This is a genomic window from Paenibacillus senegalensis JC66 (genome assembly GCF_000285515.1).
GTDB classification, from domain to species: domain Bacteria; phylum Bacillota; class Bacilli; order Paenibacillales; family NBRC-103111; genus Paenibacillus_L; species Paenibacillus_L senegalensis.
In genome coordinates this window covers 1,016,768-1,071,751 of sequence record NZ_HE610957.1, presented here as the reverse complement: position 1 = coordinate 1,071,751, position 54,984 = coordinate 1,016,768, and the positions used below count along the sequence as shown (strand labels likewise).

Here is a 54,984-nt window from a genome sequence, read left to right as displayed (position 1 = left end):
ACCCAATTACCGGTGATTTGTATGAAACGTCGTACAAATACAGGGGATTAAAGGGCGATTACCCAAGATTTGTATGACAAATCGTACGAATATAGGGATTGAAGGGCGATTGCCCGAGATTTGTATGACAAATCGTACAAATACCGGGGTCTAAGAGTTGAGTCCGTACAAATACCGGGGTTTACAAGGAGATCCAGCCAGTGTTTCATACGAAATTTCGTAAAAGTTATAACAAGCTTATGAATTAAGTTACGTTACCCGAGCTTGCTCATCATGCGGGGAGTATACGCGGGGGGTTATTTTCACAGAAAAACCGCATACAATCGCCGCTCCAGCGGGTCCCGAGGCGAATTTGGGGCTGTCCGGTAAGTCAGCGTTGACTGACTGCTGGACGCCCGTTTTCATTGAATTTTCCGGTTCCCTTCCTCATAACAAGGCGCGGTGTAGACGGATTTGAGATCAAATATTATGTTTTTCCGCCAACTTTTTATTTTGGCGGACTTATGGGACAGCCCCTTTTTTGTGTGGCTGTTTTTTATAATTTAGGAAAAAATGCTGAAGCCTACTATATCGATGAATGGGACTCACACATAACTAGCAGAGGATAACAGCCCGAAAATGTTGTTATGACTTTTTTGCTGTCATTTCTAATTCAAACAGTTCTCCAACCGATGTTTTCTGACATAAGTTATATTTTTATTAAAGAAAAGAAATATAGTTTTGAAAATTTTGTAGACATTATCCTAAATTACATATATCATTATGATAATTAGATATACCATATTGTAAAGCAGCTGCATGAATTAACAAAGGGGGCGATCATTCTCAGGCTAATACTCCCAGCAAAAAGGAGATGAGTGTTAGATGGCAACTGGCTTATCTTCACCTACGACATCCTCCAAGAAGCAGCGTTTGAAAGAAAAAACCATCTATATCAAAAAGGCACTGAAAAGAAATACCGGACTATATATCATCATTTCTCCGGCGGTCCTGTATTTTTTGATTTGGCATTACTGGCCTATGTATGGAGTTCAGATTGCATTCAAGGATTTTGCCCCAGGCTTGGGGATCTGGAACAGCCCTTGGGTAGGCTTTGAGCATTTTGAGCGTTTATTTAATGCCTACTATTTTTGGACCATTCTAAAAAATACGCTGGCTATTAGCATCTACGGTCTGCTAGTGGGTATTCCGGCACCTATTATTCTAGCCTTAATGTTTAATGAGCTTAGAAGTAAGCGATTACAAACTGTTGTGCAGACGATTTCGTATGCTCCTCATTTTATATCAGTCGTCGTCGCGGTCGGAATTTTAATGTTCTTCATATCTCCTCATAACGGCGTCATCAATTCGATCATTGAGACGTTTGGCGGCCAGAGAAGAGATTTTTTGGCCGAACCCTCTAACTTTTGGCATCTGTTCGTATGGTCTGGAACGTGGCAGGGAATCGGCTGGGCCTCCTTAATCTATACAGCGGGAATGGCCGGTATTTCTCCAGAATTATATGAAGCCGCTTACATTGATGGTGCCAATAAATTCAGAAGAATATGGCACGTTACACTTCCGGGAATTCTGCCCACGATTGTGATCTTAACGATACTGAGCGCGGGCGGCATATTGAGCGTCGGCTTCGAAAAAATACTGCTGATGCAAAATGACATGAATCTTTCCACCTCAGAGGTCATTTCCACATACATGTACAAAAGCGGTATTCTCAATGCACAGTACAGCTTCTCTGCTGCGGTAGGGTTGTTTAACAATGTGATCAATTTCATCATGCTTATCATCGTCAATGCGATTGCCAAACGGGCGGGTGAAACAAGCTTATGGTAACCCGGATAATGCTTGGATGCGGCAATTCTGCTCATGAGACGGCACTGCCCGTGGAACTCTGCAAAGGAGTGAAAGCACGTTGAACAATATAAAGCGAACACCGGCCGAAAAATGGTTCGACTTGGTCAACCTGGTGCTTGTCCTGGGAATTACGGCAATCATCTTGTATCCGCTTGTTTTCGTAGTTTTCGCCTCGATGTCCGACCCGAGATTAATGTACGACAGCCCCTTGCTGCTGTGGCCAAAAGGATTTAACCTGCAGAGCTATGCAACTGTATTTGAAAACTCTGACATTTGGCGCGGTTACCTGAACACTATTCTGTACACCTTTGTAGGCACCTCAATCAACATTTTTATGACAGTATGCGGTGCTTATCCCCTGTCCCGCAGACGATTTTTCGGCAAAGGCTTCTTCACCTTTTTGTTCATGTTTACGATGTTTTTCAGCGGAGGCTTGATTCCCAGTTATTTGGTCAATCAGCAGCTCGGAATCGTCAATACGATGTGGGTGCTCGTGCTTCCAGGGGCGATCAGCGCTTTTAATCTGATTATTATGAGGACATACTTCCAAACCCGGATTCCTGTGGAGCTTGAAGAAAGCGCCTACGTGGATGGCTGCAATGATATCCGGCTCTTGTACAAAATTGTGCTGCCCCTATCAACGCCTATTATCGCTGTTATGATTTTATTTTATGGAGTCGGCCACTGGAACTCCTATTTCGAGGCGATGATTTACATTTCCAACCGGGAATTGTTCCCGCTGCAGCTCATCCTGCGAGAAATTTTGATCAAGAATGAATTTAGCGATATGCTGTCCATTGCTGTCGATGAACAGTATGCCGAGCGAATGATCGTCCGGGAAGGACTCAAATACGCCGTTGTTGTTATATCATCACTTCCTTTGCTAGTCTTGTACCCGCTGCTGTCCAAATTTTTTGAAAAAGGAATTTTGGTTGGTGCAATTAAAGGCTGATCAGCCTGAACAAATAACCAGGAAAAGAGGTTGGGGTATGAACAAGAGATGGAACGTATTGGCGTTGCTGCTGGCCGTGTCGACAGCTTTGGCAGGATGTACGGGGAACGGGGAGTCGCCGTCCAGCGAGTCACCGGAGGAAGCGGCACAGGACGGGATAACGCTGAAGTTTACCCGGATCAGTTATAATGATGTGCGCCCGCCGTCCAAGGATTTGTGGATGTGGAAAAAATACGAGGAAATGACCGGGATTAAAATAGAGTGGGAGGAGATATCCTCCGGAGCCGTTAACGAGCGGAAAAATGTTATTCTCGGCTCGAATGATCTGCCGGACGCCTTCTACCAGCTTGGCTTCTCCCAGGATGAATTAATTAAATACGGGCAGCAGGGCCTATTTGTACCCCTTGAGGATTTAATTGAGGAGCATGCCCCGAATTTGAAAAAATTGTTCGATGAGAATCCGGATATTAAAAAGACGCTGACGATGCCTGACGGACATATTTACTCCTTGCCCTACGTAGATTTTGCGAAGTCTTATTCGACAATTCGGTTATATATCAATAAAGTTTGGCTGGATAATCTGGGTCTGCCCGTTCCCAAGACGACCGATGAGCTTCGGGATACCTTGAAAGCATTCGTAACGGAGGATGCCAACGGCAACGGTGATCCTAACGATGAATACGGCTGGGTAATGGAATCCGGGAACATTAATTGGTCGCTGGAAAGACAGCTACTAGGCAGCTTCGGAATGGGTAACGGCGGAGGAAAGGCCGCAGGGAACTGGATTTATAAAGACAAGGACGGCCAGCTGAAAACGATTTTTAATGATCCCAAATATAAGGAAGTATGGAGATACATGAACCAGCTGTGGAATGACGGTTCGATTTCGCAGAACAACTACTCCGGTTATGAATACGCACAGTGGGTAGCGGATGCCGCTCAGGGGAGAGTCGGTGCCTTTTCCTGGGCAGACCCCTATTACATAGGCGGAGAGGAGCTCTATAAAAATTATATCGGCATCAACGTGCTGGAAGGTCCCGAGGGAGATAAAGTAGTTAACTGGATGGATCCTCCGACGCGAGGCACCTCTTCTTTTACCATCACGAACAAAAACCAATATCCGGTAGAAACGATCAAGTGGGTTGATTATTTCTATGGAGAAGAAGGCTCTTTATTCGGTTATTTCGGGCTTGAAGGAGAGACTTATCATATGGTGGACGGAAAGCCGGAATATATCGATGAGATTAAAAACTATAAAGGCGGTGTACAGCTGGGAGCTTTTCAATATGTAGACAATGTATACGGTGGCTTTTTCCCATACGTTGAGCCGCCTGCAGAATTAAGAACGGCAGTCAAAGGGAGAACTTTGGACGAAGAGATATTAGCCAGTGCAGAGGAATTGGAGCAGTTCGCTCCGGAGGAAGTATGGCCATCCTTTACGCCTACGGAAGAAGAGAGCAAGCAGACAAACGCAATTCTTACCGACATCAACAAATACATTACCGAAATGCGGGTCAAATTCATAACAGGCGAGGCCGATTTGGATAGGGACTGGGATAACTATGTGAATACGCTTGATCGAATGGGAGCTGAGAAATATTTGGAGATTCGCCGGGCACAGTATGAAAGATATAAAGCGCAATAAAGGCAAGCGGGGAAAATGAAAATTTTTACTTCCACTTAAGGTTGGACAGCCATTTATCCACATAAAAATATATAACAAAAATTTACACGATAAATAATTTGTTATATAATATGTATTTAACGAAGCGGCATTTCGAAAGATGCTGTCATAGGATGTGAATAGTGGTGACCAACGAAAACAAATCTCTTTACCGTATTATTTATGATTTTTTAAGAGAGAAAATTGAGAGCCAGGAATATCAAATGAATGAGCAGCTGCCGACTGAAGCGGAACTGGCAGAACAGTTTCAAGTCAGCCGGATTACGTCTAGAAGAGCTTTGGCCGAGCTGGAGCGCCATGGCTACATTTACCGCAAGCGGGGAAGCGGCAGCTATGTGAAAGCGCCTATCAAGCCGGACCCGTTGAAGCGCAGCGTTCAGGACGGACTTCAAAGGCTGGTCTCTATGATCCTCCCGTTCGAGGATGCAAGCGGAATGGTAGATTATATTCGCGGAGCGTCCAACCTGCTGAACTCCCAGGGCTATTACCTGAGCATTCACCAAAGCGGCGGGGATAGCGCGAATGAGCGATCGCTTATCCGGACGCTGCGGGATCAAGGAATTCCGGGTATCATTTTCTATCCGATTAACGATACCAACAATTATGATGTCCTCCATGCGCTGTACCTGGAGGAGTATCCAATCGTTACGATTGATAAAAATTTTGAGAGCATACCGATCGGCAGTGTAGTTTCCGACAATTTCGCTGGCGGGTATATGGCGGCGAGCAAGCTGATTGAGCTGGGCCACCGCCGTATCGGTTTTGTCTCATCGGTTAGTATCGAGTCCACATCCTCTGTCAGGAACCGGTATTTCGGCTACTGCCGTGCTTTAAAGGACAATCAGATACAGGTCGATAACCGAATCGTTATTCTTAATGCTATCGAGCAGGCGAGAAACAACAAGACGGAATGGCTTAAATCACTGTTCGAGCTGTTTCATCAATATGATGTAACCGCCATTCAGGCAGAGAACGATCTGGTTGCGATCGATTTGCTCAAGTACGCTGCCGATGCCGGTGTGCGGGTGCCTCAAGATATATCGATTGTTGGCTTCGACAATCATGAGCTGACTAAGCATTTGGAAATCCCCTTGTCTACAATTGAACAGGACTTTTACGGAATAGGGCAAAAAGCGGCGCAGATGGTTGTTGATTTGCTGGAAGCCAGGAAGCCTCTTCCTGAAAATATAACCTTCCCGGTGCGATGGATCGAAAGAGAATCAACCGCTCCGGTGAAATAAAGGCCTGAAACTGTCTTTCCGGAAATTTAAGGGCTTTATGATTTTTTTGCAGCCGCTTATCGCCATACATTAGAACTGTGAGAGGAGAAACCTAATGTTCCTTACTGAAGCGAAGCTGGAAGCAAGAATCAGGGAACTGCAGAACTACCGTTACCGGGATGCTATCCGTATTCCCGAATTTGCCATCATTATCGACACAGAGGGTAATATCGCTGCCAAACCGCCTGCAGGCGAAGGCGCAGGAACAATCCGCGTGGGTGAAAAGTGGAGAGGAAGGGACCTGTACGCTTGGCTCATGACCACTGTAACCATTCCTAGAGAGTGGACAGGGCGTAAAGCCGTAGGCCGTTTCGATTTTGGCCGAACAGGCGGGGGCAACAACTCCGGGTTTGAATCGCTGTTATTTTTGAACGGTCAACCGTACCAGGGCGTTGACTCCAATCATGAGGAAGTGTTCCTTCCTGCAAGCCTGGCAGGACAAACCGTTTCCTTCTCTTTCCGTCTGTGGTCCGGCTTGGAGGGAGGAGGACCGCCAAAGGAGCAGGAGCATACGGTGCAGCTGGCAGAGGTTGCCTGGCTGGATGAAGACGCCGATGACCTGTATTACACGTCCAGAGCAGCTTTAGAGACCATAAAGGTGCTTGATCCGAATCAGCCGGAGCGGATACAATTGCTCAGTTTGTTAAACCGCGCACTCAAAAGACTGGATTGGTCGCAAAAGGGTGACGAGGCATTTTATGAAAGTGTTAGGCAAGCGCTTGCAGAGCTTAAGAGCGAGCTGGCCGAGACTGGCAAACAGCACCCGGTTACCGTGACCTGCATCGGACATACACACATTGATGTGGCCTGGCTGTGGCAGCTGAAGCACACCCGTGAAAAATGCGCCAGATCCTTCTCAACGGTTTTACGATTGATGGAGATGTTTCCGGATTATATTTTTCTGCAAACGCAGCCACAGCTGTACGAATACATGAAAGAGGATTATCCGGAAATTTATGCCCAAATCCGCGAGAGAGTGCAGGAAGGGCGTTGGGAAGCCGGGGGCGGCATGTGGCTGGAAGCGGACTGCAATCTGACTTCGGGAGAATCGCTTGTGCGGCAAATTCTGTACGGAACCAGATTTTTGCGCGAGGAATTCGGGGTGGAGTGCCGTTACCTATGGCTTCCGGACGTTTTTGGCTACAGCTGGGCGCTGCCGCAAATCTTGCGGAAATCAGGCTTGGATACATTCATGACGACCAAAATTAGCTGGAACCAGTACAACCGCATGCCTCACGATACGTTCCGCTGGCGCGGTATCGATGGGACAGAGGTATTGACCCACTTCATAACGACACCGGAGCCCTGGTCAAAGCCCGGTTCATGGTTCTATACCTATAACGGGCGTATTTTGCCTGCAACGGTTAAAGGGATCTGGGATGCTTACCGGGACAAAAATTTGCATCAGGAGCTGCTGCTTTCTTACGGATACGGTGACGGCGGCGGCGGAGTTAACCGCGAGATGCTGGAGATGCGCAGGCGACTGGATACGATGCCGGGTCTGCCGCAGGTGAAAACAGGCCGGGCCGATGACTATTTTGAGAGACTGCAGGAGGCGGTCAATTCCACGGATGAATATGTCCATACTTGGGATGGTGAGCTTTACCTGGAATACCACCGGGGTACATACACCAGCCAGGCTTACAATAAACGGATGAACCGCAAGCTGGAATTGCTGTACCGTGAGACGGAGTGGCTGGGCGTTGCGGCTGCAGTGGATAAAGGGTGGCCCCTGTACAGGCAAAAGGACCTTTATGAAGGCTGGAAGATCATTTTGCGCAATCAGTTTCACGATATCATCCCCGGTTCCTCAATTCGTGAAGTGTATGAAGACAGCCGGCTCGAATACGAGGAAGCGGAGCAAATTGCGCGGGATGTCCGCGATGCGTCCTTCCCTCTGCTGCTTAACAACCGTAGTGCTGGCGAGCATAGCGCAAGCGGGGAAATGTATACGGTGTATAATTCCACTTCGTGGGAACGGGCCGATGTCGCGGTGATTCCGGCTGCCGAAGGGGCAGTGGAAGGAAGCTGGACAGACGCAACCGGCGAGCCATTGCGGGCTCAGTTTACGGGCACAAAATGGCTGGTTGAAGTTCCCGGCATTCCGGCAATGGGCTGGAAGACTATTAGCTATAAACAGCTTCCTGCTGCAGCAGCCCAGACGGAGAGACAAAGACCTGTTGCAAGCGGTGGAGAGGATGCTTCTTATTCCTCGCCGCCGTTCGAGACGCTTCCTTCCGGCCTGCGCACTCCGTTCTATGAAATCGAATGGGGAAGCGATGGACAGCTAACCCGGATTTTCGACAGGGACAACAATCGCGAGGTGCTGGCCGCCGGACAAAAGGGCAATGTGCTGCAGGTTTTTGAAGACAAGCCGCTGGCCCATGAAGCCTGGGATATCGATCTGTTCTATCAGGAGAAGAAGGAAGAAATCAGCGATTTAGTCAGAGTGGAGGTCATTGAGGAGGGGCCGCTGCGAGCGGTCGTTCAGTTCACCTGGACGTACAATCGTTCAAAGATTTGCCAGCAGATGATCGCATATACCACCCATAGACGGATTGACTTCTATACGGAAATCGATTGGCACGAAAGACAGCGCCTGTTGAAGACAGCATTTCCGGTAGAAGTCCGGGCAACGGAAGCGACCTATGACATTCAATTCGGTAATGTGAAGCGGCCGACGCACTGGAATACGAGCTGGGACTGGGCACGCTTCGAAACTGCCGGCCATCAATGGGCTGACTTGTCGGAGCACGGATACGGAGTCAGCTTGCTGAACGATTGTAAATACGGCTATGACATTAAAGACAATGTGCTTCGCCTATCGCTTATTAAATCAGCTGTCCACCCGGACACGGAAGCGGATCAAGGCGAGCATCGGTTTACTTATTCACTGCTGCCTCATAAAGGAGATTGGCTTGAGGGCTTCACAGTAGCCGAAGCATGGAACCTGAATAATCCACTAACTGTGACCCGGGGAATTAATGAGCGCGGTATTTTCTCGCTGTTCCATTCCTCCTGTGATTATATAGTTGTGGATACGGTCAAGAAAGCGGAAGATGCCGACTTGGCTGTAGTGCGGCTGCATGAGTTCGCTGGCGGTCGGCACCATGTTGAGCTTTCCAGCGACCTAAAGATTGTATCGTGGCAGGAATGCGATCTATTGGAAAGGCCGGCAGGAGAAAAAAACGCGGATAGCCGCTTACGGTTCGAGATTCGTCCCTATGAAATCAAAACATTTTTGGTAGAGTTCGCACCAGGCTTGAGGCAGCCAGCCGGAAATAAATAGGACGGCGGTCGGCTAACGCAATATTAAGGGAGGGGACGAAGGCATGAACGACCGTAATCAACGCTCATCGGGGAACCCTGTTATACCTGGCTGGTATGCGGATCCCGAAGCAAGAATTTTCGAGGGGCGCTATTGGATTTATCCGACTTGTTCCGCTCCGTACGATGATCAGATCAGCTTCGATGCTTTTTACTCGGAGGATCTTGTAGAATGGACCAAAGTTGAGCGAATCCTTGAGCGCAGCCATGTACCTTGGGCGAAGCGGGCGATGTGGGCCCCCTCGCCCATTGAGCGCAACGGCCGCTATTATTACTATTTTGCCGCCAACGATATTCAGAGCAATGATGAGCTTGGCGGAATCGGCGTCGCTGTTTCCGATCGCCCCGACGGGCCGTTTCATGACGCGCTCGGCTATCCTTTGATCGGCCAGTTTCACCATGGCGCCCAGCCGATAGATCCACATGTCTATATTGACGATGACGGCACTGCCTATTTGTATTATGGAGGCTGGGGAAGGTGCAACGTAGTCAGGCTGAATGAGGATATGACCAGCCTAGGTGCATTTCCTGACGGGGAAATCTTCAAGGAGATTACCCCGCAGGGCTTTGTTGAGGGCCCCTGCATGATCAAAAGAAAGGGGAGCTATTATTTTATGTGGGCTGAAGGTGGCTGGGGCGGGCCCGGATACTCCGTTGCCTATGCGAAATCCTCATCCCCTCTCGGACCTTTTACACGAGTTGCAAAAATCCTGCAGCAGAATCCGGCTGTCGCCACCGGAGCGGGGCATCACGGAATGATCCAAATTCCGGGAAGCGATGATTGGTTTATCGTCTATCATAGAAGACCGTTATCGGAAACCGATGCCAATCATCGTGTTGTCTGCATTGACCGGCTCCATTTTGATGACAACGGCTTTATCCTTCCGGTTGCCATGACCTTTACGGGTGTCCCGGCTTACCGTTTGCCTCTTTAGAATACAAGCAATCCGGCATCCTTCAGGCTGGTGGATTTGGACGGAAACGATGCGTACAGGACAGGGATAAACGGTCAATAATTCCGGTTTCTTCACAGAACGAACACGACCCAGGATGTAGGTTGACACCCGCTTTCTTTTTAACATATAATGAAGTTTGATAACCGTGTTTTGTCGTCTTGGACGGTCTGTTCGGAGGGAGGGAAATCTGGTGTCAGAAACTAAAGTTCGTAAGAATGAAACGATAGATGCTGCACTTCGCCGCTTTAAGCGTTCTATTGCCAAGGATGGCGTGCTGGCAGAAGTCAAGAAACGCAAACATTACGAGAAACCCAGCGTTAAACGCAAGAAGAAATCTGAGGCAGCACGGAAACGCAAGTTCTAGGAGGACTTATCTAGATGAGCTTAAGTGAACGATTGAACGAAGATATGAAGCAAGCGATGAAGAGCCAGGACAAATTCAGACTCTCCGTAATCCGAATGATCCGCTCTGCGATTAAAAATTTGGAAATCGATCAGCGAAGGACGTTGGATGACAACGAAGTGCTTGATATACTTAGTCGTGAGATCAAACAGCGAAGAGATTCCCTCCAGGATTTCGAGAAAGCCGGGCGTGAAGACCTGGCAGAAGCCGTGAAAGCTGAAATTGCCGTCATCTCCGAGTACCTCCCGCAGCAGCTGACGGAAGAAGAGGTTAAAGATCTTGTACTGCAGACCATTCAAGAAACAGGCGCTTCTTCCAAGGCGGATATGGGTAAGGTGATGAGCGCCCTAATGCCCAAGTTAAAGGGGCGCGCTGACGGTAAGCTGGTTAATCAGCTCGTTCAGCAATCCCTCAATTAACGAATATGCTGGAATATAAACACCCTTCGGGGTGTTTTTTGCTTTTTCATATCAGTATTTGCATAAATTCCAGCGAACTAACAATTTATTCAGTGGCTCAAGCTGGAAATAAAGGGTATGATTAATTAGGGGTTCTTCCGCTGTAAATTGGGTAAACTATGAAACATCTCCACTAACCTGCCGTAATACCTTGTAAAAACAAGGGAAAGTCATAGTCTGCTTTGCCCAGTGACTTGTTCCTAGAGAGGAGGGAATGGATGGTTATTCGCAACAAATTTAAGACAATAGCTGCATCAGCCCTGCTGCTGTGCTGTTTAACGGTGCTGGCACCGATCGTATCAGCAGTCCAGGCGCAAGAGCAGACTAATGAAGAGCAGCCTGTTTTTGTGATTCCGGTTAGTGAGATGGTAGATGAAGGCATGCTAAGCTTCCTGAAAAGAGCTTTTGCTCAAGCGCATGAAGCCAATGCCCAATATATCATATTGGACATTAATACGTTAGGCGGGCTTCTCACTGTTGCGCTCGATATTGGCACTCTGATTCAGCAGAGCCAGATTCTGACTATTGCCTTTATTAATGGCCAGGCTGCATCTGCAGGTGCGTACATAGCTTTGAGCGCCGATCAAATCGTCATGATTCCAGGCAGTTCCTTTGGAGCGGCGGCCATAGTCGATCAGTCTGGTGCTGAAGTGGAAAGCGCCAAGGATGTTTCGTACTGGGTCAGTCAGTTACAATCTGCAGCCGAAGCTAACGGAAGGGACCCGATTATAGCTGCCGGGATGGCTGACAAAAATATAATTGTCGAGCTGCCGGAAATCAATCATACGTTTGGTGAAGGGACGATCGTCTCCTTGACCGCTGAGCAAGCGCTTCGGGTTGGCTATTCTGAGCAAACTGTCCGCAACTTGAACGATGTTCTGCAGTTTATCGGTGCTGAGAATGCGCCTATTGAGGAAGCGGATTTAACGTTTGCGGAAAACTTATCCCGTTTTGTAACCAACCCTATCGTGAAAACGATTTTGCTGCTGGTCGGTATTGCCGGAGTTGCGATTGAAATTTTCGTGCCTGGCTTCGGGGTTCCCGGCATTATTGGCTTGCTTGGCTTCGGGTTGTATTTCTTCGGACACTACATAGCCGGCTTTGCCGGTTTGGAATCGATAGGATTGTTCGTTGCCGGTATCATTTTACTTCTTCTAGAGGTCATACTCCCAGGCGTTGGATTTTTTGCTATAGCGGGTTCGCTGGCATTGTTCAGCGGCATAGTACTCGCCTCTTATGATACGGGATCGGGCTTAAGGTCCCTGGCTATTGCCTTGCTGATCGCCATTGTCGTTGTCGCTATAGTAATCCGTATCTTCAAGCATCGCGGAATATGGAACAAATTTGTGCTTAAAGAAGAATTAAAAACCGAGCTCGGCTATTCCTCTTCGAAGTCCAAGACTCACCTTCTAGGTCTGACGGGAGAAGCGTTAACAACATTGCGGCCTTCAGGAACTGCACAAATTGGCGAAGAGAAGGTTGATGTCGTTACAGATGGGGGCTATATCGATAGGGGCAGGCCGGTCAAGGTCGTGAAGATTGAAGGAACCCGTGTTGTAGTGACAGAAATTAAGTAGGCCTCAGGTACAGCTGGTGCAGGTTCTGTGCTGCAAGCAAGCAAATTTATATCTAACTAGGAGGAAACTATATGCCGGAATTTGATTTGTCACTTCTTATCATTGTCGCTCTGGTCATTATCGGTTTGGCTATTTTCTTCAGCTTCTTCCCCTTCATGCTGTGGATTTCCGCACAAGCTTCGGGGGTTAGAGTAGGGATTTTCACACTGGTTGCCATGAGACTGCGCCGTGTTATCCCGAGCCGGATCGTTAACCCGCAAATCAAAGCGAGCAAAGCAGGTCTTGGTCTGAATATCAACCAGCTCGAGAGCCATTTCCTCGCGGGCGGGAATGTGGACCGTGTCGTTAATGCATTGATTGCTGCAGAGCGTGCCAACATCGAGCTTGGCTTCGAACGGGCGGCAGCTATTGACCTCGCGGGCCGTGATGTTTTGCAGGCTGTGCAAATGAGCGTTAACCCTCGCGTTATCGAGACTCCGATGGTTTCCGCTGTCGCCCGCGATGGAATTGAGGTTAAGGTTAAAGCCCGGGTAACGGTGCGCGCGAATATTGACCGTCTCGTAGGGGGCGCCGGTGAAGATACGATCATCGCGAGAATCGGGGAAGGAATAGTCACCACGGTTGGTTCCTCGGACACTCACAAAGATGTCCTGGAAAACCCGGATATGATCTCGAGAACCGTCCTCAGTAAAGGCCTGGATTCCGGAACAGCATTTGAAATCCTGTCTATCGATATCGCCGATGTGGATGTAGGCAAGAACATTGGGGCTAACCTGCAGACTGAACAAGCAGAGGCCGACAAGCGGATCGCACAAGCAAAAGCGGAAGAGCGCCGCGCCATGGCTGTAGCTCAAGAGCAGGAGATGAAGGCTCGGGTTGTAGAAATGAAAGCAAAGGTTGTCGAGGCAGAGTCTCAGGTTCCCCTGGCCATGTCCGATGCCTTGCGTCAAGGAAAGCTTGGCGTTATGGATTACATGAATTTGAAGAATATCGAGTCGGACACTCAAATGCGTTCTAGCTTTGGTAAAATTCAAGATGATAACACCAATGATCAAGAGTAACCCCGACGTGTTTGACGATCCCATACTAGAGGGGTGACTAATCATGGAGCTTATTGAGTTTCTAATGCGGAATTTCTGGCTTGTGTTTATTATTATTGCAATCTTGTCTGGCCTCTCCAGAGGCGCCAAAAGGCCGGACCAAAATCCTAACAAGTCGATGCCGCCGTTCGGAGGAGGAAACCCCGGGCAGCCGCAAAGAGAAAATCCGCAGCCATCCAGCGTGGATACTTATGAGGATAAGTATGATGAAGAACGCGGGCATGGCGGGACGTTTGAGCGTCCCGAAGAAGGACGACGCCAACCGGAAGTCGTATTGTCCGAACGGCGGCGCGAGCTGGAAACAAGAATGCGGGAAACGGCCGCACTGTCTGCTAACCGTCCGCGTCTGGCACAAGAGGAAATCGGTTCGGTGGATATGATTCAAGAGCAGCTTAAGGATAGTGATTCTCCTATCTTTAATCAGCAGAATAACTCGGCAGAACTAGCTCGAAAATCTAACAATCTTCGTCAGAAAGCTATAGAGGGCATCATTTGGGCGGAAATTCTCGGACCGCCACGGTCCAGAAGAATGCAGCGCAAATAACATGTAAAGGCCAGACCTGTAGTTTAAGGGCTGGCCTTTTTGGTGCTGATTTTTCATCAGCATCATAATCCTGCTCATTCCGGAATTAAGCGGATAATCCGGTCATCTCCTTCCCGCGGCTGGCCGCGTCCGTCCCGATTATTAGTCAGTATATACAAAGACCCGTCAGGCCCTTCTGTCACATTGCGAATTCTCCCCCATTCGTCCTCCCATAATTTTTCGATGGACGCCACCTGAGCGGGATCGCCTTCCGTAAAGCTGACTAGGAGCACCTGAGTGCCGCGAAGATTGCCGATTAGCAGCTTTCCTTCCCAAGGCCCCTCGCTGACAAAGGTCATTCCCGATGGGGCCCAGGTTTCGCTGCCGCTGTGCGCAATCGGACTTTCTAATCCTTTCTTGGTCTCATAGCCTTCTATAAGCGGCCAGCCGTAATTGGCTCCAGGCTTTATAAGATTGATTTCATCCTTTGCAGATTGCCCGTGCTCAGAGCTGAACAATTGCCCGGTATGTGGGTGCCAGGCTAGCCCCTGGGCGTTGCGGTGTCCGAGACTATATACGAGAGAGCCTGCATACGGATTCGACTCCGGAATGCCTCCATCAGCTGTCATTCTTAAAATTTTTCCGCCCAGGCTCTCCATGTCTTGTGCCAGCTCAGGCTCATATCGATCTCCGGTAGTGACATACAAATAATGATCCGGGCCAAACCGCATTCTGCCCCCGTTATGGTTATTACTTCCAGGAATTCCCTCCAATAATACTTTATCCATAGTCAGCTCATCTCCATCAGCAAGCAAGCGGACGATGCGGTTAGCGATCTCGCCATTCTCTTCGTAAGTATGGTAGGCATATACATAAGCGTTCGATGAAAAATCGGGGTCGATAGCCAAGCCGAGCAAGCCTCCTTCACTGCGGGTGATGAAAGGCTCTTCAAACGTATATGCCGGTGCTTCCAGCAGTTGGTCATCTTTAATGATCCGGATTTGCCCGGAACGCTCCGTGAGAAAAATCCGGCCGTCCGGGGCAAAGGCCATCTCCCAAGGTACATCCAAGTTCTCCGCTAGTGTTTCAATAGTATAGGGAATGCCGTTAGCCAAAGCAGGCTCCAACTCGCTCGAGGGTGTCCCCATACCTTCTCCGCTTTCATCGGGAGCGGAAAAGGAACACCCTGCGCATAAAATGGCTAGAGCGGCCAGCCAAATCGTCCACGGAAAAGCTTTCATTTTTACTTTCACTTCTAAAAAACTCCCCTTTCTTTTTCCATTCATAAAATGCTGCTGCAAAAGGTTCTGTCCGGCTTTTTTTACAATATTATCTGTATTACCCTAAGCTCAATCCGGCAAACAAGCGAAGGTAAAGATTTACAGCGGGAAGGGCTGCACGATCGGAACTTGCCTAGCCTAACCTTAACGGATTGACTAAAGGTTGGCCGAATAGCTTCCTTTTCTGGCCGGCAGCCTCATAATTACATAACACGGCGCATAGGTTGTATAAAGCAAAAGAGGTATGGGGTGATGTGAGGGGCATGGGATCCATCAAAAGAAAACTCAACCTAATGACCGCTAAATTTTTGGAAGTGCCTCAGGATGTCATCCTCGATCTCCCGAGACTTACGCTGATTGGCAATCGACAGCTGTATATCGAGAATCATCGCGGCGTTCTGCACTTCTCCAGCGACTTGTTAAGGCTTGCTGTTGGCCAGGGAGAGCTCCAAGTGGCGGGGAAAGAACTGATCATGAGAACTATTTTAACAGAAGAAGTGTTTATTGAGGGAATCATCGATGATATCAAATTTATTAACAATGATAAAGGGTGAATGCTCGTGAGATCGAACCTGGTCACAAAGCTGAGAGGGTATGTGACAATTGAGCTTAAAGGAGAGCGGTTAGAGCAATTCATCAATCTGGCGGCATCCAACGGCCTCGCCTTGTGGGATATGCGTATCAAAGAGTCCCAGGTGGCGGAAGTTAAGCTTCATGTGTCGGATGTATTCCGGCTTCGTCCGCTTTTAAAAAAAACAGGCTGCCGGTTCCATATTGTGCAGCGTTTTGGCTTTCCCTTTTTTTGGACAAACTGGGCAAACGCAAATTTTTTATGGCCGGCTCCTTGTTATTTCTGATCGGTTTATTTCTTTTAAGCTCACTTATATGGAAGGTTGAAATAGAAGGCAATGAGAAGCTGATGACGGATTTGATCAGAAATGAAGCTAGAGAGATGGGCATTTATGAGCTGCAGTGGAAGTTCCGGCTTGCCGATGCAGACCGTTTGGCTGATCAGCTGCAAAGCCGGCTGCCGGGGACGGCATGGGTCGGAATTGAGGTGCAGGGTACGCATGTGCGTATCAAAGTCGTCGAGTCTACCTCACCTGATGAGCGAGATCTGGTCAGCCCGAGGCATCTTGTAGCTGACAAGCATGCGGTCGTTACGAAGGTGCTGGCGGAAAAGGGGAAGCCCGTCGTTCAACCCGATCAATATGTCCGCAAAGGAGACGTCCTCATTTCCGGCTGGATTGGCAGCAAGGAGAACAGTCAGCTGGTCGTTTCCTCAGGCAAAGTAATGGGGCTGGTCTGGTACACTAGTCACATAGATATCCCGCTGACACAGCAGTACAAAACATATACCGGCGAAGCCTATAACCGCTTTTCCTTAATGTTTGGAAGTCGGGCGCTTCCGCTTAATCACTGGGGGGAGGATGGCTTTGAACAAAAAGAATCGCTTGCCAGTCAAAAAATAATTAAATGGAGGGACTATCACCTGCCCCTCGGATGGATCTCGGAAAAGGTGATGGAGGTGCGGATCACAGAGCATTCCCTGACCGTTGAGGAAGCCCAGCAGATTGCTATGGAAAGAGCACGCAGCGAGCTGCTGCTGGAAGCCGGAGAGGATGCGCGGATCGTTTCTGAAAAGCTGCTGAACAGCAAAGAGGAAAACGGCAAGCTGTACCTGGAGGTGCATTTTGAAGTGGAAGAGGAAATAACGGAAGAGCTGATTATTGTTCCTGGTGAATAAGGCTGCCTGTTTTGGAGCACGCTTATGATACATTGACTTTTGGGTAAGGCATCGGGTCCGGCAAACGCCGGACCTTTTTCACCTGTCAAGTCATGATTCGCGGATATTTTGCGGCTATTTCTATTCGCTTTGGATAAACATTTGCTTCTTTCTGCTATTATACGATAATATTCTACGTATACAGTTACTGAACAATAAGGAGATTGAGGCCTTTTGACCGATCGTAATCAGCAAGATGTAATAAAAATTCCACTTGCCAATATAGCTGAGGGACTTTCCCTGTTTGGAGCGCAAGATAAATTTTTGAATTTAATTGTACAGCAAACCGATGCCCGGATTATGACCCGCGAGGAAGAGATCGTCATTCAAGGAGATCCCGAGGAGACGGCTCAGCTAAAGCAATTGTTCGAAGTGCTCTTGCAGCTTGTTCGCAAGCAGTATCCCCTTTCCGAGAGAGATGTCGCCTACGCTATCGAGCTTTCCAAACAAATGATGGCAGATCAATTGCTAGATCTGTTCAGTGAGGAAGTCGCCCATACCTTCCGCGGCAAACCCATCCGCATCAAGACGATTGGGCAGAAGCAGTATCTGGGCAAAATCCGCAAGCAGGACATTGTGTTCGGCATTGGACCTGCGGGAACAGGGAAAACTTATTTGGCCGTAGTTCTGGCCGTCAGCGCATTAAAGGAAGGCAAGGTAAAAAGAATTATACTGACCCGTCCTGCCGTTGAGGCGGGCGAGAGTCTTGGCTTCTTGCCGGGAGACCTGCAGGAAAAGGTTGACCCTTATTTAAGACCATTGTATGATGCACTTAACGATGTGCTCGGTCCGGAACAAGTAGTCAAATCGATGGAGAGAGGATTAATCGAGATTGCTCCCCTTGCTTATATGAGGGGACGTACGCTGGAGGATTCCTTTATCATATTGGATGAAGCACAAAATACGACACCGGAACAGATGAAGATGTTTTTGACAAGGCTTGGTTTTGGTTCCAAGATGGTCATTACAGGGGATATTACCCAAATCGATCTGCCGCGCGGGAAGCATTCCGGTCTCGTTGCAGCAGAACGGATATTAAGCGGGATAGAAGAGATTGCCTTTGTTTATTTTTCTGAACAGGATGTGGTGCGCCATTCCTTGGTTCAGAAGATCATTACAGCTTACAATCTGGATCAAGAAAAGCAAGCATAGGAAGGACTGAGTTCATGTCTGGAAACGAAGCATCCGCCAAAGGTAATGCCGGTTCCCGGCTGAATCGTTGGAAAAGCAGCCCTGTTGTCCGTCTGTTGCTTTTACTGGGATTGGGCTTAATGATTTATTTGTTCCTATATTCTAAGGTCGTTCCACAAACGTTCAGCATTCAGCCCAACACGCCTAGCGAAAAGACGATAATGGCCCCATACCAGGAAGAAGATTTGCTGGCCACGGAAAAGGCAAGAGGAGAGGCAGCGGCCAAAGTTCAACCGGTATATAAGATTGTTCCAATTAGAAATGACCAGATTATTGAGTCCATCTTCAGCAAGCTTGAGCAAAATAACGCGGACCCGGAAATGTCCATCGATGTGAAGGCGAGCCTTTACCGCAATCTGCTTCCTTCCATATATACAGACTATGTAGAGAGGTTCATGAAGACTCTCCGTGCCGCTGGCACTTACAATGAAGAATTGAATAAGGAAATTGAAAAACAGCTGCTCGAGCAGCAGTACCGGATGGCGGAGGAGAGCTTCTACAAATTTCCGAGACTGACTTCTGAAGATTTGGCGGAGATGGAAGATGTGACCAAAGATATTGTCGGCAGGCTGATGAATGAACAGGTAACGGATGCGCAATCAGCCAGAGCGAAAGTAACCGAGATGGTCAATCTGTCCGACCTGTCCAAAAATACATCCAGGGAACTGGCTGCCGAAATTGCCCGCTTTGCTATAAGCCCGAACCGGTTCTATGATGCCATGGAAACAGACCAGGCCCGCGTACAAGCGCGGGAGAACACTCCTCCCGTGCTGTTTGGCAGGAATGACGTTTTAGTCTATGAAGGAGAAATGATAACGGAGGAAACCTACGAGCGGCTTAAGAATTTACGCCTGCTTAAAGACGATGCCGACTTTCGTCCACCCTTCGGCCTTGCTCTCCTGGTTTTGCTGTTCATCGGAGTGATTTACATGTTTATCCGGCAGAGCGGCACCCAAATAAAAGCTAACAACATGCAGCTGGTCATGCTGCTGCTAATCTTCTTATTGAATATGGTCGGGATGAGAATTGTTGCTCTTGGGCAAAATCTGGAATATCCGTTCATCGGTTTTCTGGCTCCCGTGACGATGGGGATTATGCTGATCGTCATTTTGCTGGAAGCGCCGCTGGCTTACATATCGGCTGTTCTGTTCAGCTTGATGGCAGGCATCATTCTTAACCTGGATCAGGGTCAGCTGCTGGATTACCGGTATTTGTTTGTTTCGCTAGTAGTCAGCTTTGCGGCTGTGTTCTCCCTGCATAAAGCAAGCCAAAGAATCACGATTCTTAAGGCCGGTATTATCGTCACGATAATGGGATGTGTCAGTGTCGTCGCCTTAGTATTGCTCGATACCGGCATTTCCATGACAGAGATGACTTTTGCACTGATGTTTGCTGCGGCAGGCGGTATCTTGAGCGCAGTTCTTGTCATCGGCTTGATGCCGTTTTTCGAAATGGCTTTCGGCATTTTATCGCCTTTAAAGCTCGTGGAATTATCCAATCCGAACCTGCCCTTGCTGCGCAAGCTTCTAACCGAAGCTCCGGGCACGTATCATCATAGTGTGATGGTTGGGAATTTGGCGGAGTCGGCTGCTGAGGCAATCGGGGCTAACGGCCTTCTCTGCCGCGTGGGCGCATATTACCATGACATGGGGAAAACAAAAAGGCCCAGCTATTTCATTGAAAATCAGATGAATATGGATAATCCGCATGATGCCATCGAGCCGAAGCTTAGTAAAGCGATCATTACGGCCCACCCGAGGGATGGCGTAGCGATGCTGAAGGAGTATAATATTCCTAAGCCGATTCTGGACATTGCCGAGCAGCATCATGGCAAGACTTTGCTTAAATACTTCTATTTCAAAGCGGTTAAGCAAGCAGAGGAAGCCGGAGAAGAGCCCCCAGAGGAGCAGGACTACCGCTACCCGGGGCCAAAAGCCCAGACAAAGGAAGCTGCTATTGTCGGTATTGCGGACTGTGTGGAAGCTGCCGTAAGATCCTTAAGGAAGCCGACAATTGAACAAATCGACTCCATGGTACGAAAAATCATTAAAGACCGCCTGGATGACGGCCAGTTCGATGAATGCGACCTCACGACCAAGGACTTGGAGACGATAGCCAAAGCTTTGAAGGAAACGTTGATGGGAATTTTCCATGCGCGTATTGAGTATCCAGAAGATCTGCCCAACAAATCCAAAAACAAAGGAGAGGCATAAGCAATGGCCCTAGTATTGGAATGGAGCAACGACCAGGAGGTATTTCCCATCTCGCCGGAATTAATCAGCATGCTGGAAAAGCTGCTGCAAATCGCGGGCAAGAAGGAAGATATCCCTCTGGGAGAAGTGGCGCTGAGCTTTGTCGATGATGAAGAAATTCGTCAGCTTAATAAAGAATATCGCGGTATTGACCGGCCCACGGATGTACTCTCCTTTCCGATGCTGGAATACGGAGCGGATGAGATGGTCATCGACTACAGTGAGCTGGAAGGAATTGCCGCAGATGAAGACACGCTGACTTCCGGTCTTTATTCCGGTGACCAGCTTGGCGATATTGTGATTTCTGTGCCCCGCGCTTTGGCTCAGGCAGAAGAATACGGGCATTCCATTGAACGGGAAATCGGATTTTTATTTGTCCACGGTTTTCTGCACCTGCTCGGCTTTGATCATCAGAATGAGGAAGAAGAACAGCTGATGATCCGCAAGCAGGAAGATATTTTGCGGGAGGCAGGAATAGTCAGGTGAGTATGTGGGGCAAATGGCGGAAAAGCTTTCGGTATGCTTACGAAGGAATTAAATACGCTTTAGTTACACAGCGGAATATGAAATTTCATTTTTCCGCTTCTTTTATAGCTTTATTTTCCGCCCTCTTCTTTAAGATCAGCAAGCTGGAAATTTTGTTTCTGCTGCTGGCGATCACGCTGGTCATCGTAACCGAGCTCATTAATACGGCTATAGAGAATGCAGTTAATCTGGCAATGCCGGAGCGGCATCCGCTGGCCAAAATAGCCAAAGATGTTGCAGCCGCTTCCGTCCTGGTAGCGGCTTGTTTTGCGGTTGCGGTAGGCTTGATTATATTCTTCGAGCCGATTGAGCAATGGATTTACGGCATTCGGGAACAGGCGGTAGAGGTTTCTGCTGCAGCGGTTTGGATCTACCTGGGCCTGGTCGCGCTTACTCTACTAGTGGTTGACACGAGATTTTCCAGCGGAAGACGTTTGCGGCCCAGCTTGTGGATGGCGGCGTCCTTCTCCATCTCCATGCTTATTTCTCTCATGACTCTTCAGCCGTTGGTTGTCGTGCTGTCGTTTACTCTGTCTTTGCTTTTTTTGATCATGCTGTATCAACGTAGGACGCGTACACTTCCTGCACTTTTGCTGGGAGCGGCGATCGGCAGTGTGGTTACAGTGCTCGCTTATTGGCTCCACACCTTGTTGTAAGCAGCGGGAATAATCTTTATACTTAAGGGCACTGGGATAATAGCCGGCGATACATAACAAACTTAAGATGAGTATATTTACAGATAAGGGCTTAACCTAAAAACGGGTGTAGGCCAGCGGAGGGCGGATATTATGCTAAACATCAGCTGTTCCGCCTATAAGCAGCAATATTCAGGGGAAGGGAAGGAATGCTGTGGGTTCAGCGATTTCAGGCGAAGCGTTGGTACAGCATGCGTTGGCAGCAAGAGCGCATGCCTATGCCCCTTATTCGCAATTTAAAGTCGGATGTGTATTGCTTGGCTGGGATGGAACCTTGTTTGCAGGCTGCAATGTGGAGAACGGAGCGTACGGCCCTACAAACTGTGCAGAACGCACCGCATTGTTCCGGGCGATAGCTGACGGTCATAAACCGCGTTCCTTCACTGCGCTGGCGGTTGTGGGGGATACCGAGCAGCCGATCACCCCATGTGGTGTATGCCGCCAGGTGATGGCTGAACTGTGCGCCCCGGATATGCCTGTTTATATGGCAAATTTGAAAGGCGATATGATGGAGACGACGGTCTCTGCTTTACTGCCCGGAGCGTTCCAGCTGCCGGAACAATCTACCTGATCTTCTGATAACAATCGTTGAAGACGGAGCGCTAGGAGGCTTTCTTATGCAAAAAACAGCTTATAGATCGGGCTTTGTGGCCATTATTGGACGGCCTAATGTGGGCAAATCGACTTTGCTTAACCAAGTAATCGGGCAAAAAATTGCCATAATGTCCAATAAACCGCAAACAACCCGTAATAAGATACATGGTGTCTATACAACAGAAAATTGTCAGATTGTATTCCTAGACACCCCAGGAATCCATAAACCCCAGTCGCGGCTGGGCGATTATATGATGAAAGTGGCGGAAGGTACCCTGCGGGAAGTGGATGCCATCTTATTTCTGGTAGATGCTGCTGAAGGAATTGGTGGCGGAGATCGATTTATCATTGAGCGCCTGAAGCAGGTAAAAACACCAGTCATTCTGGTGCTCAACAAAATCGATCAGGTACATCCGGAGGAACTGCTGCCGGTTATTGCTTCGTACAAGGATCTGTATCCATTCTCAGAAATTATTCCGATTTCGGCGCTGCTTGGCAATAACGTGAATTCCTTATTGGATACTTTAACCGGCTACTTGGAAGAGGGGCCTCAATATTATCCCGCCGATCAAATCACGGACCACCCCGAGCAATTTGTTTGTGCGGAATTGATCCGCGAGAAAATTCTTCATCTGACCCGCGAGGAAATTCCACATTCGATTGCGGTTACGATTGAGGACATGAAGCGGGAAGCTAATGATGTCGTGCATATCTCAGCGGTTATTTACGTGGAGAGGGACTCGCAAAAAGGCATTATTATCGGCAAGAGGGGGGCTCTGCTTAAGGAAGTCGGGCAGCAGGCGAGAGCTGACATTGAAGCACTGCTCGGATCGAAGGTATTCCTTGAGCTTTGGGTTAAGGTCAAGAAGGATTGGAGAAACCAGGAGCGAATCCTCAAGGATCTCGGATTCAGGGAAGATTGAACAGGGTAATAACCCATTAATTGCTTCGCATAAGCAACCGGAAATGAAACAACCTAGAAGAGAGCCATGAATTTATTTCGTTTGGGAGGTTCTGCTTATGAAAGAATTTTTTTGGGATTACTTTACTCGTACCGGTAATATAGACGCTTATATGCTGTATAAGGATAATGAACAATGGAAGCACGAAGGAGAACGGTCGCCAGACGAGCAATCAGAGCTGGACTGGGAACAGGAAGCTTAAATTCAGGTGACAGCCTTCTGCTGATGGGGAGATGAAGCTAAGTCCGATGCTTCTGCGAACGGAAGGCATAGTCATACGCGCTATTGACTACGGAGAAAGCAACAAAATCGTTTCGCTCTTTACCCGTACTAGCGGGAAAATCAGTCTGATGGTCAGAGGTGCAAAAAAGGTCAGAAGCCGCCATTCAGCCATCGTGCAGCTATTTACACATGGAGATTTCGTAATCTATAAAGGCGCCGGAATGGGAAACTTGAATCATGCGGAGATCATTCACTCCTATCGGGAAATCCGGGAGGACTTGCACAAGGCGGCCTACGCTGCATACCTCATGGAACTAATCGAACGTTTATCAACCGAAGGAGAGGCGAATGTTACGCTATTCGAACAGCTGCTTGCCGCTCTCGATGCCATAAAGGAAGGCAAGGATGCCGCGATTGTTACCCATATCATGGAGCTGAAGCTGCTGGCATTGGCCGGTTACTATCCTCAATTGCGAGCCTGTGTCCAATGCAGCCGGGAGTCATCACTGCAAGCTTTTAGTGCTGGCCAGGGAGGCGTTCTGTGCAGCTCTTGCCAATCTTCCGACCCTTATGCTCAGCCGCTGTCAGGCAGCTTGCTTAACATTCTGCAGCTGCTGCAAGGCACGGATTTAAGGAGATTGGGAAACACCAGCGTCAAGCCGCAAACAAAGCACCAGCTCAAAACGGTCCTGCGTGCCTTTTTGGATACACATCTTGATGCCCGGTGGAAGTCCAGAAATTTTTTAGATCAATTGGACAAGTATGAAATATAATTGCAAAATATTGACTTTTCAATGTAATTTCACTATAATGATAGATTATCAAATAGTGTGTAATCTTTTCACTCCCGCTGCAGGATCTAGACTACTTAGCTCTGCGGCGGGAGTGTTTTTGGCGGTTTTTGGGCATAGCTTTATAGTAGAAGATAGCGGGATTTCAGTCTCACTTTAAGAGATGAATAAGCTATACAGCGAGCATAACGTTTTTAAGGAGGGACTCGGAATGATCGCTAAACCAGCATCATCGCCAACGGTGTTTGTCGTTTCCGATTCCGCGGGGGAGACCGGGGAATCCGTAGTGAAGGCTGCCGCCGTGCAGTTTTCCCCAATCAAGATCAATATTAAGCGCATTACCTTCATACATGATAGAGAGGGCGTAGACTTAATCATTCAGGCTGCCAAAAAGGTTAACGGTGTCATTGTATTTACACTGGTTATTCCGGAACTGCGTGATTACCTGGTCGAGCAGGCGGTCATTCACCAGGTGATTACGATTGATTTGCTGGGGCCGATTATTGCGAGTCTGGAAAATGTGCTGCATTTGCCGGCAAGACATCAGCCGGGTATGATTCACCAGCTGGATGAAGATTATTTCCGCAAAGTAGAGGCTGTAGAATTTGCAGTAAAATATGATGACGGCCGAGATCCAAAGGGAGTGCTTCAGGCCGATATTGTGCTTGTCGGAGTATCGAGAACGTCGAAAACACCCCTATCTATGTTTCTTGCCCATAAGCGTTTTAAAGTGGCTAATGTCCCCTTGGTGCCGGAAATCAAGGTGCCCAATGAGCTGTTTACCGTACCGAAGAAAAAAATTATAGGCTTAACGATAAGTCCGGACAAACTTAACGTAATCCGCAAGGAACGCTTGCGCGCGCTTGGTCTGGCGGCTAATGCCAGCTATGCCAATGTCGAGAGAATCAACAAAGAGCTCGAATATTCGAATGAAATCATGAAGAAGCTTGGCTGCATCGTGATTGATGTATCCAATAAAGCGGTGGAAGAAACGGCCAGCCTGATTCAAGAGATTCTTCGCACCCGCCGGTAATGGAAAGAGATGGGGTGACTTCCGTAGTTAAAATAATAGTGGATGCGGATGCCTGTCCGGTCAAAAATGAAATTGAATACGCTGCCCGCCAATTTGAAATAGAGGCTTGGATGGTGGCATCCTATGATCACCGTCTAGTGCCACGTGAGGGAATAAAAACGATTCAGGTTGACCGATCGGATCAGTCCGCAGATTTATATATTGCGAACTGTATCCAGGCCTCCGATATTTTAATTACCCAGGATTACGGGCTGGCAACGATCGGATTAGCCAAACAAGCTTATGTGCTTTCTAACCGGGGGCATGCCTACTCGCCCGCAACCATTGATTTTATGCTGGAAACCCGGCATGATCTGGCCAAACAAAGAAGGGCCGGTAAGCATTCTAAAGGACCTAAAGCGTTCACACAGCAGGATCGTGATAGATTTCTACAATCTTTGACAAAACTTTTAGAGAATTTGCAGGAGAATGGGAGCAGGTAGCGAATTAATATTATCGGGTTAGAACGAAATGAAGGTGAACAACGGAATGGGTAGGGGTAGAATTCCTGAAGAGGTTATTGACGCTGTTTTAAAGCATCACGATATTGCGGATGTAGTTGGTCAATATGTCGCCTTAACTAAACAAGGGCAGTACTTGAAGGGCTTGTGTCCCTTTCATTCCGAGAAGACTCCTTCTTTTACGGTAACACCGGAGAGACAAACCTATTATTGCTTTGGCTGCCACGCTGGAGGCAATAGTATTCATTTTCTGATGGAAATTGAAGGGTTTTCGTTCGTTGAAGCCGTTCGTCACATGGCTGAACAAGCTCACATACCCATTACATGGGAAGCTGAACCTACGCCGGAGCAATCGCAAAGACAAACCGAGATTGCCCAGATGATAGAGGTTCATGAGCTCGCTGCCAAGTGGTATCATTATGTTCTGCTAAATACGGAACAAGGCAAGCCGGCTTTAGATTATTTAAGATCAAGGGGCTTGCAGGACAAATGGCTGGATACCTTTCAAATCGGCTATGCTCCACCTATGAGGGATAAGCTGACGCAATTTTTAATTAAGCGTCAGTGGAGTGTGCCGCTACTTGAGAAAGCCGGTTTGATCTCCCGTCATTCCGATCAAGAGCAGGGAGTCGATAAGTTTCGAGATCGGATATTGTTTCCGATTCATGATGCCAGGGGGAGGGTCATAGCTTTTGCGGGACGCGCTCTTGGAGACATTCAACCAAAATATTTAAATAGTCCCGAGACGCTGTTATTTAACAAGGGCCGTCAGCTGTTTAATTTACACCGAGCACGGCCAGCCATTCGGAAAACCAATCAAGCGGTTTTATTCGAGGGGTATATGGATGTCATCAAAGCTTGGGAAGCAGGCGTTCAGCATGGTGTGGCTGCTATGGGGACTTCCGTTACCGAAGAGCATGCCCAGCAGCTGAGGGGGATGGCGGAGGAGGTCATCATCTGCTATGATGGCGACTCTGCAGGCCAGGCAGCAGCTTATAAAAGCATTGGTCTGCTTGAGAAAGCAGGCTTGCGGGTGTTGGTTGCCAAGCTTCCGGATCGTTATGATCCGGATGAATTTATCACGGCGTACGGAGCCCGAAAGTTCGTTCAGGAAATAGTGGGCCAGCCTTTGCCGGCGGTTCGTTTCAGGCTGCTTTATATCCGCAGGAACTTCAATCTCCAAGCGGAGAGCGACAAACTTCGCTACGTGGAGACGGCAACACGGCTCATATCTGAATTGAACCAGCCTGTAGAACGAGAGCACTATATTAAGGAGCTATCTGACGAATTCGGCTACGATCTTGCCGCTATGCGGCAGCAGATGAATGGCTTCAGGCAGGAACACTTAAAAAAGCGGGATTCAAGGGATAATTCCAATTATTCGTGGAATAATGGAATAGATAATGGTAGACAAGAAACCGCATCATCATCCTCCCTAATGCCTGCTTACCAGATTGCAGAAACCAAGCTCCTTGCTGCGATGATTCTGAACCGGGACATTGCTGAACAAGTCAGCGTGAAACTTGGAGATCAGTTTAACATAGAGGCACATGCGGCTTTGGCCGCGTATCTGTATGCATATTACAGCCAGGGCAATCCATCCAACGTGAGTCGTTTTTTGGCTTCATTGGAGGACGAAAAGCTGGAAAGCCTGGCAAGTTCGATCACCATTGAGGAGACGTCAGAAGGGTTTAATCAGCAGGTCATTGATGACTACATCCGAGAAATAAAAAAAATCCCGCAGCTGCAATTGATCAGAAACAAAAAAGATGAAATGATGCGGGCGGAACGTTCGGGAGATATTGTTCACGCTGCACACATCGCAAGCGAAATCATCGCACTGGAAAAGCAATTGAAAAATTTGTAGGTTCTACCTTTTTTGATGATTCTAGGTAGGAGGGAGTACATTATGGCGAACGAACACCATACGGAGCTGGAAACGGAATTAACCTTAGAACAAGTAAAAGAGCAGTTACTGGAGCTAGGCAAAAAACGCTCATCGCTTACTTATAAAGAAATTATGGAGAAGCTTTCGCCATTTGACCAAGATCCGGAGCAAATCGATGAATTTTTCGAGCAGCTTTCGGAGCTTGGCATAGATGTAGGCAATGAGTCGGAGGACGATGAAGGTGGACCGATAGGGGAAGTAGAAGCCGACGAGTTCAACTTCGATGACGACCTCTCCTTGCCGCCCGGCATTAAAATCAACGATCCGGTACGGATGTATCTCAAAGAAATCGGACGCGTCCCGCTGTTGTCTGCTGAGGATGAGATTGATTTGGCCAAACGGATTGAAGAAGGGGACGAGGAGGCCAAACGCCGTCTGGCGGAAGCCAATCTTAGACTGGTTGTCAGCATTGCCAAGCGTTATGTTGGAAGAGGCATGCTGTTCTTGGACTTGATTCAAGAAGGAAACATGGGCTTGATCAAAGCCGTTGAAAAATTCGATCACATCAAAGGCTTTAAGTTCAGCACGTATGCAACCTGGTGGATCCGCCAGGCGATTACGAGAGCGATAGCTGATCAGGCGAGAACGATTCGGATTCCGGTGCATATGGTGGAAACCATTAATAAACTGATTCGCGTATCCCGCCAGCTGTTGCAGGAATTAGGGCGTGAACCAACGCCAGAAGAAATCGCTAAGGAAATGGATCTGAGTACCGATAAGGTCAGAGAAATTATGAAAATTGCCCAAGAGCCGGTTTCCTTGGAAACGCCGATTGGTGAAGAGGATGACTCCCATCTTGGCGACTTTATCGAAGATCAGGAAGCGTTGGCTCCCGCTGACGCAGCTGCTTATGAACTGCTCAAGGAGCAGCTGGAAGACGTTTTGGACACGTTGACCGAAAGGGAAGAGAATGTGCTTAGACTTCGTTTCGGTTTGGATGACGGACGCACGAGGACGTTGGAAGAAGTGGGCAAAGTGTTCGGCGTCACCCGTGAAAGAATTCGTCAGATTGAAGCCAAGGCTCTTCGGAAGCTTCGGCATCCGAGCCGTTCCAAAAGACTTAAAGATTTCCTCGAATAAGGCTTTTATGACCTTACTGCTTGCAGCAAGGTCATTTTTTCGGCTGTAAGGCGTAGAGGAATACGATTTATGTAATAAATGGGATTATTTGTTTTTACATTTTACCTTTTTTATCACACCAATGCAAATAATCCTGTAGCAGTTTGCGTTGAATGGTTAGTGATCCGGTTAAATACAAATTAGAAATGGATGTTGCTGCATGGTCAATATTTCAAAGCGGTTGGAACGGATTTCCAGCTATATTCCGAAAGGCGCTAGGCTGGCTGATATAGGATCGGATCATGCTCTGCTTCCTGTTTATACTATTCAGCAAGGGATTGCTGTATCAGCTATTGCAGGGGAAGTGAATGCCGGACCTTATCAAGCAGCAGTGAAACAAGTAGCGGATGCGGGACTTGCGAAGCAAATTGAGGTGCGCCTCGGTGACGGCTTGTCTGTTCTCCATGATGGCGAGGCGGATACCGTGACGATAGCCGGTATGGGCGGAAGCTTGATCTCTGACATTCTAGAGCGAGGTGCGCATCGGCTTTCCTCTGTTAAGGTTATGGTGCTTCAGCCCAATGTAGGAGAGGAGGCCGTCCGCCGCTGGCTCCATTATAATGGCTGGCTGCTCGCAGACGAGACGATTCTTGAGGAAGACGGGAAAATTTACGAAATCCTGCACTGTATAAGAAGCGAGCGGAGAGATCATGCTGCCAGGGTGAGTTCGCTGTATGAGCCTGCGGTCATCCACGGCATGCGAGTAAGCGGAGATTTGCTGTTCCGCTTAGGTCCCTACTTGCTGAGACAAGCGAATCCGATTTTTCGCCGCAAGTGGCAGGACGAACTGAACAAAAAAGAGAAGATAGCTGATCAGCTGGCTGCTTCCCGTCTTCCTGAATCGCTGGCCAGGCGGGAAGCTTTCGTGAAGGAGATTGAGGAATTAAGGGAGGTATTGCAATGCTTGCCAAAGGACAAGCCGTCATTCAATTAATGGAGGAATTGGCACCTAAGCACTATGCGCTGCCAGATGATAAAATCGGACTGCAGCTCGGCACCCTGGATAAGGATATCCGCAAAGTAATGGTCGCTTTGGATGTAGACGATCAAGTGGTTGAGGAAGCTATTGTGGCCAAAGCAGATTTAATTATTGCCCATCATGCTATCATTTTCCGTCCGCTGAAGACCATTCGTACGGATTTGCCGGCTGGACGGCTTTACGAGAAACTGATTAAAAATGATATTGCCGTTTACATCAGTCATACTAATCTTGATGTGGCGGAAGGCGGCATCAATGACTTGATGGCTGAAGCCTTGCAGCTCAAGGAGACCCGGCCGTTGGAGGAAAGCTGGACAGATCCATTGAAAAAGCTTGTGGTGTTTGTTCCCGAGGATCATCACGAGCGGGTATTATCCGCAATCTTGGATGCAGGGGCGGGAGCGATTGGCGAGTACAGTCACTGCAGTTTTAATCTTCAAGGAACCGGGACATTTAAGCCTGGCGAAGGTACCGAACCGTATATCGGAAGTGTCGGGAATATGGAGAAGGTAGCCGAGGTGCGAATTGAAACAGTCATTCCCCACAGCAGGCAAGCTCAGATTATAAAGGCGATGATAAAAGCACACCCCTATGAAGAAGTGGCTTACGATGTGTATCCGCTCGAGCTTAAAGGCCGTTCATTAGGTTTAGGGCGGGTGGGTAGACTGCCTGAACCGCTGAGTCTGTCCAAGCTAGCTGAAGCGGTTAAATCAGCATTTCAGGTGCCTGCTGTCAGAGTAGTCGGGCAGTTGGATACAAAGATCAAGAAAGCGGCTGTGCTTGGCGGATCCGGTTCCCGTTATATTCACACAGCCAAGTTCTGCGGCGCAGATGTACTAATTACCGGAGATATAGATTACCACTCCGCACAGGATGCGGTCGCCGCAGGGCTATGTTTGATCGATCCCGGTCACAATGCCGAGAAAATCATGAAACAAGCAGTGAGCCGGCATTTAACGGATGCCTTAATGCGCAGCGGATATTCAACGGAGGTCCTGTCTTCACAGGTAGACACGGAAGTATTTCGGTTTATATAAACAAGGGCTGTCCGTAAAGGAGCTTTTTAGTGCGACACCTTAAAAAGTCAACGGGGTTGTCCAATAAGTCCCCAAAATAAATGGACGGAAAACCGCAATGTTTTCCGTCCATTTTTTTTGGTCTTTCTGTTTTCCTGGAAAATTGTCAGGCGGATACCTGCTACTTTCAATAGATTGTGGGCTAATGCCACAACTTCCCTTCCTCCTCAAGGGCTCTGCCTATTAAACAGCTGTTTTTATAAAAACCTGGTTTTTCGCAAAATTCCTACAAGCTTCCCAAAACAGACGGGAACAGCCACCTATTTTGTCTCCTAATGAATTATTTTCAGCGTTTTACCTATTCATTAACAGTCATGTAAACATACTATGGACTTAACTACAGCTAAAGGAGGGTGTTGAATGTTAATTTGCCGCAGAAGCAAAAAACGTAAAACTGTTGTTAAAGCGTATAGACGGCAAAAGAAAAGTTGTTCTTCCAGGTTGAAAGTATCCCGTCGTTTAATGCCAAAACCTAAAGTATATAGGGGAAGATCGGGTCCCCAAGGTCCACAGGGTCCTCAAGGCCCTCAAGGAATACCGGGGCCTGCTGGTGCACCAGGGATCCCGGGACCAATGGGCCCCGCAGGACCACAAGGAATTGCCGGCCCTCCAGGTCCAGCCGGACCAGCCGGACCAGCAGGACCAGCGGGTCCACAAGGACCAGCTGGCACCGCGATAGATCCAGCTGTCATTCAATTTCTGCAGTCGCTGCTCGGTACCGGCATCACTATCCAGACTACTTCCGGTACCTTGAGTGGGGTTGTTGAAATGGTGGGCGATGATTTTATCCAGTTAAGAGAAAGTACAGGCGACATTTTGCTGGTGCCTATTATGAATATATTGTCGGTCACTCCGCAATAACGAATAAGAGGAGGAGGGAGAAGGCATGACTATTGAGCAAGCGTTAGCCACTTATATAGGCAGAACAATAGAAATTCATCAGATTACTCAGTATCAGGAAGGGCACTTGGTTGGAGTAGAGGAGGGTTTGCTGAACGTCCTTTCGGAGGATGTCACTTATGGAGCGCCGCCGGTATCCATGACTTTTCTGCTTCAGAATGTCGGTTTTATCCGGGTGATACAGTAATTTAGCCAGCAGCCGAAATGGGAATACCGGCAGTTAGGTAAAGGCCACTCAAGCGCTGCTGCATCAGGAATTCAAGACAAACTAGAAGGATTGGTCCGCAATCCAACTGACCCAGCTTTGATAGAGCCTTTGATTCGTTTGAGATATGCTCTCACGGCGAATCCTCCTGTGGTATAAAACAGCTGGCAGGTGCTCGATTTCATAATGATCTAAAATACGGAGAATCATTTGAAAATCCTCGTACAATCTGCCGTTAAATGGATCGTTCAGCTGCCAGCCTCCCATTTTTCTCAGCGTAGCCGTATGATATACCCGGGGAGCCAAAGGAACCCCTTTGGAAAGCAGGCTGTCCTTGGATATAGGGAAGTCTGCTTTCCTAATGTGCTGTATCTTCAGCTCCCCGGGTGCCTTCTCTTTCCATTCCGCATAGTCGCTATAAAGAAATGTTGGCTTCAACGGTTTAGCAATTTGTCTTGTAATCAATTCCAGGGCATTGCAGCTTAACCAATCATCAGCATCCAGCTCCATAAACCATTTTCCTCTGGCTCTGTCCAATGATTCATTTAAGCATCGGGCTTTGCCGCAATTGCTATCCATACTATACCAACGGATGCGGGAGTCGGATAAATAAGCAGATGCTGCCTGTTTGGTTCCGTCGGTGGAGCCATCGTCCACAATAATCAATTCCCAGGATTTCATTGTCTGAGCGAGCACGCTGCGAATAGCCCAGGGCAGATAACGCTCTCCATTATAAACACATAAGGCGATCGTAATGAGCGGCGCACTTGAGCTTGATGTAGTTGTTGGCGGACGCGCAGCAGCCTCCAGGATAGGCCTAACCCACTGTTCAATCGACTGCTCTTGATTCCACGAGCTGCGAAAGCGCGGTCCGGGTTTTATAATATCGGATGGCAATGAATGCCAGCAATTATGATAAAGTCCTGCAGTATAGCGGTACAAATCCTCCAGCATCAATTCCTTGAAGGGCTGCCAAGCATAACCGGGGAATCCTTGCGGAAAGCTTTGTGCAAGAACCGATGTTTTCCACAGGATGGGGCGGAACGGAGCTGCTTCCTTACTCGGCTTGTGCTCTCTGGAATCCTTTAAAAATTCGATGCCTAACCCTGCCGCAGTGTCGGGTAGACTGTCCAGCTGCCTCAGCAATTCATTAGCAAAAGCATCCCCCAATCGGTCACCGGCCATCAATGTAATAAAATACGGAGAACGTTCGGGATCCTGCAAGCAGCATTCAATCTCCTCCACCAATTCCTGTGATTCTCCATCGGTAACAACCCAATCAGATTTCTGCCTAAGCAGACTTTTTTTGTTTCATCATATGCTTTTTTATAGGAACTGTTCATGATCAATACGAGCATAGTCCCTCCGATATTTATAAATTGATTTTCCTTTTGCGCTTTCTTACAACTAAAGAGCATGTGATTATCCTATTTGGAATTTGATGATAAGGAGGTGGAAGGGTTGAGCCTGATTGTTTACCCCCCGGCAGCGGATTGGACTTGGATGATACAGAGACCCCAGCAATTAATGAGACAGCTGGCTAGGCAGGGGCATAGGGTGTATTTTTGCAACCTTACCCAGACTAGAAAACAAGCAGAAGAGATAGAACCCGGACTAACCATCGTGCATGACCATGATAATTGGCTGCAAACTCAGTGGCCTAAGCTGAGGGAAGCATACGATGGTGCTTCGGTGGTATGGATCAACGCCCCGCATTTGACCCAAAAAGCGGTCAGCTACCGAGCTGATAACCTGGTCTATGATTGCGCGGACGATTTCGCCCAATGGCTGCCTTACGAGCAAATGGCGATTAATGCGGCCTCTACCATTCTATGCTCTTCTCAGCGGCTTCAATCTCGCTTAAAGCAGCGTTATCCCGGGAAAACTATCCATCTGGTGCCCAATGGGTATGACGAGGGGATGCTGCTTCACCAGGAATCAGGAATTTGGCCCAAGCCCGCTGATCTGCCAGCCTCGGGGCGTCCGCTCATTGGCTTTGTAGGGGCCTGGGCTCCATGGCTTGATGAGCCGTTGTTGTATGCGGCTGCAAAAGCAATTCGTGACGCCGACTGGGTATTTATAGGCTCCGAATATGAGCGGCGGTTTACCCTTGCTGGTGCCGGTTTTCCGCATGTTCATTTTTTGGGGCACAAGCCGCACCATCAATTACCCGCATATATCAGCCGTCTGGATGTATGTTTGATCCCTTTCCGTATTAATGATGTCACGCTTGCCGCTGATCCAGTTAAAGCCTACGAGTACCTGGCCGCCGGCAAGCCGGTAATCGCCACCCCGATGCCGGAATGCCAGAGGATGGTTCCTTATATCGATATAGCGCATAATCAGCAGCAGTTTAAAGATCTTATTAAGGCTCGATTATCGGATCCCGGCTGCTGTGAGGCCAGAATCCGTTTTGCCTTAGCCAACACATGGCGGCACAGAGCTAAGAAGATAATGGAAGTAATCCCCTATTTAGCAGCCCCGCGTTCATCGAATAACTCTCTCGAGGAGTAAGGATGGCCGCTCGGCTGGAACGAAAAGAAGACTTCTCATCACGTTTGGCCTAATGAAAAGTCTTCTATTTTCTTGGATTCCGCAAACGGCCGCCAACCACGCTCTACACAATAAAGCCTGGTTGGCGGCCGTCATGGGGTATTGACCGTTATTGATTCCCCATGTCTTCCCGGTGCTTCGCGCGAAATCGGTTAGCGGAGCTGTTTGCAGCACGCTCTATAAACGGACTCAGTCTTTTTGCCCACGTATGCTCCAGTGCGCAGCGCATTCGTGCAGCTTCAGCTATCCGGTTCCGTTCATCTTCATGACGCAAATAATAGCTCAGCTTTTCAAATAGCTCCTGTTCGTTGGAGAAACCGACAATCTCCCGGTCATAATCAAAATACCTTTTTATCTCTTCGAAATACGGAACCAGCATTAGTCTTCCGGTTGCGGCAGCTTCAAAAACACCTACTTTTACATTCGTATAACCGGCCCCGGTTTTAGGAAAGCTGATCAGGCATTTGGTGGAGTATACGGCTTGAAACCATTCCTCCCCATGAACGGGACCTTTCCCCCCGGGCCAGTTCCTGCCGTAAAGCACGGCTCCGAACTTCGCCTGCAGCCGTTTGGCGAGCGGGACTCTATCCGGACGTGCATGCCCCACGATGGCCACGTCACATTGATAATTTGGGTTCGGCGGCCGGGGAACAAAAAAACGGGAATCAACGGCAAATGGCATAAAGCCTATATTATTGAAGCCTCTATTGAGATAACGCCGATAGGCAAGCTGGGAATTGGTCGTATGGTAGCTGAATTCATGCGCATAAACCGATATGGTTGGAAATACATCGGGATCGCTTAACGTTATCCCCCAAACAGGAGCCAACCTTTTCAATTCCGCCATATCCCTTGATACAAAAGTTAAACCGCCGGCACAGCAAATAATAAGATCCGGCTTAAATGCCCTCAGCTCTTCACGAATCAACTCTAATCGTACATAAACAGGCCCGTTGCCTCCCATTCGTCTATTTGGATTATAAAGAAGAGAGGTACGAGTCCCTACATTGATTTCCTGGACGGTGTGGCCTAACTCCAGGAGTCCCATGAAAATACTTCTTACAATACCAGTTGTCCCTTCGGTATAGCGCCCTATAAACGTAATTCTTAATGGAGACTGACTCATCGTCATATCCCCGCCTTTTTAAATGGCGTCAGCAGCTTATCAAGTTCAAGGCTATTCCGTTCCTCGCGCTGGATCAACAGCTTCGCCCGTCCTTTAAAACGCTCTCTCCATATCTGTTTGTTCAACAGAACTTCATCCAGCCGACTTCGCAGAGTTGTCAGTTCAACCTCGCCCAGTTCAAAACACATTTCTTCCAATCCCATTTCTTTATACCAATGGTTGACTTTGGGATCATAGGCAATGCCGATGGTCGGGGTTCCTGAAGCTGCCGCCAAAATAGAGGCATGCAGTCGCATATGGAGTAATATATCCAACTGACCGATAAGCCGCTGCAGCTGGTCCGGAGGGCAATCGGAAGCAACGATATGAGCTTTATCCCTGCCGATTGACTCCGCCAGCCTTACAGCCAAAGACTGTTCCTGATCACTCAGGTTAAAGGGAAGGATTAAAAATTTAGCATTATATTTTGCGGATGAATAGTCAGCTAACTGCTTCAAAAGCGTAAAACATTTCGGAGTTCCATCTGAAGTGAAGCTCCATTTTCGTAAATTCAATCCGATAAGCGGGTGGCCTGCGTTAAAGAAATCAGAAGGCGCCCATTTCCGTACAGCATTTTCCGAAATATGACTTGTAAGCCGGAGCGCGGGATCTGCGGTTAATACAGCCTGATGGATGTTCAGCTTCCTGGCCATATCGAGGGAAGCCTGGTCCCTCACGGTTACCGCATCGGATGAAGATAAAATAAAAGAGCTCATGTTAGCCGCCAGCGGGCTATGAAAAGGGCCTACGCCAACTGCGTAGAACATAACCGGTTTATTCCAGGCCTTGGCCAAAAAAAATGGAGCCGCATAGTAATTAATGGAACGCTTAGCTCCTGCAAAAAGCTCCGCTGCCTCGTATCCGGTATAATCCTGGAACAGTCCTCCGCCTCCGATTAAGATCGCATCTGCCTTGGCTACCGCGGTGGCTACCGCAGCTTTCTCAAAACCATAAACGCTTTGAACAGGATGTCTGCCATAATAGGCTTTCGTTGTCCGGCTTCGCACCAGAACGGTTACCTGCGGATCCTCTAGACGGTCATACAGATGATCTACTATTGCTTGAAGAATGGCATCATCACCGGTATTCCCGGCTCCGTAGAATCCATGGATCACAATTTTTGCCGCCAATGCCCGAGCCTCCCCAGCCGTAGGTTAATAATAGTAACGAGTTTAAATACTCCTATTAGTTTATGATAGTTCCCTAAGTGGTGCTTGGGCTATTTGGGTAAACTAAGCGGCAAATTAGATTGTAACTGCTTGTCGTCTGGCAAGATTTACTGTGAACTTTCGGGCTGGTATGCTTGATAAAATTATTGAAATATGCTATGATAATTAGCTGGGAAGTTTGACAGACAATCGCCGGCAGCAAGGGGAAACCCGCTGCGGGAGGAAAGTCCGGGCTCCATAGGGCAGGATGCTGGATAACGTCCAGTCAGCGCGAGCTGAAGGATAGTGCCACAGAAATGGACCGCCGATGGCCGCTAGCGCACAGGCAAGGGTGGAACCGTGGTGTAAGAGACCACGAGGAGATAAGGTGACTTATGTCCTGGTAAACCCCATCTGGAGCAAGACCGAAGAGGGACGCAGGAAAGCCTAGAGCTTTCAGCCTTAGCCCGAGGCGCGTCCGGGTTGGTCGCAGGAGCCGTTCAGCAATGGACGGCCTAGATAGATGATTGTCACTTCATGGTGGGAGGAAGAGATTCCGCTTGGACCACTGGAAGAACAGAACCCGGCTTATGGCAAACTTTCCATATCTGTTTTTATTCGTTTACACAATGACACCATGATGAAATAGAACAACCGTTTTGTGATCAGACTGATCTGCAAAACGGTTGTTTTTATATGGCTATCGTGAAGGCAAATACTGGCTTTCTGTCCGGAAGATTTTACGTTTCAGCCATTGCTGCCAGTTAGCTGCAGACTCACGTCCCTGCAATGCCATTTGTACAGCTTGATTCACATCAATCTGTCCATATCCAAATTGTGCATCTTTGCCTTGTGGCCCCAGATCCTCGGCCGAGTATCGGATAATATCCATGACCTCGGTGTTAGTTAGCAGCGGGTTCACCGAACGAATCAGAGCGGCCAGAGCAGCCACATGAGGACTGGCCATTGACGTTCCCGAGAGAGCGGCATATTGCTGGCCTGTGTAGGTGCTGGCAATGCTGACGCCGGGAGCAGCTACGTCAATATAATCTCCATAGTTGGAAAATGAGGCGCGGCGCTTGCTCGAATCGGTTGCCGCTACGGCCAACACTTCCGGATAAGCAGCCGGATAGCCCGGTTGACTGGTGTTGTCATTTCCGCTGGCGGCTATTAGCACGACATCCCGGTCGTAAGCATACCTTACTGCATCGTGCAAAAATTGGGCATCCGCATAATTGCCTAGACTAAGGTTGATAACCTTAGCTCCCCGGTCTGTTGCCCAGATAATGCCTTGAGCGACCGCGTACGTGCTGCCGGAGCCGCTCGCATCCAGCACCTTGACCGGGAGTATCGAATTGTACCAGGTCATACCGGCTACGCCAATGCCATTATTGGTCGAGGCTGCGATAATACCGGCAACGTGAGAGCCATGACCGACATCATCCTGCGGATTATTGTTTTGTGCGACAACATTTAACCCAGGCAGCAGACGGTCTCTCAGGTCGGGATGATTCATATCGACACCTGTGTCAATGACCGCGATCGTCACATCATCACTTCCCCGATCGACCTGCCATCCCTCTTCAGTGGCAATGATGGGCAGGTTCCATTGGTAGCGGGAATAAAGCTCGTCATTGGGCACGATATCCGCGGTTTCCTCCGCAGGTGTCCGGTATTCGCCGCCGTTTCCTGGTTGAGTATTAGTTAAATACAAATAGTGGGGTTCCGCATAATAAATATCATATTTCTGGAAATAGCTTATTAACTGCTTGGCTTCCATCGCATTGGACTGAAATACATAGGTTTCATCCAGCAGCTTTTGCGGCTGGGCTACAGCTTGAATATCCTGCTGGATCTGCTGCATTTGCTCCGGTGTAGGGGCTTGCTTAAATTTAACGACGACCTCATTGATGTTGTAATGGCTGGTATAGCCATTTTCATCCGGATCGATTACATCCTTTTCCTGTAAAGTGCCGGCCTCTACCGACTCCATTTTCCAGTTCCCCTCGGCAGGATAAGGAATCGTCCGTAAATTTTGCTTCTGTTTGACCTCGATATCTTTTAGATAATCTTGTTTTAACACAGCGACTAAAGAATGTCCCTGATCAGCAGGAACCCCAAGAATGCGGTAAGTAGTATCTTTAATTACCAGCGGCTCCGAGATAAAAGTGCTTCCTGCCACTGTCTCCTGCTTAGCTTGCTTTATATAAGGATTTAGAGCGGTCAGCACTTCGGGATCCTGTCCTGGCTTCGCTGCTCTCTGGCCGTCCCTTTGGGTTACAGAAGACCAGACCACTTCCATTAATGATGGATATAAGGTTTGCAGCTTGTTCAATTCTTCCTGTACAGCCGCCGGTTCAACTGAGGATAAGTGTTTTGCTGTCAGCTCCATTTGGGTAAGAGCATGTTGACGGGATAATTGTTCCGTCATCCGGACATCCTGGGCGACCAATTGATGTTTTTGAGCTAACTCCTGGTCAGGTGTAAGGGGGGCGGTTTCTTGATTGTTCTGGCATCCGAGCGGAAAAACAGCGAGCATGACGATAACCAGAACAAGAGCGACCGTTTTTGTTTTCACTTGTGAACAGCTCCTTTTGTCTTAATGTACCAGGTGAATTCCGGTTTTTCCGATGTCACTGGAAGGCTTAATGGTTTTGCTGCTTTGGTTATCAGGCAATGGAAGTCCTTTATTAAGGTTTGAAAAGGGAAGAGGAAATATGCGGAGTTAAGGAGTACCGTTCACCGAAAAATTATGGTACGATAAAGACATACCTTGGTGCCTCAAAATAAAAGATGGTTTGCGATGCTGGAGGGAATTAACTGTGCCAAAATTTAACGTAAGAAATTTATGCGAAACAACCCGTGATAAGCTTAAAGATGCGATTACGGAAATGGAGAATTTTCTAAATGCTCACAATTTACAACAGCTGAACTCGGAAGATGATCCCGAAATGGAAGAATTCTATAAATCTTACTTGTCCGACACTCGTCACTTGTTGGTGTTCTGTGAAGTCGGCTACGAGAAAATTGGGGTAAGCTTGCGTCGTCAGACATTTAATCATGAATACGCAGAGAAGGTTCTGTTTGACGTTTATCATAATTGCATTAATAATTTCTTCTATCCTAAGAATGAATGCTATTCTGAGGACGGTCGTTACGCGTATACAGGCCAGGATGCGATCCGCTTTCGCAAAAAACCTACCCGTGCGGTAAGAGACCTGACTATTTACCTTTCCAAAATTTTCGAAGAACTCCGCGAGGAGTTGTCTTATTATGAGACCGATTATGTTACCCAGCGCAGAATGCAAGGGGAAAGCTCTTAATTATTTACAATAATTCCGGACGTCTTCCCTTGTAATAGTAAGGCGCGGATATAGCATAGAATATTATCCAATTTGGCTAATAAGGCTGACCAGCAATTGCTGGCCAGCCTTTTTTTGTTACATAGGCTTTTGGGCCTCATTTCCTTCATCGATTGCCGATTCCCCCTATTAAACCGAAGACTTTTAGCCGATATAAAGGAAAGGTATGATTTTTTCGTGCTTAACGTAAATAACATGGTCATGCACTTATGCATGAAATGGTTGGGGGAGAGAATGAATTGATGATAAAGATAAAGAAATTCCGATTTTTTCTTTCGTTGCTGGTTTGCTTCACTCTTCTGGTGGGGGTGTGGGGAGGGGTTCCAGGCGGTAAAGTGGCCCGCGCCAATTCATCAGGGTACAGCACAGCGCTGGGACAGTTGACAGCGGAAGGCTATGCGCTTACCCCTTCTTTCAGCCCGCAAACTTATTTTTACACGGTATATGTTCCTTACAGCCAATCATCGCTGACGGTCAATGCTGTTCCCCAAGATAGCCGGGCAGCTGTTACGGTGAGTGAGGGTGCCGATTCCCGGGTTCCTCTTCAGGTGGGAAGCAACATCATAACGATTTCCGTCATGGACCCGCAAGGCAGTTCCAGGCTGTATACAATAAATGCTATTCGTGAAAATATTGGCCTGGTCAATCTTATGGTCGATGCGGGAGCCTTGAACCGCCCCTTTGAGCCGGAAGTGACATCGTACAGTGTCCAGATACCACGAAACCTGTCCTACGTTCAGCTAACGGCAATGACACATCCCGATCATAGCGGGATTACTATCAAAGTGAATGAACAATTGGTAACGAGCGGTGTTCCTACCGCCGTACCTATTGATAAGGTGACTTCATTAAACATTGAAGTTGCGGCCGCAAGTGGAGAAAAAAAATTTTATACCATCGCTTTGCACCGATCTTCTTCCACGCAAGCCGAGTTAGCCCATTTGCTTGTGGAAGGCGCCCATTTGGACCGCAATTTTGATCCCGCTATCAGCGAGTATTATTCAAGAGTAGGTGTGGAGGTAAGTGAAATCCGGATCAGTCCGATCTATGGAAGTCACATTCGTGCCGTAACGATCCGCGGCCAGCAGGTGACTAGCGGCAGTTACTACAGAGTTCCTCTTGCTATTGGAGACAATGATATTGAAATCCATACAGAATCGGTGGATGGCAACAAAAATACTTACTATTTAAACGTCACTCGTCTAACTACAAGCGGGGGAGGCACGCCAGGAGCAGGCTCCCCGGGGAGCCCTGGTACTAACCCCGGCGGAGGTTGGTATAATGACGGAAGCGGCGGCCGCCAATATGCGGTATTATCCAGCATAGTGGTTGAACACGGAGACTTGCACCGGTCATTCGATCCCGATGTGCTGGATTACTACTCAACGGTAGACTATTCGATTTCCACTACCGGAATTCGCGTTACCTTTCCCTCAGGTGTTACAGCCAAAATTAATGAGCAGAGTGTGATGAGCGGTCAATATTACCCTTTATCACTCAACGTCGGGGAAAATCAGGCGTTCATTGAAGTTAGAAATACGAGTGGAGATATCCGTTACTACAAGCTGAAAATCAATCGCTTTCCTCATGAATTTACAGATGATTCTGGGGCTGGGGGAGGCCAAAACGGAAACCATGGCGGCCAGATTGGAGATGCCCGGGCTGTCCTTAGCTCGCTGTTAGTCGATGGAGTAACCTTGGACAGAACCTTTGATTCCAGGGTGACAGACTATTTTGCAGTGGCTGATTACGAGCAAACCTCGTTTCGGCTTAGTCCGCTATACAATCCGTCCAGGGTTTCGGTAAAGATAAGCGGACTCGATGTTAACCATGGCGAATTTTTTTGGGTGCCGCTAGTGGTTGGCCTTAATACCGTTGCGATCGATGTAACCCCCAATAGCGGGAAGGCCAGCAAATACGTCATAACGGTGCTTCGTCTGGCAGAAGGACAGAAGGATCCCGGCCAAGAGATAAGTGCAGGCAGCTTGCTGTCGATCGGACCTGCCAGCGTGACCTTCGACCGTTCATTTCAACCGAATGAATATGTATATCGCGGCTTTACGACAGAGAGTACGTTTACTTTTACTCCTGTGATTGCATCCAATGCCCGCCTGAGAGTGAATGGCATTTCCCGGCCTAGCGGCCAGGAATTGAAGCTGGCATTAGCTTATGGAAATAATACATTTGCTGTAGAGGTAGTTCCTAATGATGGAAGAGCAGTTCGCACCTATACCTTCACCATCTCGCGGGGAGATTATTCGGCAGAGCAGTTTGATATCTCGAGTGTAGTTATTCCGGGAGTTTCTTACAACCCGGCGTTTACTAATTTGATGGATTATTATTATGCGACGGTAAGCTCGGGCCTGAACGAAATACAAATGATGGTGACCGCAACCGGCGCCAACGCTATTACATTAAATGGGAAACTGCTGTTGAATAAAGAATTGTCTGATCCGTTCCCGTTAGTTGTCGGAGATAACAAGTTGGAGCTGAAAGTAGAGTCTCCCTACAGTTCCAACAGCAAAACCTACACGTTCTGGATTCATAGGGGCGATCCTGAACAGGAGACCGGTTTTTTGCGTCCCTATGCGGCAAATGGGGATCTGATTGTTCCGATTCCATCAAAAAACGAAGCATTCGTCTCCTATAATAAGCTTAAAAGCGTCTTAACTGAAAACAATTATAATAATATACGGTTTCAAATAGGAGATGAAGCGGAATGGAATAACCCTAACTATGTCATGCTGAGTGATACTTTGGTGGAGTATTTGGGGACCCATAATAAAGGGATTTATGTGGAAACAGAGGAAGTTTCAATCCAATTAAATCCGGCCGCAATGGGGAGCAACGGCTTAATTGTCAGGCTCGACAGGCAGGACGACTCCGTTGGCTCTGTACCTGCCGGCTTCACAGCGTATTCCACGCCATATGGAATAAAGCTCATGGCGCTGGACGAAACGGGAGCCGAGCGTATTTCGCCGGAAATTTCAGGAACGGTAAGTCTTCGTTCCGGTTGGAGCCACGGGGAATTAGAGTCTATTCAAGTCTACCGTTATCAAGAGCAACTGGGCTGGCAGCCTCTGCCGAGTGATATGGTCAACGGGGCCAAACAGTTCGTTGTTACCGGACAATCACGGGTTGCCTTGATGAAGCCAGCCAGCGCCGGAGCCCCGGAACCAACCTCCCCCCGTCTGTTTTCCGATACAACCGGTCATTGGGCCTTCGAATCGATTAACTTTTTGACATCACATGGAGTTATTCAAGGGTATGAGGACGGGACATTCCGTCCGAACCAAACCATTACCCGTGCTGAATTCATAACGCTGCTTGTGGCAATGCTGGGCCTTGAAAAATCACCGGCCTACAGCAGCTTTAACGATGTAGATCTACAGCACTGGTATTATGAGGCTGTCATAACTGGTGCGGATAACCGGTTAATTGAAGGCTACGATACGGGAGAGTTCCGCCCGAACGCTAACATCAGCAGGGAAGAAGTGGCCGTCATTCTGGAAAGAATGCTGCGCCAACAAATAGGCGTTAACACCTCTTTATCAGCAAGTGAAGAACAGATTGCCTTGTCCCCTTTCGCAGATGTGGACCAAATAAGCTGGTGGGCTAGGAATGCTGTTGCCATTAATGTAGATCTCGGAATTATGAACGGAATGACTGCTGCCGAGCTGGCGCCGCGCGCTCAGGCGACAAGAGCGCAGATAGTCGTACTGCTGCACAACATTTGGTCAAGCCCGTGGTTTAACCGTTAGCTGTTGCCCCCCCCCATATTTGCCACGGATAGCCCGCGATCTCCAGGGCAAAATGTACATGGGGGGTGATATTATGCCGCAAGTCAAATGCAGCGTATCTAACTGCAGTTACTGGTCAGAAGGAAACAACTGTGCTGCTGATCTGATCATGATCGAAATTGACAAGCATGCGAAGGCGGATTTTAAAGAAGAGTTTGCCGGTGAATCGTTTAGCTCTACTCATCAGGATCAAGCTTCCCAAGTTCAAGAAACGTGCTGTCATACGTTTAAAAAGAAGTAATTCTTGGTAGCGGAGGTAAGCGGACAATGAGTAAACAGTCAAATAGGCAAAATCACCGTCAAAAGCATGATCGTGCTGTTAAACCGGAGCCCGCGCGGAAAGAAACTGAGCGGGATACGGAGCTGGCAGCAGATCTCACTCAAGTTCCCGTGATGGCCCGCGAGCATGAGGCCGCGGACAATCAGGAAGTGCACAGGGAATATCCGGAGCGATCGGTTGCTCGTTGGTTTGGCTGGACAGCGCTGGTCATCTCCATTCTTTCATTATTTGTTTTACCGGGGCTGCTTGGACCTGCCGGTGCAATCGTCGGCTTCATTGCTTATATTCAGGGCAGTCGGACTTTAGGCGTCTGGGCAATGGTTCTTGGTGCAATTAGCTTGTTTGTCGCTTTATTTCTTAGTCCTTATTATTAACATGAAGCAACTATCAATAACCCGGTGGGAAAGCCGGGTTATTGATCTATTATTTCATAAAAAAGGGGCGAATTTCGTCCTAGAAGTGCACATATGGATCATTTTCAAAAAAAAGTGTACAATGATACTATTCTTTTGGTTTGGATAAGCTAAATAATTTCTGTTCTTTTTACGATATATATAGGTGAGCATTTTGCATAATTGAGATCATGTTTGCTCCATATTTTGACAGTAATTATCTTATAGCGGAGTTCGTGCAAAATGCTGAGGTAACGAATCGCTGAATCCCTGGCAAGCAAGCTTGATGGACTCAGCGGGAATGGGGGACCTAACGTGATTTCCAACATTGATCCGAGAGTAATGCAGCAGATGCTGCAGCTTCAATTGTATGAGGGGCAATCGTTAACGGTTGGGGGCACAGGCTCAACAGGTTTATTTGATTATTTGCTGCATAATGCCCAAGAGCGTACTTTTACCGATGTCACTCAGGATGCAGCGGTACACAGCTTGCCGGCAATGAAGAAAGCGACTGCTCTGCATCCGGCTCTTAGTCAGGCGATTACATATGAGCCGTTGATTGAGCAGGCCTCTATGCGATTCGGGGTTGAATCATCCTTGATCAAGGCCGTCATTCAAGCGGAATCCTCATTCAATCCGTTGGCCCAATCGCCCGCAGGAGCTAAAGGATTAATGCAGCTAATGGACAATACTGCACGGAGTCTCGGCGTAACCGATTCCTTTGATCCGCAGCAGAACATTAACGGCGGTACGCGGTATTTAGCACAATTGCTCGAACGTTTCGATGGCTCGATCCCGGTAGCTTTAGCCGCTTACAACGCAGGCCCGGGCCGTATAAGCCGTTTAGGGATAACGGATGAACTCGGTTTGCAGCAGCAGTTTATGCAGCTGCCTCAAGAGACCAGAAATTATGTTGCCAAGGTACTTGAATTCAAGCAGGCCTTAAGCATATAGCTTACCCAAAAGAAGAAAAGACCCGACAAGGTCCTTTTCTTCTTTTTCCGTTACAGGGACATGCTCATAACAGGGAGGCTCTAAATCGTGCTATATTTGGATTATGCCGCAACTTCTCCGGTTCATCCGGAAGTCATAGATACGATTTCAACCGTAATGAAACGCCATTACGGCAACCCGTCATCTCTTCATCGGCTTGGTATGGAAGCGGAGCACTTATTAAAGCAGGCCAGACAAGTCATTGCATCGCGGCTGTTCTGTCAGCCCGAAGAGCTGATTTTCACTTCAGGCGGTACAGAGGGAAACAATTTGGCCCTCTTGGGGACAGCTTTGCAGTACCAAAATCGGGGCAAGCACATCATTACGGTGCAAACCGAACATGCTTCTGTCTATGAAGCGGCGGTTCATTTGGAAAAGAGCGGCTTCGAGGTGACCTATCTTCCTGTTGACCGGCAGGGCCGGGTTACGGCTCAGGATGTGCTCGCTGCGGTACGTGAAGATACGATCTTGGTGAGCGTCATGCATGTCAATAATGAAACGGGAGCGATCCAGCCTGTAGAGGAAATTGGTAAACGTTTAAAGCGATATCCTAAAGTGCTTTTTCATGTTGATGCTGTACAAAGCATTGGCAAGCTGCCAGTCAATTTGCATGCTTTAGAAGCTGATCTGGTTACCGGCTCCGCGCATAAGATTCGCGGCCCCAAAGGTGCAGGTTTTTTATTTAAACGACACGGAATTGCTCTCTATCCACTGCAGCATGGGGGAGATCAAGAGCTTGGGAGCCGGCCCGGGACGGAAAATGTACCGTTAATCGTCGGCATGGCTAAAGCGGTAAGAATCGCTATAGACGCTCAGGCCTGCTCAGCTGACAAAATGTATTCCTTGCGCCGGCTGCTGATGCGGGGGTTGGCCGGAATTGAGGAGGTTGTTTTGACAGGCTGCACGGAGGAGAGCATTGCCGAAACCTGGCAAGCTCCGCACATCGTTCATGTTACCTGTCCCGGTTTCAAGGCTGAGACGATTATTCATGCACTCGAAAAACACGAAATTTATATATCCGCGCGTTCAGCCTGCTCATCCAGGCAGCAGAAGCCCAGCAGAGTTCTCCTCGCCATGGGAATGGGCCATGAGCAAGCAGAAAGTGGGCTCAGAATTAGTTTCAGTGCAGAGCATTCAGAAGAGCAGTTGATTTCATTCATTGACTGTTTGCAGCAGATATTACAGAAATTGCGGAAGGCCTAAGGCTGTCCATAACCGACCTGGCAAGCCCAGCTTGTCTTAAGAAGGAGAAATATATATGAACCCGGATCTCGTCATTATCCGTTTAGGCGAACTAATGCTTAAGCGCAAAAACCGTCATCGCTTCTTGCGGTCCGTTCGCGATCGTTTGCAAGCTGTGCTTAAACCTTTTCCCGGACTGCAGTTGGAGGAGGAATACGGCAGAATCTATATCCAATTGAATAATGAACCCTATACCCAGGTGGCCAACGAGCTCAAGAAGGTGTTTGGAATTGTGAGCTTTAGTCCGGCTTACAGGAGTCCGTTAGACTTACAGCGAATCCAGGACACAGCCCGGCAGATGATGCAGCCGCTGTTAGCAGAGTCATCTCAAGTTACTTTTAAAGTGTCTGCTAACCGGGCTAATAAGGAATTTCCCTATGATTCCCAACAATTGGGTTATCTGGTGGGCGGGTTTTTGCTGCAGGCATTCGACCAGCTTAAGGTGGATGTGCATCAGCCGCAATACGAGGTCAGGCTGGATATTCGCCGGGAGTATGCCCTGATCTTCACGGAGGTTGAACAGGGCGGAGGAGGTTATCCCAAAGGCAGCAACGGAAAGGCTATGCTTATGCTGTCCGGAGGCATCGATAGCCCGGTAGCCGGATGGTACGCCTTGCGCAAAGGACTTGAGCTCGAGGCGGTTCACTTTCACAGCTATCCCTATACGAGCGAAAGGGCCCAGCAAAAAGTTATCGATCTCACTAAAATTCTCTCGGTATACAGCGGATCCATGAACCTGCACATGGTGACCTTCACAGAGATACAGACCCGGCTGTTGAAGGGAGCCGATGAGCAGCTGCTCATTACTCTCATGCGCAGGGCCATGCTTAGAATATGCAGCAAGCTGGCGGTGAAACGCAAAGCGTCTGGAATTGTAACAGGAGAAAGCCTTGGCCAGGTGGCGAGCCAAACGCTGGCGAGTATGGATGTCATTGGAAGAGCCACTGACATGCCGTTATTGCGTCCGTTAATTACGATGGACAAGCAGGAAATCATCCGCCAAGCGGAAACAATTGGCACTTACGAAACATCGATCCAGCCATATGAAGATTGCTGCACACTGTTCGTTCCCAAATCCCCCAGTATCAACCCGGATCTGTCGCGCGTGGAGAAGGTAGAGCAATCGTTGGAATGGCTGGATGAAGAAATTGAGCGGGCCGTATCTTCTGCTCAGTTGATTGAGCTGTCTGACCGTGACGAGAGCAAGTTCGAAGAATATTTTTAATTAACCTGCTGTACAATGATAGTAGTGGTCAACCTGGCTTGTCTTTTAAGAGACCGGCCGCAGTTAGGTTGAATCCTCTATTACGCAGCAACAATTGTGGCGGTTTTAGTACAAGCTCTCACGCGATAGGAGGCAGCTGATGCTGGACTACCTGGTGTTATTTCTGCAGATTATGCTCATCAATATTGTCTTAAGTGGAGACAATGCCGTTGTTATTGCCATGGCCAGCAAAAATTTGCCCCCAGAACAAAGAAAGAAAGCAGTCTGGTGGGGGGCTTTCGGTGCTATTGCGCTGCGGCTGGTCCTCACGGTCATTGCAGTGGCGATTCTGCAGCTGGCCTATATACAGGCGATCGGCTCCTTGCTGCTGCTGTGGATAGCCGTTAAGCTGCTGGTGGAGGACGAAGGGGCTGCGCATGTTGCCCAGGCTGCAACCTTGGGAAAAGCAGTCACTACCATCATTATGGCAGATCTGGTGATGAGTCTGGATAATGTACTGGCTATTGCTGCTAAAGCACAAGGGAATTTGCTTTTGATCGTATTGGGAATTGGCCTAAGTATTCCTATAATAATCTGGGGAAGCACCCTGGTGATGAATCTGCTGCATCGTTACCCGGTGCTTATCTTCCTCGGTGCCGGAATTCTCGGGTATACGGCGGGGGAAATGATGCTGAATGACCGGAAGCTGGGACTGTATCTGGATAATGCAGCTATCAACTGGGTGCTGCCGATCGGCCTCGCCCTGCTCGTCGTGCTTGTTGGGCTTATTAAAAAGAATCGCGATCGGGCAAGGCCCGTTTAATGAATACCCTTAAGAAATGCGGTAAAAAGTAATGACGCGAGGGCTGATATGAGTTAAATGATTGTGTGTGACTTTATTGGACAACCGCCACCCGGCGGTTTTTTTATTTGGTTAAATTCGGGTAATTTCGCGATTTCTTGACAGTAAATTTGAAAGTTGACAAACTTTTTCACAAATAAATCGTCTATACTTTAAGAAGTAAACTCATCTAGAAGAAGTAAAACTTTATCTAGCTATACGAATTCTTGTATCCTGTCTGGCGGGACGACATCATAGTAGCGGGAGCAATGGTACGCCACCTGCCGATAACTACCCAAAACCAAGTTAACGGTTGGATGATAGAGACAAGGCAAACAAAGGGGAGAGCCGAATTTGTTAGGAATTAATCGAATCAGCAAGCTGCAAAATATTATCCTTCTCAATATGATCATTCTACTTATGATTACAGCCGGATTTCCAGCAAAGCAGAATGCTTACGCACAATCCGAACCTTTGCAAATTTCGGTGCAGACCGGTTGGGACGGCAAAATCAAGCCGTTCAAGTGGTATCCGGTACAATTCACCATCACCAATCCGGGATCAGATTTGACTGGGGAACTGGCCGTTCATGTGTCTTCGTCTTCCGACAAGGACACGATCTATTCAGCCAAGGTCGATCTTCCGAGTCAAACGACCAAGGTGGTCACCATTGAACTTCCAGGAGAGCTGCTGAATTCTAAAAATAACAAAGTTGAATTTTACGAGCAGTCGGTGGCCAGGGGGAAAAGCGTCCCGATTGCCAACGAACCTTTAATTTTGCAAACCGATGCCGTCACGGAAACAACTATGCAGGTCGGAGTCGTGTCCCGGGATGCGGATACATTAAATTTTCTGGCCTTCCTAAATCAGAGAGGGTACCAGGTAAGAAATTTTCCCTTATCTATAGAGGACATTCCCGGGGAAGCGATTCTTCTCGATGGCTTGGATGTTCTGGTTCTTAATGACATAGATGCAGGGCTGTTTACCCAGGAACAGGTGGACGCCATTACCGGCTGGGTGAATGTCGGCGGGACCCTTATCTTGGCCGGGGGAGCCGCTTATCCGAAAACAGCAGAGCCATTCGCAGCACTTTCGCCGGTGAGCTATAGTCAAACCCGAAGCGTTACCAATTTGACGGCACTGGAGCAAGCCTCAGCGAGGGAGCTTGTCTTTAATCAGCCTTTCACCTTGTCTGAAGCGGTAATAGTGGATGGCAGAGCTGTGCTGCTTGAGCAGGATATACCACTATTTGTACAAGCGGATAGAGGTTTGGGTAAAGTGCTGTATGCAGCTTATGATCTTTCGCTTCAACCAGTAGCGTCCTGGAGCGGAAATGCAGATTTATGGGAAACGCTGTTGTTTGATGAGCTGAGCTTTTCACTTGCGGCGGCTAACCAAGGAAACCGCGGGTTCAGCTGGGAATTGAATGATGCCCTGGAGCATTTCCGTTCTCTTACTCCGCCATCGGTTGCTTTGCTGCTTCTTGTCATGCTTGTATACGCCGTCATTATCGGACCGCTTCTCTACATGGTTTTGAAGAAGATGGATCGCAGGGAATGGGCCTGGGTTGCCATCCCTCTCATCGCCATCATCAGCAGCGCGGCTATTTATGGCGTAGGAGCTTCAGGTAGAGGCTCTATTATGACACAGAGCTTTCATACCATTCAGCTTGACGGTCAAGGATCCGCGTACCGCTCCAGCGTTGCAGCTGTATTTGTCCCGAACGGAGGCAGCTTTAATGTGTCTCTGCCGGGCTCTTACTATGCTTCACCGCTTCAAGTCAATCACGGGGGATCCACAGAACTGCGGGGCAGCGCCGATCTGGTTATTGAAAAAAATCCGGATGCGACTAATCTGAAATTCCAAGGAGTGCCTTACTGGTCAGTGCGCAAGCTTCAATATGAAACAGGCAGCCATGAGGCCACAGGGCACTGGGAGTATACCTTGGATTCCAGTACTTTGTCAGGACGGTTAACTAGCGGATTGGATCAATCCCTGGAACAGGTACATGTGTACTACAATGGGCAGGTGATTTCGTTAGGAAAGGTATCCCAGAATGAAACGGTCGATTTTCAGCTTTCGCAAGCAGGAACGGGACGTTTTAACAACGTTTGGGACATCGCCCAAATGATGTTCCCTTACCAGGGTGATCGTGATGAGAACCGGCAAAAACGGGCGTTGCTTCAGGAATACCTGCTAAATCCGAAGAACAACTTCAATCCTGCGGGCACTTATGTATTTGGCTTTAGCTCCGTCACGCACCAGTCCTCATTTACAATAGACGGAAAAACGGTAAACTCCGAAGATGTTTCTTTATGGGTGCAGCCGCTTGAGTACGACTATATGGTAGATGGCCAAATTCATCTGCCCGCCGGAGCGATTACCCCTATGCCTGATTTCGGCAGCACGCAGCTTCATTACAAAGACGGATTTGCCTATGACCTCGGACCTGGCGAGGTAGTGCTGAGCTATCGCTTGCCGAGAGAATCCGGAGTTCAGTATGAGAGACTTGAGAATTTTCAAGCTTACACCGATGCTTCGGTAACTTATGAAATTTGGAACGAAGCAAGTCAGAGCTGGGAAGAAATCCTTACAGGAGACTCCCTTGAGCAGCTGTCTGCTTTCTATTTGACGAACAATAATACCCTAATCATTCGCCTTAGCTTGAGCCATGGCAACTATGTAAGATTTCCCGATTTTGTTATAAAAGGAACGGTGAACCCATGATTGAAATAAAAGAATTAACGAAACAATACGGAAATTTTACAGCGGTTGACCACTTGAGCATGGACATTTCACCTGGCGTTGTTTTCGGTTTTGTGGGACCAAACGGAGCGGGAAAATCAACAACCATGTCCATTCTTGCCACCCTGCTTCATCCTACCTCTGGAACAGCAAGAGTAGGCGGCTATAACGTAACGGAGAAGCCGAAAGAAGTGCGCAAGCTTATCGGGTATATGCCTGACTTCTTTGGGGTATATGACCACTTCAAGACAACGGAATATCTGGATTTTTATGGAGCAAGCTACGGGATTCCGAGAGCGGAAAGACAAAAGCTGATCCCCCAGCTGCTGGAACTGGTCAATTTGACGGATAAAGCTGACTTTTACGTGGACTCCTTGTCACGCGGTATGAAGCAGCGGCTTTGTCTTGCGCGCTGTCTGGTCCATCAGCCTGAGCTTCTGATTCTGGATGAGCCGGCCTCCGGCATGGATCCTAGAGCGCGAATCGAAATGAGAGAGATTCTGAAGGAATTGAAGGCTATGGGCAAGACGATCATTATTTCCTCCCACATTCTACCTGAGCTTGCAGAGATGGTCGACGAGATCGGTGTAATCGAACATGGCAAATTGATAGCTAAAGGGAAAGTGAGAGAGATTCAAAACCATATTCGTTCCAACCGAACCCTGCATTTACGGATTCTTGACCGCGAAGCAGAGGTAGCGGAGCGACTCAAGGATGAACCGTTTGTTTCGATGGTGCTGCATGATGAGACGGGCATCCATCTGCATTTCAATGGCCAGGATCTGGAGCAGGCCGAGCTGCTGGGCAAATTGATTGCTATGGGCTACAAAGTCGTCTCCTTCAAGGAAGAGGAAACGAATCTTGAGGATGTCTTCCTTGAGATTACAAAAGGGGTGCAGGCATGAACTGGGGACAGAAATTGATTAATCCAGTGTTGGAAAAGGAATTCAGGCTGCGGATGCGTACAGTTCGATCCACGGCAGCCATGCTGTTTTACTTGGTGGCAATGTCGCTGCTGGCTCTCGGCTTTATGTATGTAGCGTCAAACAATTACGGATACAACGCATTTAATCCACGGCGCAGCCAGGAATTATTTTATTTTATTAGCGGGGCACAACTGGTGCTGATCTGCTTTATGACTCCGGGATTGACGGCGGGCGTAATCAGCAGTGAGCGGGAGAAGCAAACCTTGAATATTTTGCTTACTACGCAGCAAAGCTCTACGACTATCATTATAAGCAAGTTGATTTCCTCCCTTAGCTTTATGGTGCTCATTATTCTTTCAACACTGCCGATTTATAGCATTGTATTTTTGTTTGGCGGAGTTTCGCCTGGCCAGTTGGTTTCGGTCTTTCTCTTCTACCTGTTTATGATGATATCGCTGGGAGCGGTCGGTGTTTTAATGTCTACACTCTTCAAAAAGACAATGCTTGCCGTCATCCTGACATATGGCTATGTACTCGTCATTTGCGGGGTTACCGGCTTGCTGGCCATATTCTGGGCCGCGATCACAAGCGGAAACTCACTGATTCCGGGCTTGCTGCTCGGAGTAAATCCGATGGGAGCACTGATCAGCCTGCTTAACGACGAGTTTTCCCGGGACGTATTTAATCATAGAGTGCCTTATTTGCAGCTATGGCATATCTTTTTAGTTTTCTATACGGTAGTAACCTCTGCAGCCATTGCCTTGAGCATTCGCTATTTGCGACGGCCTTAACAAGAACGGTGAAAAGCCGTAGAGCGGAGGAATCATTCAGTAGAAACGCTAGAAAGCAACAAGTTTGCGAGAGTGGAAAGGAGAGCGTGAACCGATGGAGCCCCGTCAATTGTATGAGATCATTCGTCCTGTACGCGACCGCTTATGGAAGCAAAGCATAATTAAATTACTGCAAATCGGTTTGTTAATCGGCTTAACCGCTGCATGCTTGTGGGGACTAGCGGGTTTGTTCCTGCCTATTGCCGGTTACCGGTACGGAATAGGACTATGGATCTGCATGGCGGTGCTCGGTGCGTTCTTGTATGCCGTCTGGCGGAAAACCGATTGGTCGACAGCGGCGTTAGTTATGGACAGGGGCGGGTTGGAAGAGCGCATGGTAACTGCTCTATCCTTTGCCGGCCAGTCTTCCCATATGGCCCAGCTGCAGCGAGAGGATGCATTGGCTTACGGCCAGCAATATGTCAAGCATTTAAAGGAGAAGCTGCCTTATCGCTTTGACAAGAAGCTTTGGACTGCCAATGCAGTCGCCCTGCTGGTTCTCGTCGGGCTAATGCTGGTCCCCAATCCGATGGATGAATGGGTAGAAGCACACAGCCGGGAACGGGAATGGATAAAGGAACAACAGCAGCGGGTGGAGGAACAGAGGGAGGAATGGGCGGAAGCTGCATCCATTGATCCAGCAGCCCGTTCTATGGAGGAGCAATTGGAAAAGCTGGCCGAGGAATTGCAGCAGGCCAGCAATGCGCGTGAAGTTTTGGATCAAATGGAGCAGGTGTTAAAAAATGCGCAGGCATTGAATCAAGAAGCCCTCCAGCGGCAAGAGCGTCTGGAAAGCTGGTTAAACGAGCTGCAGCAAAGCCTGCCTATGGAACAGCTGGCTCAGGCGATGCAGCAGGAGGACTCCGCTTTGCTGACAGAAGCGGTTGAGCAGCTCATGGAGGCTGTCGGCGAGATGAGCGAAGCGGAGCGCGATCAGCTCGCCCAGCAATTGGAGCAAAGCCTGGGAGAAGCCCCGGAAGAGCTGATGGAGTCGGTCCAAGAGGCTTTGGAGCAGCTGGCTGAACAGCTTCAACAGGGCGGCGGAGGACTTAATGAACAGCAGCAAGAAGAGTTAATGCAAGCCTTGGAAGAGCAGCTGGCCAAGCAGCAGTCGGCCCGTGAGCTTATGGCGCAGCTGCAGCAGTCGAGTGCTCAGCTAGCGCAATCGGGCATGCAGCTGGCCGAGCAAATGCGGGCTCAGGGAATAACTGCTCCGCCAAGCTGGGGAGCTAATGGCATGGCTTCCGCCATAGCAGGCCAAGGCGGCAGCAGCGGCCAGGGCGGCAGCGAGGGCCAAGGCGGCAGCAGCGGCCAGGGCGGCAGCGAGGGCCAAG

The 54,984-nt window shown here is 48.4% G+C and carries 45 protein-coding genes, 1 other RNA gene and 2 pseudogenes; 43 read left to right on the top strand and 5 right to left on the bottom strand.

The window, feature by feature from the left end:
- Window positions 1-864: 864 nt before the first annotated feature.
- The 11 genes from PSHG_RS05135 (at window position 865) to PSHG_RS05085 (ending at window position 14,132) form a co-directional block, all read left to right on the top strand.
- Window positions 865-1,830, top strand: coding sequence for an ABC transporter permease (locus PSHG_RS05135; RefSeq protein WP_010270368.1), 966 nt, complete (start codon window positions 865-867; stop codon window positions 1,828-1,830).
- A 79-nt stretch (window positions 1,831-1,909) separates the two neighbouring features.
- Window positions 1,910-2,803, top strand: a complete 894-nt coding sequence (locus PSHG_RS05130; protein ID WP_010270364.1) for a carbohydrate ABC transporter permease — start codon at window positions 1,910-1,912, stop codon at window positions 2,801-2,803.
- 37 nt (window positions 2,804-2,840) lie between these two features.
- Window positions 2,841-4,448: an extracellular solute-binding protein gene (locus PSHG_RS05125; RefSeq protein WP_010270362.1), complete on the top strand. Its 1,608-nt coding sequence runs from the start codon at window positions 2,841-2,843 to the stop codon at window positions 4,446-4,448.
- Between the two features lie 164 nt (window positions 4,449-4,612).
- Entirely contained in the window at window positions 4,613-5,728 is a 1,116-nt protein-coding gene (locus tag PSHG_RS05120) for a LacI family DNA-binding transcriptional regulator (RefSeq protein WP_010270360.1), read from the top strand.
- A 94-nt stretch (window positions 5,729-5,822) separates the two neighbouring features.
- Window positions 5,823-9,056, top strand: coding sequence for an alpha-mannosidase (locus tag PSHG_RS05115; RefSeq protein WP_010270359.1), 3,234 nt, complete (start codon window positions 5,823-5,825; stop codon window positions 9,054-9,056).
- Between the two features lie 43 nt (window positions 9,057-9,099).
- Window positions 9,100-10,029 (top strand): glycoside hydrolase family 43 protein, encoded by a 930-nt coding sequence (locus PSHG_RS05110; RefSeq protein ID WP_010270358.1) that lies wholly within the window; start codon window positions 9,100-9,102, stop codon window positions 10,027-10,029.
- Between the two features lie 211 nt (window positions 10,030-10,240).
- Window positions 10,241-10,414 carry a 30S ribosomal protein S21 gene (gene rpsU, locus PSHG_RS05105; protein ID WP_005547957.1) on the top strand — a complete coding sequence of 58 codons (174 nt, stop codon included), beginning with the start codon at window positions 10,241-10,243 and terminating at the stop codon, window positions 10,412-10,414.
- Between the two features lie 14 nt (window positions 10,415-10,428).
- Window positions 10,429-10,872 (top strand): GatB/YqeY domain-containing protein, encoded by a 444-nt coding sequence (locus tag PSHG_RS05100; protein WP_010270287.1) that lies wholly within the window; start codon window positions 10,429-10,431, stop codon window positions 10,870-10,872.
- Window positions 10,873-11,129: 257 nt separating this feature from the next.
- Window positions 11,130-12,488 carry an NfeD family protein gene (locus PSHG_RS05095; RefSeq protein ID WP_010270285.1) on the top strand — a complete coding sequence of 453 codons (1,359 nt, stop codon included), beginning with the start codon at window positions 11,130-11,132 and terminating at the stop codon, window positions 12,486-12,488.
- 71 nt (window positions 12,489-12,559) lie between these two features.
- Window positions 12,560-13,549 (top strand): flotillin-like protein FloA, encoded by a 990-nt coding sequence (gene floA / locus PSHG_RS05090; RefSeq protein WP_010270283.1) that lies wholly within the window; start codon window positions 12,560-12,562, stop codon window positions 13,547-13,549.
- Between the two features lie 43 nt (window positions 13,550-13,592).
- Complete coding sequence (locus tag PSHG_RS05085) at window positions 13,593-14,132, top strand: hypothetical protein (protein WP_010270282.1); 540 nt, start codon at window positions 13,593-13,595, stop codon at window positions 14,130-14,132.
- A 74-nt stretch (window positions 14,133-14,206) separates the two neighbouring features.
- Here the strand turns inward: PSHG_RS05085 and PSHG_RS05080 are convergent, their stop codons facing one another.
- Window positions 14,207-15,364, bottom strand: coding sequence for a PQQ-dependent sugar dehydrogenase (locus tag PSHG_RS05080; RefSeq protein ID WP_010270280.1), 1,158 nt, complete (start codon window positions 15,362-15,364; stop codon window positions 14,207-14,209).
- A 290-nt stretch (window positions 15,365-15,654) separates the two neighbouring features.
- On the opposite strand from PSHG_RS05080, the gene yqfC reads away from it, so the two are divergent.
- The 18 genes and pseudogenes from yqfC (at window position 15,655) to PSHG_RS04985 (ending at window position 32,151) form a co-directional block, all read left to right on the top strand.
- Complete coding sequence (yqfC, locus tag PSHG_RS05075) at window positions 15,655-15,945, top strand: sporulation protein YqfC (RefSeq protein WP_010270276.1); 291 nt, start codon at window positions 15,655-15,657, stop codon at window positions 15,943-15,945.
- A pseudogene (gene yqfD / locus PSHG_RS26620) lies at window positions 15,946-17,138 on the top strand (sporulation protein YqfD).
- 213 nt (window positions 17,139-17,351) lie between these two features.
- Window positions 17,352-18,329: a PhoH family protein gene (locus tag PSHG_RS05065; RefSeq protein ID WP_010270273.1), complete on the top strand. Its 978-nt coding sequence runs from the start codon at window positions 17,352-17,354 to the stop codon at window positions 18,327-18,329.
- Window positions 18,330-18,343: 14 nt separating this feature from the next.
- Window positions 18,344-20,581 (top strand): HD family phosphohydrolase, encoded by a 2,238-nt coding sequence (locus PSHG_RS05060; protein WP_010270270.1) that lies wholly within the window; start codon window positions 18,344-18,346, stop codon window positions 20,579-20,581.
- A gap of 3 nt (window positions 20,582-20,584) precedes the next feature.
- Window positions 20,585-21,106: an rRNA maturation RNase YbeY gene (gene ybeY / locus PSHG_RS05055; protein WP_010270267.1), complete on the top strand. Its 522-nt coding sequence runs from the start codon at window positions 20,585-20,587 to the stop codon at window positions 21,104-21,106.
- 2 nt (window positions 21,107-21,108) lie between these two features.
- Window positions 21,109-21,801 (top strand): diacylglycerol kinase family protein, encoded by a 693-nt coding sequence (locus PSHG_RS05050; protein WP_010270265.1) that lies wholly within the window; start codon window positions 21,109-21,111, stop codon window positions 21,799-21,801.
- 193 nt (window positions 21,802-21,994) lie between these two features.
- Entirely contained in the window at window positions 21,995-22,411 is a 417-nt protein-coding gene (cdd, locus tag PSHG_RS05045) for a cytidine deaminase (RefSeq protein ID WP_010270262.1), read from the top strand.
- Between the two features lie 46 nt (window positions 22,412-22,457).
- Window positions 22,458-23,357, top strand: a complete 900-nt coding sequence (gene era, locus PSHG_RS05040) for a GTPase Era (protein ID WP_010270260.1) — start codon at window positions 22,458-22,460, stop codon at window positions 23,355-23,357.
- A 97-nt stretch (window positions 23,358-23,454) separates the two neighbouring features.
- Window positions 23,455-23,598, top strand: a complete 144-nt coding sequence (locus PSHG_RS29835) for a YqzL family protein (RefSeq protein WP_010270256.1) — start codon at window positions 23,455-23,457, stop codon at window positions 23,596-23,598.
- A 46-nt stretch (window positions 23,599-23,644) separates the two neighbouring features.
- Window positions 23,645-24,391, top strand: a complete 747-nt coding sequence (gene recO, locus PSHG_RS05030) for a DNA repair protein RecO (RefSeq protein WP_010270252.1) — start codon at window positions 23,645-23,647, stop codon at window positions 24,389-24,391.
- Between the two features lie 229 nt (window positions 24,392-24,620).
- The gene (locus tag PSHG_RS05025) at window positions 24,621-25,442 is read left to right on the top strand and encodes a pyruvate, water dikinase regulatory protein (protein ID WP_010270250.1); all 822 of its coding nucleotides are present in this window, start codon (window positions 24,621-24,623) and stop codon (window positions 25,440-25,442) included.
- The gene (locus tag PSHG_RS05020; RefSeq protein ID WP_010270248.1) at window positions 25,442-25,924 is read left to right on the top strand and encodes a YaiI/YqxD family protein; all 483 of its coding nucleotides are present in this window, start codon (window positions 25,442-25,444) and stop codon (window positions 25,922-25,924) included. Before PSHG_RS05025 ends, PSHG_RS05020 begins: the two co-directional genes overlap by 1 nt.
- 46 nt (window positions 25,925-25,970) lie before the next feature.
- Window positions 25,971-27,809, top strand: coding sequence for a DNA primase (gene dnaG / locus PSHG_RS05015; protein WP_010270247.1), 1,839 nt, complete (start codon window positions 25,971-25,973; stop codon window positions 27,807-27,809).
- A gap of 42 nt (window positions 27,810-27,851) precedes the next feature.
- Window positions 27,852-28,970, top strand: coding sequence for an RNA polymerase sigma factor RpoD (gene rpoD / locus PSHG_RS05010; protein WP_010270245.1), 1,119 nt, complete (start codon window positions 27,852-27,854; stop codon window positions 28,968-28,970).
- 199 nt (window positions 28,971-29,169) lie between these two features.
- Window positions 29,170-29,943 carry a tRNA (adenine(22)-N(1))-methyltransferase gene (locus PSHG_RS05005; protein ID WP_010270242.1) on the top strand — a complete coding sequence of 258 codons (774 nt, stop codon included), beginning with the start codon at window positions 29,170-29,172 and terminating at the stop codon, window positions 29,941-29,943.
- Window positions 29,910-31,025, top strand: a complete 1,116-nt coding sequence (locus tag PSHG_RS05000; RefSeq protein WP_010270238.1) for a Nif3-like dinuclear metal center hexameric protein — start codon at window positions 29,910-29,912, stop codon at window positions 31,023-31,025. Before PSHG_RS05005 ends, PSHG_RS05000 begins: the two co-directional genes overlap by 34 nt.
- A gap of 612 nt (window positions 31,026-31,637) precedes the next feature.
- On the top strand, window positions 31,638-31,925 hold the full coding sequence (locus PSHG_RS26615; protein WP_222860743.1) for a DUF2642 domain-containing protein: 288 nt from the start codon (window positions 31,638-31,640) through the stop codon (window positions 31,923-31,925).
- Between the two features lie 25 nt (window positions 31,926-31,950).
- Window positions 31,951-32,151 (top strand): hypothetical protein, encoded by a 201-nt coding sequence (locus tag PSHG_RS04985; protein WP_010270233.1) that lies wholly within the window; start codon window positions 31,951-31,953, stop codon window positions 32,149-32,151.
- A gap of 81 nt (window positions 32,152-32,232) precedes the next feature.
- Here the strand turns inward: PSHG_RS04985 and PSHG_RS04980 are convergent, their stop codons facing one another.
- Window positions 32,233-33,414, bottom strand: a complete 1,182-nt coding sequence (locus tag PSHG_RS04980; protein WP_235782026.1) for a glycosyltransferase family 2 protein — start codon at window positions 33,412-33,414, stop codon at window positions 32,233-32,235.
- Between the two features lie 216 nt (window positions 33,415-33,630).
- Between PSHG_RS04980 and PSHG_RS04975 the strand changes: the two genes are divergently transcribed.
- Window positions 33,631-34,683 carry a glycosyltransferase gene (locus PSHG_RS04975; protein ID WP_010270225.1) on the top strand — a complete coding sequence of 351 codons (1,053 nt, stop codon included), beginning with the start codon at window positions 33,631-33,633 and terminating at the stop codon, window positions 34,681-34,683.
- A 148-nt stretch (window positions 34,684-34,831) separates the two neighbouring features.
- Here the strand turns inward: PSHG_RS04975 and PSHG_RS04970 are convergent, their stop codons facing one another.
- Both PSHG_RS04970 and PSHG_RS04965 read right to left on the bottom strand, forming a co-directional pair.
- The gene (locus PSHG_RS04970) at window positions 34,832-35,848 is read right to left on the bottom strand and encodes a CgeB family protein (RefSeq protein ID WP_010270223.1); all 1,017 of its coding nucleotides are present in this window, start codon (window positions 35,846-35,848) and stop codon (window positions 34,832-34,834) included.
- A gap of 2 nt (window positions 35,849-35,850) precedes the next feature.
- A complete protein-coding gene (locus PSHG_RS04965) occupies window positions 35,851-37,017 on the bottom strand; it encodes a polysaccharide pyruvyl transferase family protein (protein ID WP_010270221.1) in 1,167 nt (388 codons plus the stop codon).
- A 212-nt stretch (window positions 37,018-37,229) separates the two neighbouring features.
- On the opposite strand from PSHG_RS04965, the gene rnpB reads away from it, so the two are divergent.
- An RNA gene (gene rnpB / locus PSHG_RS29245) (RNase P RNA component class A) lies at window positions 37,230-37,641 on the top strand.
- A 94-nt stretch (window positions 37,642-37,735) separates the two neighbouring features.
- Here rnpB and PSHG_RS04960 read toward each other — a convergent pair.
- A complete protein-coding gene (locus PSHG_RS04960) occupies window positions 37,736-39,613 on the bottom strand; it encodes a S8 family peptidase (RefSeq protein ID WP_010270219.1) in 1,878 nt (625 codons plus the stop codon).
- Between the two features lie 244 nt (window positions 39,614-39,857).
- Here PSHG_RS04960 and PSHG_RS04955 point away from each other — a divergent pair, with 244 nt between their 5' ends.
- The 12 genes and pseudogenes from PSHG_RS04955 to PSHG_RS30840 all read left to right on the top strand — a co-directional run.
- Complete coding sequence (locus tag PSHG_RS04955; protein WP_010270218.1) at window positions 39,858-40,358, top strand: YpuI family protein; 501 nt, start codon at window positions 39,858-39,860, stop codon at window positions 40,356-40,358.
- Between the two features lie 281 nt (window positions 40,359-40,639).
- Window positions 40,640-44,158, top strand: a complete 3,519-nt coding sequence (locus PSHG_RS04945; RefSeq protein WP_010270216.1) for a cadherin-like beta sandwich domain-containing protein — start codon at window positions 40,640-40,642, stop codon at window positions 44,156-44,158.
- Between the two features lie 73 nt (window positions 44,159-44,231).
- Window positions 44,232-44,438 carry a DUF1540 domain-containing protein gene (locus tag PSHG_RS04940; protein ID WP_010270214.1) on the top strand — a complete coding sequence of 69 codons (207 nt, stop codon included), beginning with the start codon at window positions 44,232-44,234 and terminating at the stop codon, window positions 44,436-44,438.
- A gap of 26 nt (window positions 44,439-44,464) precedes the next feature.
- Entirely contained in the window at window positions 44,465-44,851 is a 387-nt protein-coding gene (locus tag PSHG_RS26610; protein WP_010270211.1) for an MFS transporter, read from the top strand.
- 333 nt (window positions 44,852-45,184) lie between these two features.
- Window positions 45,185-45,823, top strand: coding sequence for a lytic transglycosylase domain-containing protein (locus PSHG_RS04930; RefSeq protein ID WP_010270209.1), 639 nt, complete (start codon window positions 45,185-45,187; stop codon window positions 45,821-45,823).
- A gap of 87 nt (window positions 45,824-45,910) precedes the next feature.
- On the top strand, window positions 45,911-47,065 hold the full coding sequence (locus PSHG_RS04925) for a cysteine desulfurase family protein (protein ID WP_010270205.1): 1,155 nt from the start codon (window positions 45,911-45,913) through the stop codon (window positions 47,063-47,065).
- Between the two features lie 55 nt (window positions 47,066-47,120).
- Window positions 47,121-48,329, top strand: coding sequence for a tRNA uracil 4-sulfurtransferase ThiI (thiI, locus tag PSHG_RS04920; RefSeq protein ID WP_010270203.1), 1,209 nt, complete (start codon window positions 47,121-47,123; stop codon window positions 48,327-48,329).
- A gap of 139 nt (window positions 48,330-48,468) precedes the next feature.
- Window positions 48,469-49,131 carry a TerC family protein gene (locus tag PSHG_RS04915; RefSeq protein ID WP_010270200.1) on the top strand — a complete coding sequence of 221 codons (663 nt, stop codon included), beginning with the start codon at window positions 48,469-48,471 and terminating at the stop codon, window positions 49,129-49,131.
- A 372-nt stretch (window positions 49,132-49,503) separates the two neighbouring features.
- Complete coding sequence (locus tag PSHG_RS04910; protein WP_010270197.1) at window positions 49,504-51,876, top strand: DUF7408 domain-containing protein; 2,373 nt, start codon at window positions 49,504-49,506, stop codon at window positions 51,874-51,876.
- A complete protein-coding gene (locus PSHG_RS04905) occupies window positions 51,873-52,799 on the top strand; it encodes an ABC transporter ATP-binding protein (RefSeq protein ID WP_010270195.1) in 927 nt (308 codons plus the stop codon). Before PSHG_RS04910 ends, PSHG_RS04905 begins: the two co-directional genes overlap by 4 nt.
- Complete coding sequence (locus PSHG_RS04900) at window positions 52,796-53,611, top strand: ABC transporter permease (protein ID WP_010270193.1); 816 nt, start codon at window positions 52,796-52,798, stop codon at window positions 53,609-53,611. The genes PSHG_RS04905 and PSHG_RS04900 overlap by 4 nt, the downstream gene beginning before the upstream one ends.
- A 94-nt stretch (window positions 53,612-53,705) precedes the next feature.
- Window positions 53,706-54,984, top strand: a pseudogene (locus tag PSHG_RS30840) (hypothetical protein); the annotation flags it as partial.

Excerpts from the sequence above, each read along its gene's own strand:
- PSHG_RS05135 (WP_010270368.1), top strand. The coding sequence starts at position 865 with ATGGCAACTGGCTTATCTTCACCTACGACATCCTCCAAGAAGCAGCGT.
- PSHG_RS05125 (WP_010270362.1), top strand. The coding sequence starts at position 2,841 with ATGAACAAGAGATGGAACGTATTGGCGTTGCTGCTGGCCGTGTCGACA.
- PSHG_RS05115 (WP_010270359.1), top strand. The coding sequence starts at position 5,823 with ATGTTCCTTACTGAAGCGAAGCTGGAAGCAAGAATCAGGGAACTGCAG.
- PSHG_RS05110 (WP_010270358.1), top strand. The coding sequence starts at position 9,100 with ATGAACGACCGTAATCAACGCTCATCGGGGAACCCTGTTATACCTGGC.
- PSHG_RS05100 (WP_010270287.1), top strand. The coding sequence starts at position 10,429 with ATGAGCTTAAGTGAACGATTGAACGAAGATATGAAGCAAGCGATGAAG.
- PSHG_RS05095 (WP_010270285.1), top strand. The coding sequence starts at position 11,130 with ATGGTTATTCGCAACAAATTTAAGACAATAGCTGCATCAGCCCTGCTG.
- floA (WP_010270283.1), top strand. The coding sequence starts at position 12,560 with ATGCCGGAATTTGATTTGTCACTTCTTATCATTGTCGCTCTGGTCATT.
- PSHG_RS05085 (WP_010270282.1), top strand. The coding sequence starts at position 13,593 with ATGGAGCTTATTGAGTTTCTAATGCGGAATTTCTGGCTTGTGTTTATT.
- yqfC (WP_010270276.1), top strand. The coding sequence starts at position 15,655 with ATGGGATCCATCAAAAGAAAACTCAACCTAATGACCGCTAAATTTTTG.
- PSHG_RS05060 (WP_010270270.1), top strand. The coding sequence starts at position 18,344 with ATGTCTGGAAACGAAGCATCCGCCAAAGGTAATGCCGGTTCCCGGCTG.
- ybeY (WP_010270267.1), top strand. The coding sequence starts at position 20,585 with ATGGCCCTAGTATTGGAATGGAGCAACGACCAGGAGGTATTTCCCATC.
- PSHG_RS05050 (WP_010270265.1), top strand. The coding sequence starts at position 21,109 with ATGTGGGGCAAATGGCGGAAAAGCTTTCGGTATGCTTACGAAGGAATT.
- era (WP_010270260.1), top strand. The coding sequence starts at position 22,458 with ATGCAAAAAACAGCTTATAGATCGGGCTTTGTGGCCATTATTGGACGG.
- PSHG_RS29835 (WP_010270256.1), top strand. The coding sequence starts at position 23,455 with ATGAAAGAATTTTTTTGGGATTACTTTACTCGTACCGGTAATATAGAC.
- recO (WP_010270252.1), top strand. The coding sequence starts at position 23,645 with ATGCTTCTGCGAACGGAAGGCATAGTCATACGCGCTATTGACTACGGA.
- PSHG_RS05025 (WP_010270250.1), top strand. The coding sequence starts at position 24,621 with ATGATCGCTAAACCAGCATCATCGCCAACGGTGTTTGTCGTTTCCGAT.
- PSHG_RS05020 (WP_010270248.1), top strand. The coding sequence starts at position 25,442 with ATGGAAAGAGATGGGGTGACTTCCGTAGTTAAAATAATAGTGGATGCG.
- dnaG (WP_010270247.1), top strand. The coding sequence starts at position 25,971 with ATGGGTAGGGGTAGAATTCCTGAAGAGGTTATTGACGCTGTTTTAAAG.
- rpoD (WP_010270245.1), top strand. The coding sequence starts at position 27,852 with ATGGCGAACGAACACCATACGGAGCTGGAAACGGAATTAACCTTAGAA.
- PSHG_RS05005 (WP_010270242.1), top strand. The coding sequence starts at position 29,170 with ATGGTCAATATTTCAAAGCGGTTGGAACGGATTTCCAGCTATATTCCG.
- PSHG_RS05000 (WP_010270238.1), top strand. The coding sequence starts at position 29,910 with ATGCTTGCCAAAGGACAAGCCGTCATTCAATTAATGGAGGAATTGGCA.
- PSHG_RS26615 (WP_222860743.1), top strand. The coding sequence starts at position 31,638 with ATGGGCCCCGCAGGACCACAAGGAATTGCCGGCCCTCCAGGTCCAGCC.
- PSHG_RS04985 (WP_010270233.1), top strand. The coding sequence starts at position 31,951 with ATGACTATTGAGCAAGCGTTAGCCACTTATATAGGCAGAACAATAGAA.
- PSHG_RS04970 (WP_010270223.1), bottom strand. The coding sequence starts at position 35,848 with ATGAGTCAGTCTCCATTAAGAATTACGTTTATAGGGCGCTATACCGAA.
- PSHG_RS04945 (WP_010270216.1), top strand. The coding sequence starts at position 40,640 with ATGATAAAGATAAAGAAATTCCGATTTTTTCTTTCGTTGCTGGTTTGC.
- PSHG_RS04940 (WP_010270214.1), top strand. The coding sequence starts at position 44,232 with ATGCCGCAAGTCAAATGCAGCGTATCTAACTGCAGTTACTGGTCAGAA.
- PSHG_RS26610 (WP_010270211.1), top strand. The coding sequence starts at position 44,465 with ATGAGTAAACAGTCAAATAGGCAAAATCACCGTCAAAAGCATGATCGT.
- thiI (WP_010270203.1), top strand. The coding sequence starts at position 47,121 with ATGAACCCGGATCTCGTCATTATCCGTTTAGGCGAACTAATGCTTAAG.
- PSHG_RS04915 (WP_010270200.1), top strand. The coding sequence starts at position 48,469 with ATGCTGGACTACCTGGTGTTATTTCTGCAGATTATGCTCATCAATATT.
- PSHG_RS04905 (WP_010270195.1), top strand. The coding sequence starts at position 51,873 with ATGATTGAAATAAAAGAATTAACGAAACAATACGGAAATTTTACAGCG.
- PSHG_RS04900 (WP_010270193.1), top strand. The coding sequence starts at position 52,796 with ATGAACTGGGGACAGAAATTGATTAATCCAGTGTTGGAAAAGGAATTC.